At 74.3% G+C, this 52,732-nt stretch carries 39 protein-coding genes and 1 pseudogene; 17 read left to right on the top strand and 23 right to left on the bottom strand.

Annotated features, from left to right (window positions below; genetic code table 11):
• Positions 1-161: 161 nt before the first annotated feature.
• Together ABZ457_RS23975 and ABZ457_RS23970 are read right to left on the bottom strand one after the other, a co-directional pair.
• Positions 162-1,136 carry an acyl-ACP desaturase gene (locus tag ABZ457_RS23975; protein WP_359160678.1) on the bottom strand — a complete coding sequence of 325 codons (975 nt, stop codon included), beginning with the start codon at positions 1,134-1,136 and terminating at the stop codon, positions 162-164.
• Positions 1,137-1,373: 237 nt separating this feature from the next.
• Positions 1,374-3,023 carry an ATP-binding cassette domain-containing protein gene (locus tag ABZ457_RS23970; RefSeq protein WP_359160675.1) on the bottom strand — a complete coding sequence of 550 codons (1,650 nt, stop codon included), beginning with the start codon at positions 3,021-3,023 and terminating at the stop codon, positions 1,374-1,376.
• Between the two features lie 503 nt (positions 3,024-3,526).
• Here ABZ457_RS23970 and ABZ457_RS23965 point away from each other — a divergent pair.
• Positions 3,527-5,809, top strand: coding sequence for an FUSC family protein (locus ABZ457_RS23965; RefSeq protein ID WP_359160672.1), 2,283 nt, complete (start codon positions 3,527-3,529; stop codon positions 5,807-5,809).
• A gap of 12 nt (positions 5,810-5,821) precedes the next feature.
• Here ABZ457_RS23965 and ABZ457_RS23960 read toward each other — a convergent pair whose 3' ends face one another.
• Positions 5,822-7,453 (bottom strand): FAD-binding oxidoreductase, encoded by a 1,632-nt coding sequence (locus tag ABZ457_RS23960; protein WP_359160669.1) that lies wholly within the window; start codon positions 7,451-7,453, stop codon positions 5,822-5,824.
• A 93-nt stretch (positions 7,454-7,546) separates the two neighbouring features.
• On the opposite strand from ABZ457_RS23960, the gene ABZ457_RS23955 reads away from it, so the two are divergent.
• Entirely contained in the window at positions 7,547-8,254 is a 708-nt protein-coding gene (locus tag ABZ457_RS23955) for a TetR/AcrR family transcriptional regulator (protein WP_359160666.1), read from the top strand.
• Positions 8,255-8,470: 216 nt separating this feature from the next.
• Here ABZ457_RS23955 and ABZ457_RS23950 read toward each other — a convergent pair whose 3' ends face one another.
• Positions 8,471-8,884: an SsgA family sporulation/cell division regulator gene (locus ABZ457_RS23950; protein ID WP_359160663.1), complete on the bottom strand. Its 414-nt coding sequence runs from the start codon at positions 8,882-8,884 to the stop codon at positions 8,471-8,473.
• Positions 8,885-9,071: 187 nt separating this feature from the next.
• Here ABZ457_RS23950 and ABZ457_RS23945 point away from each other — a divergent pair, with 187 nt between their 5' ends.
• The gene (locus ABZ457_RS23945; RefSeq protein ID WP_359160660.1) at positions 9,072-10,265 is read left to right on the top strand and encodes an oxidoreductase; all 1,194 of its coding nucleotides are present in this window, start codon (positions 9,072-9,074) and stop codon (positions 10,263-10,265) included.
• 54 nt (positions 10,266-10,319) lie between these two features.
• Here the strand turns inward: ABZ457_RS23945 and ABZ457_RS23940 are convergent, their stop codons facing one another.
• Positions 10,320-10,619: a YciI family protein gene (locus ABZ457_RS23940; RefSeq protein WP_359160657.1), complete on the bottom strand. Its 300-nt coding sequence runs from the start codon at positions 10,617-10,619 to the stop codon at positions 10,320-10,322.
• Between the two features lie 57 nt (positions 10,620-10,676).
• On the opposite strand from ABZ457_RS23940, the gene ABZ457_RS23935 reads away from it, so the two are divergent.
• Positions 10,677-11,384 carry an endonuclease V gene (locus ABZ457_RS23935; protein WP_359160654.1) on the top strand — a complete coding sequence of 236 codons (708 nt, stop codon included), beginning with the start codon at positions 10,677-10,679 and terminating at the stop codon, positions 11,382-11,384.
• Between the two features lie 19 nt (positions 11,385-11,403).
• On the opposite strand, the gene ABZ457_RS23930 is transcribed toward ABZ457_RS23935, so the two are convergent.
• Positions 11,404-12,219 (bottom strand): MerR family transcriptional regulator, encoded by an 816-nt coding sequence (locus ABZ457_RS23930; protein WP_359160651.1) that lies wholly within the window; start codon positions 12,217-12,219, stop codon positions 11,404-11,406.
• 41 nt (positions 12,220-12,260) lie between these two features.
• On the opposite strand from ABZ457_RS23930, the gene ABZ457_RS23925 reads away from it, so the two are divergent.
• Positions 12,261-12,782, top strand: coding sequence for a DUF6194 family protein (locus ABZ457_RS23925; RefSeq protein WP_359160648.1), 522 nt, complete (start codon positions 12,261-12,263; stop codon positions 12,780-12,782).
• Positions 12,783-12,856: 74 nt separating this feature from the next.
• Here ABZ457_RS23925 and ABZ457_RS23920 read toward each other — a convergent pair whose 3' ends face one another.
• On the bottom strand, positions 12,857-14,056 hold the full coding sequence (locus ABZ457_RS23920; protein WP_359160646.1) for a saccharopine dehydrogenase NADP-binding domain-containing protein: 1,200 nt from the start codon (positions 14,054-14,056) through the stop codon (positions 12,857-12,859).
• Between the two features lie 254 nt (positions 14,057-14,310).
• On the opposite strand from ABZ457_RS23920, the gene ABZ457_RS23915 reads away from it, so the two are divergent.
• The 4 genes from ABZ457_RS23915 to ABZ457_RS23900 all read left to right on the top strand — a co-directional run bounded on the left by ABZ457_RS23915 (position 14,311) and on the right by ABZ457_RS23900 (position 20,175).
• Entirely contained in the window at positions 14,311-15,507 is a 1,197-nt protein-coding gene (locus ABZ457_RS23915) for a CaiB/BaiF CoA-transferase family protein (protein ID WP_359160643.1), read from the top strand.
• A complete protein-coding gene (locus tag ABZ457_RS23910; protein ID WP_359160640.1) occupies positions 15,504-16,646 on the top strand; it encodes an acyl-CoA dehydrogenase family protein in 1,143 nt (380 codons plus the stop codon). The genes ABZ457_RS23915 and ABZ457_RS23910 overlap by 4 nt, the downstream gene beginning before the upstream one ends.
• A 93-nt stretch (positions 16,647-16,739) precedes the next feature.
• Positions 16,740-17,954, top strand: coding sequence for an acetyl-CoA C-acetyltransferase (locus tag ABZ457_RS23905; protein WP_359160637.1), 1,215 nt, complete (start codon positions 16,740-16,742; stop codon positions 17,952-17,954).
• Positions 17,955-17,997: 43 nt separating this feature from the next.
• Positions 17,998-20,175: a 3-hydroxyacyl-CoA dehydrogenase NAD-binding domain-containing protein gene (locus tag ABZ457_RS23900; RefSeq protein WP_359160634.1), complete on the top strand. Its 2,178-nt coding sequence runs from the start codon at positions 17,998-18,000 to the stop codon at positions 20,173-20,175.
• Here ABZ457_RS23900 and ABZ457_RS23895 read toward each other — a convergent pair.
• The 6 genes from ABZ457_RS23895 to sph form a co-directional block, all read right to left on the bottom strand.
• The gene (locus ABZ457_RS23895; protein ID WP_359160631.1) at positions 20,159-20,866 is read right to left on the bottom strand and encodes a hypothetical protein; all 708 of its coding nucleotides are present in this window, start codon (positions 20,864-20,866) and stop codon (positions 20,159-20,161) included. The genes ABZ457_RS23900 and ABZ457_RS23895 overlap by 17 nt on opposite strands.
• 108 nt (positions 20,867-20,974) lie before the next feature.
• Positions 20,975-23,134 (bottom strand): RICIN domain-containing protein, encoded by a 2,160-nt coding sequence (locus ABZ457_RS23890; RefSeq protein WP_359160628.1) that lies wholly within the window; start codon positions 23,132-23,134, stop codon positions 20,975-20,977.
• A gap of 318 nt (positions 23,135-23,452) precedes the next feature.
• On the bottom strand, positions 23,453-24,217 hold the full coding sequence (locus ABZ457_RS23885; protein ID WP_359160625.1) for a MerR family transcriptional regulator: 765 nt from the start codon (positions 24,215-24,217) through the stop codon (positions 23,453-23,455).
• 205 nt (positions 24,218-24,422) lie between these two features.
• Positions 24,423-25,700 carry a serine hydrolase domain-containing protein gene (locus ABZ457_RS23880; RefSeq protein WP_359160622.1) on the bottom strand — a complete coding sequence of 426 codons (1,278 nt, stop codon included), beginning with the start codon at positions 25,698-25,700 and terminating at the stop codon, positions 24,423-24,425.
• A gap of 189 nt (positions 25,701-25,889) precedes the next feature.
• Entirely contained in the window at positions 25,890-26,969 is a 1,080-nt protein-coding gene (locus ABZ457_RS23875; protein WP_359160619.1) for a S1 family peptidase, read from the bottom strand.
• A gap of 223 nt (positions 26,970-27,192) precedes the next feature.
• Positions 27,193-28,185, bottom strand: a complete 993-nt coding sequence (gene sph, locus ABZ457_RS23870; RefSeq protein ID WP_359160616.1) for a sphingomyelin phosphodiesterase — start codon at positions 28,183-28,185, stop codon at positions 27,193-27,195.
• Positions 28,186-28,497: 312 nt separating this feature from the next.
• Between sph and ABZ457_RS23865 the strand changes: the two genes are divergently transcribed.
• Complete coding sequence (locus ABZ457_RS23865; protein ID WP_359160614.1) at positions 28,498-29,391, top strand: oxygenase MpaB family protein; 894 nt, start codon at positions 28,498-28,500, stop codon at positions 29,389-29,391.
• Between the two features lie 92 nt (positions 29,392-29,483).
• Here ABZ457_RS23865 and ABZ457_RS23860 read toward each other — a convergent pair whose 3' ends face one another.
• The 4 genes from ABZ457_RS23860 to ABZ457_RS23845 all read right to left on the bottom strand — a co-directional run bounded on the left by ABZ457_RS23860 (position 29,484) and on the right by ABZ457_RS23845 (position 34,556).
• Positions 29,484-30,887 (bottom strand): GH1 family beta-glucosidase, encoded by a 1,404-nt coding sequence (locus ABZ457_RS23860; RefSeq protein WP_359160610.1) that lies wholly within the window; start codon positions 30,885-30,887, stop codon positions 29,484-29,486.
• A gap of 153 nt (positions 30,888-31,040) precedes the next feature.
• Positions 31,041-31,946 carry a carbohydrate ABC transporter permease gene (locus ABZ457_RS23855; RefSeq protein WP_359160607.1) on the bottom strand — a complete coding sequence of 302 codons (906 nt, stop codon included), beginning with the start codon at positions 31,944-31,946 and terminating at the stop codon, positions 31,041-31,043.
• Complete coding sequence (locus ABZ457_RS23850) at positions 31,943-32,905, bottom strand: sugar ABC transporter permease (RefSeq protein WP_359160604.1); 963 nt, start codon at positions 32,903-32,905, stop codon at positions 31,943-31,945. Before ABZ457_RS23850 ends, ABZ457_RS23855 begins: the two co-directional genes overlap by 4 nt.
• Positions 32,906-33,254: 349 nt before the next feature.
• Positions 33,255-34,556, bottom strand: coding sequence for an extracellular solute-binding protein (locus tag ABZ457_RS23845; RefSeq protein ID WP_359160601.1), 1,302 nt, complete (start codon positions 34,554-34,556; stop codon positions 33,255-33,257).
• Positions 34,557-34,847: 291 nt separating this feature from the next.
• Between ABZ457_RS23845 and ABZ457_RS23840 the strand changes: the two genes are divergently transcribed.
• Complete coding sequence (locus tag ABZ457_RS23840; protein ID WP_359160598.1) at positions 34,848-37,667, top strand: glycosyl hydrolase; 2,820 nt, start codon at positions 34,848-34,850, stop codon at positions 37,665-37,667.
• A gap of 138 nt (positions 37,668-37,805) precedes the next feature.
• Here the strand turns inward: ABZ457_RS23840 and ABZ457_RS23835 are convergent, their stop codons facing one another.
• The 5 genes and pseudogenes from ABZ457_RS23835 to ABZ457_RS23815 form a co-directional block, all read right to left on the bottom strand.
• Positions 37,806-38,831 (bottom strand): LacI family DNA-binding transcriptional regulator, encoded by a 1,026-nt coding sequence (locus ABZ457_RS23835; RefSeq protein WP_359160595.1) that lies wholly within the window; start codon positions 38,829-38,831, stop codon positions 37,806-37,808.
• Between the two features lie 199 nt (positions 38,832-39,030).
• Positions 39,031-39,576 (bottom strand): TetR family transcriptional regulator, encoded by a 546-nt coding sequence (locus tag ABZ457_RS23830; RefSeq protein WP_359160592.1) that lies wholly within the window; start codon positions 39,574-39,576, stop codon positions 39,031-39,033.
• Positions 39,576-40,163 carry a sugar O-acetyltransferase gene (locus ABZ457_RS23825; RefSeq protein WP_359160589.1) on the bottom strand — a complete coding sequence of 196 codons (588 nt, stop codon included), beginning with the start codon at positions 40,161-40,163 and terminating at the stop codon, positions 39,576-39,578. The genes ABZ457_RS23830 and ABZ457_RS23825 overlap by 1 nt, the downstream gene beginning before the upstream one ends.
• Before the next feature lie 58 nt (positions 40,164-40,221).
• Complete coding sequence (locus ABZ457_RS23820; protein WP_359160585.1) at positions 40,222-41,769, bottom strand: M1 family metallopeptidase; 1,548 nt, start codon at positions 41,767-41,769, stop codon at positions 40,222-40,224.
• Between the two features lie 150 nt (positions 41,770-41,919).
• Positions 41,920-42,183: pseudogene (locus ABZ457_RS23815) on the bottom strand (UTRA domain-containing protein); the annotation flags it as partial.
• 146 nt (positions 42,184-42,329) lie between these two features.
• Between ABZ457_RS23815 and ABZ457_RS23810 the strand changes: the two are divergent.
• From ABZ457_RS23810 to ABZ457_RS23795, 4 genes are all read left to right on the top strand, one after another.
• Complete coding sequence (locus tag ABZ457_RS23810) at positions 42,330-42,773, top strand: hypothetical protein (protein ID WP_359160582.1); 444 nt, start codon at positions 42,330-42,332, stop codon at positions 42,771-42,773.
• Between the two features lie 74 nt (positions 42,774-42,847).
• On the top strand, positions 42,848-44,878 hold the full coding sequence (locus ABZ457_RS23805) for a Xaa-Pro dipeptidyl-peptidase (RefSeq protein WP_359160579.1): 2,031 nt from the start codon (positions 42,848-42,850) through the stop codon (positions 44,876-44,878).
• A complete protein-coding gene (locus ABZ457_RS23800) occupies positions 44,875-46,155 on the top strand; it encodes a M14 family metallocarboxypeptidase (protein WP_359160576.1) in 1,281 nt (426 codons plus the stop codon). The genes ABZ457_RS23805 and ABZ457_RS23800 overlap by 4 nt, the downstream gene beginning before the upstream one ends.
• A gap of 126 nt (positions 46,156-46,281) precedes the next feature.
• Positions 46,282-47,997: a BCCT family transporter gene (locus ABZ457_RS23795; RefSeq protein ID WP_359160573.1), complete on the top strand. Its 1,716-nt coding sequence runs from the start codon at positions 46,282-46,284 to the stop codon at positions 47,995-47,997.
• 107 nt (positions 47,998-48,104) lie between these two features.
• Here the strand turns inward: ABZ457_RS23795 and ABZ457_RS23790 are convergent, their stop codons facing one another.
• Positions 48,105-49,076: an FAD-dependent oxidoreductase gene (locus tag ABZ457_RS23790; RefSeq protein ID WP_359160570.1), complete on the bottom strand. Its 972-nt coding sequence runs from the start codon at positions 49,074-49,076 to the stop codon at positions 48,105-48,107.
• Positions 49,077-49,648: 572 nt separating this feature from the next.
• Here ABZ457_RS23790 and ABZ457_RS23785 point away from each other — a divergent pair.
• Both ABZ457_RS23785 and ABZ457_RS23780 read left to right on the top strand, forming a co-directional pair.
• On the top strand, positions 49,649-51,289 hold the full coding sequence (locus ABZ457_RS23785; RefSeq protein ID WP_359160568.1) for an ABC-F family ATP-binding cassette domain-containing protein: 1,641 nt from the start codon (positions 49,649-49,651) through the stop codon (positions 51,287-51,289).
• A gap of 278 nt (positions 51,290-51,567) precedes the next feature.
• Entirely contained in the window at positions 51,568-52,644 is a 1,077-nt protein-coding gene (locus ABZ457_RS23780; RefSeq protein ID WP_359160565.1) for a helix-turn-helix domain-containing protein, read from the top strand.
• Positions 52,645-52,732 lie beyond the last annotated feature (88 nt).

Here is a 52,732-nt window from a genome sequence, read left to right as displayed (position 1 = left end):
TGTTTTTTTTTTTTTGGGGGGGGGGGGGGGGGTGGGGGGGGGGGGGGGGGTGGGGGGGGGGGGGCTGGGGGGGGGGGGGGGGGGGGGGGGCGGGGGGGGGGGGGGGGGGGGGGGGGGGGGGGGGGGGGGGGGCGCCCGCCCCCCCCCCCCCCGCGGCGGGGTCAGGCGCCGGCGCGGGCCGCCATGCGGGCCTTGCGGGCCGCGAGCCTCTCGTCGAACTTCTTCGCCTCGCCGTCCAGTCCGCCCATGTACAGGCCGAGTTCCTCCTGCGCCTTGCGGCCCTCCGGGCCCAGCCCGTCGATGTCCATGATCTTCAGGAAGCGCAGCACCGGCTGGAGCACGTCGTCGTGGTGGATGCGCATGTTGTAGATCTCGCCGATCGCCATCTGCGCGGCGGCGCGCTCGAAGCCCGGCATCCCGTGGCCGGGCATGCGGAAGTCGACCACCACATCGCGGACCGCCTCCATCGTCGGGTCCGGCGCGATCTCGAAGGCCGCCCGCAGCAGGTTGCGGTAGAAGACCATGTGCAGGTTCTCGTCGGTCGCGATACGCGCCAGCATCCGGTCGCAGACCGGGTCGCCCGACTGGTGGCCGGTGTTGCGGTGGGACACCCGCGTCGCCAGTTCCTGGAAGGCCACATAGGCCACCGAGTGCAGCATCGAGTGCCGGTTGTCCGACTCGAAGCCCTCCGCCATGTGGGCCATGCGGAACTGCTCCAGCTTGTCCGGGTCGACGGCGCGCGAGGTGAGCAGGTAGTCGCGCATCACGATGCCGTGCCGGCCCTCCTCCGCCGTCCAGCGGTGGACCCAGGTGCCCCAGGCGCCGTCGCGGCCGAAGAGGGTGGCGATCTCGTGGTGGTAGCTGGGGAGGTTGTCCTCGGTCAGCAGGTTCACGACGAGCGCGATCCGGCCGATGTCCGTGACCTTGGACTGGCCGGGCTCCCACGCCTCCCCGTCCTCGAAAAAGCCGGGGAAGTTCCTGCCGTCGCCGAACGGGACGTACTCGTGCGGCATCCAGTCCTTGGCGACCTTCAGGTGGCGGTTGAGCTCCTTCTCCACCACCTCCTCGAGGGCGTACAGCAGCCGGGCGTCCGTCCAGGCGTCCGAACTGCCGAGGTGGGGAGAGGTGATCGTCACGGGGGCTCCTGGGGACGGGAGTAGTACCTACGGATTCGTAGGTTACGAGACCGTAGGTTAAGCAGGGATAAGCCAGGGGGCCAAGCCCGGACGCGTGATGCCCCCTTGCCGACCGTTATGTCCCCTGGTGGTGGCCGGGCGGCGAGACGTACGTCACGTCCGTTCTCCCCGGTGGGAGGCCGTCCGGACCGGGAAACGCCCCGGTCAGGACGGTGCGCGCACGCCCAGGACCGGCGGTCAGGGGGCGGGGGTCCCGTCCCCGAACACCTCCTCCGGTGACGCGTCGCGCAGGCCCTCGCCGTCCAGCAGCAGCCAGCGCGTGATCCCCGCCGACGCCAGGAACGCCGGGTCGTGGCTCGCCACGATCAGCGCCCCCTCGTACGCGGCGAGCGCGCCGGTGAGGCTGCGGACGCTCGCCATGTCGAGGTTGTTCGTCGGCTCGTCCAGCATCAGGAGCTGCGGGGACGGCTCGGCCAGCAGCAGCGCCGCCAGGGCCGCCCGGAACCGCTCGCCGCCCGAGAGCGTGCCCGCCGCCTGGTCGGCCGCCGCACCCCGGAACAGGAAGCGGGCGAGCTGCGCCCGGATCCGGTTGTTGGTGGCGCCGGGGGCGAACCGGGCCACGTTCGCGACGACGCTCAGCGAGTCGTCGAGCAGATCCAGCCGCTGCGGCAGGAAGCGCAGCGGCACCTCGGCCACCGCCTCGCCCGACTCCGGCGCCAGCTCGCCCGCGAGCGTGCGCAGCAGCGTGGTCTTGCCCGCCCCGTTGCGCCCCACCAGGGCGATCCGCTCCGGACCGCGCACCTCGAAGTCCCCGTGCAGGCCGACTCCGTAACGGAGGGTGAGATCGCGCAGCCGCAGCACCCCGCGGCCGGGGTGGACCTTGGTGTGCGGCAGGTCGATACGGATCTCGTCGTCGTCGCGTACGGCGTCCACCGCCTCGTCCAGCCGCTCCCGCGCCTCGGCGAGCTTCTCCGTGTGCATGATGCGGTGCTTGCCGGCCGACTCCTGCGCCGCCCGCTTGCGGGCCCCCATCACGATCTTGGGTTCGCGTTTGGAGTCCCACATCTTCTGTCCGTAGCGCTTGCGGCGGGCCAGTTTCACCTGGGCGTCGGCGAGTTCGCGCTTCTGCCGCTGCACATCGGCCTCGGCGACGCGCACCATCCGCCCGGCCGCCTCCTGCTCGACCGCCAGCGCCCGTTCGAAGTCGCTGAAGTTGCCCCCGTAGAGGCGTACTTCACCGTCGTGGAGGTCGGCGATCCGGTCGACCAGCTCCAGCAGCTCCCGGTCGTGGCTGACCACGATCAGCACCCCGGACCAGGCGGCCACGGCCTCGTGGACGCGCCGCCGGGCGTGGAGATCGAGGTTGTTCGTCGGCTCGTCGAGCAGCAGCACGTCCGGCCGGGCCAGCAGCTGCGCGGCGAGCCGCAGCAGTACGCCCTCGCCGCCGGACACCTCGCCGATGGTGCGGTCCAGGCCGATGTGGCCCAGTCCAAGCTGGTCGAGGGTGGCGAGGGCGCGCTCCTCCACGTCCCAGTCGTCGCCGACGGCCGTGAAGTGCTCCTCGCTCGGATCGCCGCCCTCGATGGCGAGGAGCGCGGCGCGGGCGGCCGCGATGCCGAGGACCTCGTCCACGCGCAGGGCGGTGTCGAGGACCACGTTCTGCGGCAGCCGGCCGACCTCGCCGACGGTGCGGACGGTGCCGTCGGACGGGGTCAGCTCGCCCGCGACCAGCCGCAGCAGGGTGGACTTCCCGGAGCCGTTGAGCCCGGTCAGCCCGGTCCTGCCGGGGCCGATGGCGACGTCGAGCCCGTCGAAGACCTCGGTGCCGTCCGGCCACGAGAAGGAGAGGGCGGAGCAGACGACATGGTGGGTGGTGGTGGATGACATGGGTCTCCCGGTTGCGAGGAAAGGGGTGGGGGCAACGGGTGGGGACACCGGGGCGCGTGTGAGGCGGTGGCCGGGCCGGGAGGGGGTGGAACGGGTGGAGAAGGGTCCCGGTCGGGCGGCGGACGGCTGTGCGTCGAGGTCACACGCGGTGCGGCAGGCGGAAACGGCCGTGCGGCACGGGTGTCTCAAGACCTCAGACGAGCAACGTCCTACTCCGATCGACGACAACAGAACCGTCCTCGACGGTACGGAGGGGCGGGCGGGGCGTCAACGGAATTAGGGGCGTCAACGGAATTGAGCCGAAGCGGAACCAGGGGGCGTGGGGCCGCCGGTCCGGGCCCGGGGGGCCAGGGCGGGCGGCGGGGCTGCTGCGGCTGACAGGTGGCCGTCGGTGCCGACAATGGAGGTACGGCGGGGTGCCCATCCCCGGGCGGGCGCCCTCCGCCGGGGTCGCCCCGCCGGGGTCGCCGTGGCCACCGGGGTCGCCGTGGAGAGGAGCGCCCATGCCGGATCGGCCCGTGCGCGGTGCGTTCCGCCCCACCCCGGAGCGCGTCCTGTCGGCGCGCCGGGCGGTGCGGGTCACCGTCGCCGCCGCCGTCGGCTTCTACCCCGCGCTCTACCTGCTGGACCGGCCCGTCGCCGCGATCTACGCCCTCTTCACACCCATCGCGCTCGGCGTGCTCTCGCCGCTGCCGGGAGCGGGACGGGACCGGGCGGGGCTGGTGCTGAAGGCGCTGCCCGTCGCCGTGGTGCTCACCGTCCTCGGCACCGCCCTCGCCGTGGGGACGGCGCCGGCCGTCGCGGGCATGCTCGTGGTGGGTTTCGTCCTCACCTTCGGCGCGGCCTGCGGCCCGGGGCCCGCGGGCGTGGCGCCGGGGCTGCTGCTCTTCTACATCCTGGCCTGCTTCCCGCCGTACGCCCCCGACACCCTGCCCCAGCGGCTGGCGGGGGTGATCGCGGGCGGGCTGCTGCTGGCGCTCTGCGAACTGCTGCTGCTTCCCGCGCCCCGGGAGGTGCCCTACCGGGAGCGGGTGGCCGCCGCGCTGGCGCTCGCCGCCCGTGCCGCGGCGGACTGCGCGCGCGGCCGGGGCGGCGACCCCCAGCGGGCGGCCGAGCTGCGCGAAGGCGGGCGCGCCCTGCGGCTGTCCCGGCTGCCGCCCGGCGTCCGCCCGACCGGCGCGGGCCGCACGGACCGGGCGCTCGCGCACACGGGTGCCGCGGCCCGGCGGCTCCTCGACCAGCTCGCCCGGGCCACCGGGAACCCCGCGCCACCGCCCGGCCGGGACCTCGCCTCCGTGACGCTCCTCCGGCAGATCGCCGCCGAGTGCGCGGCCACCTCGGACGCCCTGTGCCGGCGGCGGCCCGCGCGCGGACCCGAGGCACTGGAGGAGATGATCACCGAGTTCCTCGCCTCACGCGGGCGGGACGCCGAGGAGTCCCGGGAGCGGCCCTCGCCCGAGGTGCTCCGCCGGCAGTCCGCCGTCCTCACCATGGGCGCCTCGGCCGTCATCGCGCGGGCCGCCGTCGGTATCGCGCTCGGCGGTGTGCGCACCGCGCGGGGCCTGCCGCGCGAACAGCTCTGGTACGCGCGGCCCGGCACCGCCCGGCTCTGGTGGATCCGGATCACCGGCAACATCACCCAGCGCTCGGTGGTCTTCCAGAACGCGGTGCGCACGGCCCTGGCGCTGGCGGCGGCCCGTCTGGTCGCCGGGTCGCTCGACCTCACCCACGGGTTCTGGGTGCTGCTCGCCGTGCTGACGCTGGTCCGCACGACCGCCGGCGCGACCTGGTCCGCCGTCCGCGCGGCGGCCGTGGGCACGCTGGGGGGCGCGCTGGCCGCGGGGGTGCTGCTCACCGAGGCGGGCGGGGCGACGGTGGTGTACGCGGCGGTCTTCGTGCCGATGATGCTGATCGCGTTCACGGTCGGGCCGGTGGCGGGGGTCGCCTGGGCGCAGGGGCTGTTCACCCTGGTGGTGTCCTCGGCGTTCGCCCAGCTCGCACCCGTGACCTGGCGGGTCGCCGAGGCGCGGCTGATCGATGTGCTGACCGGGTGCGGGATCGGACTGGTCTGCGCGGTGCTGGCCTGGCCGGCGGGTGCGGGGGCGGAGGTGAGGCGCGGGATGGCGGAGCTGCTGCGCTCGGCGGGGCGGATGGTGCCGCCGACGGTGGGGGCGGCGTTGCCGGGGGGTGACGGGCCGGGTCCCGGGGCCGGGCCCGTGCGCCGGACCGGCCTGGGGAGGAGGGCGGTGGGCGGGGGCGCGCAGGACACGGGGGAGGCGGCCCGCTGGGAGACCCTGCATGTGCTGCGTCTCGCCGAGGCGGCCCACGCGCAGTACCGGAGCGAGCCCGGCGGCGACCGCACCGGCGCGGGGCACGACTGGGTGGCCGCGCTCAACTTCGGCATCCACGCGCTGGTGGGGGCGCACTGGCTGCCCCGCCACGACCCGGGCCACGCGGTGCCGCCGGACGCGGCCCGCTGGGCCCGCGCGGCGGCCGGGGCCCTGGCCGAGGCGGCGGACCGCGCGGCCGGCTTCCCCCCGGACGGCATCCGCCCCGCCCGCCCCCGCCTCCCCGAGGAAACCCTGCGCACGGCCCCGGCCCGGATGCTGCCGGTCCTCGTCGACGTGGAGAACTGGCTCGCGACGCTCACGGACGACCTTGCGGCCGTCGACGGGGCGGCGGTGGGCGACGCGGGGCCCGGGCCCGCACCGGACCCAGCGGCGCGGGGTGCCCCGGAGGCGGCCCCGGACGCGGCCGGGGCCCGGGGCGCCCCGGGCGCGAGGTAGGCGCGCCCGGGCCTACGGTGTGTCGACCAGGACGCCCGGGTTGAGGACCCCCGCCGGGTCCAGTGCCCGCTTGGTCGCGCGCAACGCCAGGGCGAAGGGCTCCGGGCGCTGGCGGTCGTAGGACGGGCGGTGGTCGCGGCCGACCGCGTGGTGGTGGGTGATCGTCGCGCGGTGGCGGTGCAGGACCTCGGCCGCGACGGACTTCAGCTCGTCCCAGACGGCCACCTCGTTGCCGGGCCGCCCCGCCGCCACGACCGTGAAGTAGGGCGCGGCGCCGTCCGGATAGACGTGTGTGAGACGGCAGTTGACCATCGGCGGGTGGCCCGTCGTCCGGAGTGCCGCGGCCGCCACCTCCGTGCGTACGTCCTCGATCAGGGCGGGCACCCGGTCCCAGGTCGCGGCCGTCTCGAAGGTCTCGACGACCGCGCCCATCCGGGCCAGGCCGTCGCGCAGGTACGGCATCCGCAGGAACGCGGAGCGCCAGGCGTCGACGGCCGTGTCCGGTGCCCCGCCCCCGCCGGTGGGGGTCTCGGTCCGTCCGCCGTGGGAGCGGGCGAGGCCGACGGCGAGGGCGAGGCGGTCCTCGACGGGGGCGGTGGCCGACTCGAAGCCGAGTACCAGCACCGCCGAACCGTCCCGGGAGGCTCCGGCGAGCGCCGCCTCGCCCGCGTCCAGGAGACGGCAGTTCGCCGGGCCGAGGTCCGACTGCGCGAGCGCCCGCACCGCCTCCAGCGCCGCGCCGAAGTCAGTGAAGGAGACCGCCGCCGACGCCTTGTGCCGCGGCCGTTCCTGGAGCCGCATCCACGCCTCGGTGATGATCCCGAGGGCGCCCTCGGAGCCGAGGAAGAGCCGGTCGGGCGAGGGGCCCGCCCCGGAGGACGGCAGCCGCCAGGACTCGGACGTCCCGGCGGGCGTCACCACGCGCAGGGACTGCGTGAACGCGTCGATCCGGGTCCGCCCGGTCGCGTAGTGGCCGCCCGCGCGGGTGGCGAGCCAGCCGCCCAGCGTGGAGAACTCGAAACTCTGCGGGAAGTGCCGCAGCGTCAGCCCGTGCGGCCGCAGCGCGTCCTCCAGCGCCGGACCGTACATCCCGGCCTGGATACGGGCCGCTCGGCCGGTCGCGTCCACCTCCAGGACCCGGTCCAGGGCGGTCAGGTCGAGGGAGAGGACGGCGCGGTGGGCGTCGCCCCGGTACTCCACACCGCCCGTGACGGAGGAGCCGCCGCCGTACGGGACGACCGCGACGTTCCGCTCGGCGGCCCACTCCAGCAGATCGGCCACGTCCTGGTCCCGGGCCGGGCGGGCGACCAGGTCCGGGACGCGGCCCGGTCGCCTGCGCAGCGCCCGGATCACGTCCCGGTACGCCTTGCCCGCCGCCCGCGCGGCCCGGGCCGCCGGGTCGGCGGTCACCAGGTGCGCGAGGGCTCCCGGCGGCGCGACGGCGGGCGCGCCGATCCCCAGGTCCGCGATGCGGGGGACGGGGAGCGGACGGGCGAGGGTGCCGGGGACGAGCGCGCCCAGCTCCGCGCACTCGGCGTCGCCGGGGTGGGCGTCGGCCCAGCCCCAGCCCCACCAGGACCGGGCGCGCGCGGGGCGGTCGCCGGACGGGGGCGAGGGTGGGGTCGAGGTGGTGGCTTCGGTCATGGGTCTGCCGCTCCGTGATCCGCCGACGGGCATCCCCCGAGGGCCCGGCCGAATTTACCTTGAGGTAATTTACCGTAGGGTAATATCAGGAGCGTGGCAAGCAATCCGACCGGACCCCGGTCCGGCAATCCGACGGGCCCCCGGTCCGGCACCAAGGGCGTACCGCGCGCCGAGCGCGAGCGGCAGATCCTCGACGCGGCGACGGAGGAGTTCGGCCGGCGCGGTTACGCGGGCGCCTCCCTGTCGGCCGTCGCGGCCCGCGTCGGCGTGACCAAGACCCTGCTGCACCAGTACTTCGGCACCAAGCAGGACCTCTGGCTCGCCTGCCTCACCCCGGCGGGGGACCGGCTGCTGGCGGCCGTGCGGGAGGCGATGGCCGAGGGGGGTGCGGACCCGCGCACCCCGCTGCGTGTCCTGCGGGCCGTGTTCACCGCGCTGGAGGGGCGGCGGGAGGCGTGGTTCGTGCTCTACGACCCCTCCCTGCCGGCCGACGGCGAGGCGGCGCGCCGTGCCGCGTACTACCGGGACGCGATCGACGAGCTGGCCGCGACGGGCAGCGCCGAGCTGTTGCGCGCCACGGCGTCGGCCACGGCGTCGCCCGGCGTCGTCGGCGGGCCGGTCGACGCCGAGACCCTGCGCCTGGACGCGGACGCGCTGAAGTACGCCTGGCGGGGGCTGGTCACCGCCCTGGTCCGGTGGTGGATCAGCCACCCCGGCGAGTCGCCGGACGCGATGGCCCGGCGCTGCGCGCGGCTCTTCGCGGCGGCGGGGGCCGCGTTCGCGGCGGACGACGAGACGTAGGCGGGGGTCCTGCGCGGGGCGGGCCCGGCCGGGGCGGCGGCTACCCCGAGGGTGTGTGCTCCCCGCGGTGGTCCCGGCCGGGGCGGGCGCTGCTCCCCGCACGGACCGGCCCGCGCGCACCCCGGCGTCGGCGGGTGCTCCCCGCGGTGGACCCCGGCCGACGCCGTCCTCGGGACCACCGTCCTCGGGACCACCGCCCCCGGGCCCGCCGCCGCGTCAGTGCCCGCCGAGCAGGTCCGCCAACTCCTCGTCGAGGTCCAGGTGCAGATGCTCGGTGCCCGTCGGCACCAGGCCCTCGGAGCGCTCCAGGAAGCGCCGCAGCTCACCGGTGCGGATGTGCACCATCGCGATGCCCTCCGGTGCGTGGAACTCCAGCACCGTGCGCTCGTAGCCGTACGGCCGTACCCGCACGTCGCCCGACCCGGCCGGCTCCTCCACGCCCTCGGTGAGCAGGCGGCGGGCGAACTCCCAGGAGACGTCGGTGCCTTCGAGGGTCGCCGGGGCGGGGAAGTCGATGCGTACCGAGAACGGCTCGCGGCGGTCGTAGTGCAGCGTCGCGGGGACCGACTCCATCCGGGGTGCGGAAGCGACGAGCCGGGCCTGCACGGCCTGCTCGATGACGGTGGACACGACCCGCTCCTTCACTGTGCCGATCGCCCGATCACCGGCACACGTCTCCTGGCGCGGAGGAAGACGACTCGGTGACCGGATCCGTGCACCCCGGAACGGGGTGACCTCCGTCACCGTCGCCCGGCTGCCCCGGGTGGCCGTCTCGCACTCTGGACGCCCTGGAGTTCGTGGACTAGCTTCCGGCGCCATGGCATTGAAGGGGAAGACGAGACGAGCGGTGTCGGTGGGGCTGAGCGCCGTCGCGGTGGCTGCGGTACTGGCCGCCCCGGCGCGCGCGACGGCCGGTCCCGGGGCCGCCACCGCACCCGCCGCGACGACCACCGCCACGGACCCCGGCGCGGGCGGGACCACCGTGGACACCGGCGCCGCCGAACGGGCCGCCGCCAGCGTGCCGTTCGGCTGGCGGCTGAAGGAGACGGGCACCCAGGCCCGCTTCCGCGGCCTCGCCGCGGTCAGCCGCACCACCGCCTGGGCGGCCGGCTCGGCGGGCACCGTGCTGCGCACCACCGACGGCGGCCGCACCTGGGCCGATGTGTCCCCGGAGGGCGCGGAGGGGCTGGAGTTCCGGGACGTCGAGGCCTTCGACGCCCGCCGCGCCGTGGTCCTGGCGATCGGCGAGGGCGAGGCGTCCCGGCTGCTGCGCACCGAGGACGGCGGCCGGACCTGGACGGAGTCCTTCCGCAACACCGACCCCCGGGCGTTCTACGACTGCGTCGCGTTCTTCGACAGCCGCCACGGCCTCGCGATGAGCGACCCGGTCGACGGCAGGTTCCGCATCCTGTCCACCGGGGACGGCGGACGCAGCTGGCGGGTGCTGCCCGACACGGGCATGCCCGCGGCCCTGCCGGGCGAGGCCGGGTTCGCCGCGAGCGGGCAGTGCCTGGTGACCGCGGGCCGCTCGGACGTCTGGCTCGCCACCGGGGGAGGGGCCGCCGGCCGGGTGCTGCACTCCGCCGACCGGGGCCGGACCTGGACGGTCGCCGACTCCACGATCCCCGCCGGGGACCCCGCCCGGGGCGTGTTCGCCCTGGCCTTCCGCGACCGCGCGCACGGCCTCGCGGTCGGCGGCGACTACCGCACCGGTGAGCCCTCGCCCCGTGCCGCCGCCGTCACCCGCGACGGGGGCCGCGGCTGGCGGCAGGCAGCTACGCCGCCGCCCGCCTACCGGTCCGGGGTCGCCTGGCTGCCGCACACGCGCACGGCGGCGCTGGCGGTCGGCCCGACGGGCACCGATCTGACCCTGGACGGCGGCCGCACCTGGCGGACCGTCGACACCGGCTCCTTCGACACGGTCGACTGCACGGCGGACCTGGGCTGCTGGGCCTCCGGCGAGAAGGGCCGGGTCGCCCGGTTGGAACCCGGGGCGGGCACGGCCCGCTGACGGGCGGGGCCCCGGCGCGCCGATGCCGCCGGGGCCGAGGCCCGTCCCCGGGATTCAGGCGGGCAACTGCTCCCGGTACGCGGCCAGTTCCGGCGCGGTCTTCGTCGCCGTGAACTCGGTGATCCGGTACGCGCACACCCCGCCCGTCACGAACGGGTCCGCCGCGGTGATCTCCTCGGCGCGCGCCCGGTCGATCCCGGCGGCCAGGATGACCCCGCCGTCCCGCGGGTTCTTCCGGCCCGAGGCGATGAACACGCCCTCCGCGTAGTACGCGTCCAGCCAGGCGACATGCGCGTCGAGCAGGGCGTCGGCGCGCTCGACCGGCGCGGTGTACGTCAATTCCAGTACGAACATGATCGCCAGGCTACCCGCCGCCTCCGACACCGCGGCTCCGCCGTACGCTGCCGCACCATGACCTTCGTCGACGTTCCCGCGGGCTGGCCCGCCACCGAGGAGGCCGCCCGCGCGGTCCAGGACGAACTCCGCGCCCGTGCCGTCCTCGACGAGCCCGGCCCGCCGCCCGGCACCGGGCACCTCACCGGCGTGGACGTCGCGTACGACGACGCGCGGGACCTGGTCGCCGCCGCGGCCGTCGTCCTGGACGCGGCGACCCTCGCGGTCGTCGAGGAGGCCACCGCCGTCGGCCGGGTCTCCTTCCCGTACGTGCCCGGCCTGCTGGCCTTCCGTGAACTCCCCACCGTGCTCGCCGCCCTGGAGTCCCTGGACGCGGACCCGGGGGTCGTGGTCTGCGACGGGTACGGGCGCGCCCACCCGCGCCGCTTCGGACTCGCGAGCCACCTCGGGGTGGTCGCGGGGCTGCCGGCCTTCGGCGTCGCGAAGAACCCGTTCGTGTTCACCCACGCCGAACCCGGCCCGGAGCGCGGCGCGTCGGCGCCCCTGCTCGCCGAGGACGGCGAGGAGGTCGGCCGCGCCCTGCGGACCCGGGCGGGGGTGAAGCCGGTCTTCGTGTCGGCCGGCCACCGGGTGACCCTGGAGTCGGCGTGCGCGCAGACGCTGTGGCTGGCGCGGGAGTTCCGGATTCCGGAGACCACCCGGCGGGCGGACGCGCTGTGCCGCCGTGCGCTCAAGGAGGCGACGGGGGCAGCGGGACCGGGCTGACCCGGGCCCCGGCCCGCCTCTACGGCCCGGCTGCCTCGGGGGTCCCGGCCGTTGCCGGGGCGGCGCCCCCGGCCGTCGCCGGCACCAGGTCCACCCAGTCCACCAGGTCCGCCAGGTCCGCGCCCGCCCGCAGCAGCGCCACGCTCCGGGCCGCCAGACCGTCCAGACGGCGGCGCAGAATCGTGTCGGCGTCCGCCAGACCGTCGAGCCGGTCCAGGGAGGCCATGACCTCCCGCACGGCGGGGATGCCGTGGCCGCCCGCCCGCAGGGCCGCGACCACCCGGGCCGCCGCCACCGCCCCCGGGCCGTAGCGGCGGGCCCGCAGCGAGGTCACCCGCTCGGGCGCGACCAGACCCTCCTGCTCCCAGAACCGCAGCGCCGAGGGGCGCACACCCAGGGCCCCCGCGAGTTCGGTGATCGTCATCGAGTCGCCGTCCTGCTCCAGACCCTCACCCGGCGTCGCCCCCGTCTCCGCCCGCACGCTCCGCAGCGCCTCCCGGGCGCGCAGCGTCTCCGCGCGCTCCCGGGCCAGGCCCGCGTGCAGCGTGTCGACCGCCGCGGCCGCGTCCACGAGCGTCGCCGTCCGCAGCTCCGCGAGCAGCCGCCGCGCGGCGACCGGCCCGACGGCGGCGGCGAGGCCCCGGTAGGCGCGCAGCGCCCGGACGTGCAGCGCGGTCCAGGCCCGGTAGCCGTTCTCGGCGCGGGCCGCGGGCGGTGTGACCCCGAGCCGTTCCAGGTCGCGGACCTGCTGGAGGGAGTAGCCGGACTCCCGCGCCACGTCCGCGGTCCGCAGCGCCCTGCCCCGCTCGCCCGCCTTCACCGTCCGCTCATCCATCGCCGAACCCCACACAAGCACTTGAAGCCGACACTCGAACCATGGACAGCAGCATGCAGCAGATCATCGACACCGTGCGGTCCTTCGGCGGCGCCCTCGTGGTCCTCCCGGGCCCCGGTGGAGGCTTTCCCGAGGAGGCGTGGGGGGACGCGTTCTTCTTCCACGCCCCCGACGGCACGATGCCCGCGCACACCCAGCCCTACGGGACGATCACCACCCGGGACCTGCCCGGCGACACCGCCTCCGACCTCGATCCGCCCGGCCGGTGGCGGGTGAACATCCACGTCGGGCGGACGGCCTTCGGCCGACTCGTGCGGGAGGAAGCGGACCCGGACCACACCGCCGCCGACGTCCTGCTGCCGCACCCCGTCTACGGCGCGCAGGGCTGGGTCTGCGTCGTCACCCCGGGGGAGCGGACCACGGCGGAGGTGCTGCGCCTGCTGCGCGCGGCCCATGACGCCGCGGCGGCCCGGCACCTGCGCCGGAGCGCGACCGGCGCGAGGGGCACCACGGGCGCGGGGCGTACGGGCGAGGCGGGGCCGGCGGCGTCAGCCGGGGACTGACGGGCGGGCAACGGCAGCCGGACGGCGGGCCGGGCCCGGTCGGTGGATACCGGGCCCGGGACCCCGCCACCCGCTCAGCGCGCGTGCGCCACGCGGAAGGTGATGCCCGCCTCCCGCAGGCGGGCGACCAGCGCGTCCCCCATCGCGGCGGCCGGGGTGACCTGGCCCGCCGTGGGCGGCAGCTTGTCGAAGGCCAGGCTGAGCGCCGCCTCCGCGAGGATCTTCGCCGTCTCGTCGTAGCCCGGGTCCCCGCCGCGCACCTCCGTGAAGACACGGCGGCCGCCGCCCTCGCCCACGAAACGCACCGAGAACCAGCTCCGCGCCCGGCGTTCCGCGCTCGGACCGGTGCCGGGCTCGACGACGCGCATCAGGGCGCGCCGGGCCGCCGGGATCTGGGCGAGGAGGAAGCCCGTGCCCACCGCGACCGGGCCGCCCAGTGCCATCGGGAGGGTCTTCACCGCGGCGTAGTGGCGGTAGCGGAAGTCGGGGCCGTACCGCTCCAGCGCGCGGGCCGAACGTGCCACCACCTGGCCGTCGATGGTCGGCAGGGGCAGCGCCCAGGCGCCCGTCTCGCGGCTGAAGCGCGGCCCGCCGACCGGGGCGCCCGCGCGCCGCCCGGCGAGGCGCGGCTCGTGCAGCCGCCGCTCGCGCGCCGCCCGCAGTGTCTGCCGGCCGCGCCCCATCGCGTTCAGCGCGGAGGCGAAGGTGCCGCCGGAGAACATGGCGTTGGACCGCACGAAGCCGTCCACCCGCAGCGGGACGCCCTCGGGGAGCTGCTGCACCGTGAAGAGGACGCCCAGGTCGTGCGGCACGGAGTCGAAGCCGCAGGCGTGCACCAGCCGGGCGCCCGTCTCGCGCGCGAGGGCGTCGTGGCGGACGTACATGTCGTCCACGAACTCCGGTTCGCCGCACAGGTCCAGATAGTCCGTCCCGGCCTCCGCGCACGCGGCGACCAGCGGCTCCCCGTGCCAGACGTAGGGCCCCACGGTCGTGGCCAGGACCCGGGTGGAGCGGGCGAGGGCGCGCACCGCGTCCCGGTCGGAGGCGTCCACCACCACGAGCGGCAGGTCCGCGCAGGCGGGGGAGAGCTTCGCGAGCCGTTCCCGCAGCGCCTCCAGCTTGGCGCGGCTGCGTCCCGCGACGGCCCACCGGCAGTCGGCGGGCGCGTGCCGCGCCAGATACGCGGCGGTCAGCTCCCCCGCGAAGCCGGTCGCGCCGAAGAGCACGACATCGTACGGACGCTCACCGCGACCGCTTTCGTTCTGGCTGTTCAAGGGCTCCTCCGCCGTAGTGGTCCGGTGCCGATGGGGCGGGCCGGGATCAGGGTCCGCCGAAGGGACCGGGCCGGTCGGCAGACCCTAGCGTGCCGCGCGGCCCCGCAGAAGACGGGTTCCCCATCGGTAACCTGACAGACCTGTCCGCTCTAAGCGCTTGCTCGGTGCAAAGCCCCGGAAAGCCTTGTGCGGAGTGGAACGTGTTCTTACCATCACTGGTGTTACATCAGTTGTGTCACACTGCTGGGGGCCGGATGACAGCCACAGGGAACGGGCCGCTGGCCGGGGTGCGCGTGGTCGAACTGGCGGGCATCGGGCCCGGACCGTTCGCCGCGATGCTCCTGGCCGACCTGGGGGCCGACGTCGTCCGCGTCGACCGCCCCGGCGGCCCCGGGCTCGGGATCGACCCCGCGCGCGACCTCACCAACCGCAACAAGCGCTCCGTCCTGATCGACCTCAAGGCGGAGGACGGCCCCGCCCGGGTGCTCGACCTGGTGGCGAAGGCGGACATCCTGGTCGAGGGCTACCGGCCCGGAGTCGCCGAACGCCTGGGCGTCGGCCCCGACGTCTGCCTGGCGCGCAATCCGAAGCTGGTCTACGGGCGGATGACCGGCTGGGGCCAGGACGGCCCCCTCGCGGAGCGCGCCGGCCACGACATCTCCTACATCGCCGTCACCGGCACCCTGTCCATGATCGGCCAAGCGGACCAGCCGCCCGTCGTCCCCGCCAACCTGGTCGGCGACTACGCGGGCGGCTCCCTCTACCTCGTCGTCGGGGTGCTCGCCGCCCTCCAGCACGCCCGCTCCGAGGGCGGCACCGGCCAGGTGGTGGACGCCGCGATCGTCGACGGCGCCACCCATCTCGCCACGATGATCCACGGCATGATGGCGGCCGGCGGCTGGCAGGACCGCCGGGGCGCCAACCTCCTCGACGGCGGCTGCCCCTTCTACGGCTCCTACGAGACCGCCGACGGCCGGTACATGGCGGTCGGCGCCCTGGAGCAGCGCTTCTACGACGAGTTCATCACCCTGCTCGGCATCGCCGACCAGGTGCCCGCCCGCAAGGAGTTCGACCGCTGGGACGAGCTGCGGGCCGCCGTCGCCGCCCGCTTCCGGACCCGTACCCGCGCCGAGTGGACGGCCGTCTTCGAGGGCTCCGACGCCTGTGTCGCCCCCGTCCTCTCCCTCCGCGAGGCCCCGCACCACCCCCATCTCGCCGCCCGCGGCACCTTCACGGACCACGGCGGCATCCCCCAGCCCGCCCCCGCGCCTCGCTTCTCGGCCACCCCCGGCGCCGTCACCCGGCCGCCCGCGCTGCCCGGCGCGGACACCGCCGAGGTGGCCCGGGACTGGGGCGTACCGCTCACCGGCCCCGCCGGGCACGCCGACCCGGCCGCCCCCGCCGGAGGCACCGGCACCACCGGCACCACCCGCCCCGAGGAGGACCGTTGAAGCGCCAGATCTTCACCGAGGAGCACGAGGCGTTCCGCGAGACCGTGCGCACCTTCCTCACCAAGGAGGTCCTGCCGCACTACGCGCAGTGGGAGAAGGACGGCATCGTCAGCCGCGAGGCCTGGCTCGCCGCCGGCCGGCAGGGCCTCCTCGGCCTCGCCGTCCCCGAGGAGTACGGAGGCGGCGGCAACGACGACTTCCGCTACGCGGCCGTGCTGCACGAGGAGTTCACCCGCGCCGGCGCCCCCGGGCTCGCCATCGGCCTGCACAACGACATCATCGGCCCCTACCTCACCTCCCTGGCCACCGAGGAGCAGAAGCGCCGCTGGCTGCCCGGCTTCTGCACCGGCGAGACCATCACCGCCATCGCCATGACCGAACCCGGCGCCGGCTCCGACCTCCAGGGCATCCGCACCACCGCCGAGGACCGCGGCGACCACTGGGTCCTCAACGGCTCCAAGACCTTCATCTCCAACGGCATCCTCGCCGACCTGGTGATCGTGGTCGCCCGCACCACCCCCGAGGGCGGGGCGCACGGACTCTCCCTCCTCGTCGTGGAACGCGGCGCGGAGGGCTTCGAACGCGGCCGCAACCTCGACAAGATCGGCCAGAAGTCCCAGGACACCGCCGAGTTGTTCTTCAACGACGTGAAGGTGCCCAAGGAGAACCTGCTCGGCGAGCTCAACGGCGCGTTCATCCATCTGATGACCAACCTCGCCCAGGAGCGCATGGCCATCGCCGTCGCCGGGATCGCCGCCGCCGAGCACCTGCTGGAGATCACCACCGCGTACGTCAAGGAGCGCGAGGCCTTCGGCCGACCGCTGGCGCGGCTCCAGCACATCCGCTTCGAGATCGCCGAACTGGCCACCGAGTGCGCCGTCACCCGGGCCTTCCTGGACCGCTGCATCGAGGACCACGCCAAGGGCGAACTGGACGCCGTGCACGCCTCGATGGCCAAGTGGTGGGCCACCGAACTCCAGAAGCGCGCCGCCGACCGGTGCCTCCAACTCCACGGCGGGTACGGCTACATGAACGAGTACCCGGTCGCCCGGGCCTTCACCGACGGGCGTATCCAGACCATCTACGGCGGTACGACCGAGATCATGAAGGAGATCATCGGCCGTTCCCTGCTCGGCTGACCCGGACCGCGCGGCGGCACCCGGCCCCGGCTCCGGGGCGGCCCGCCCCCACTCCCTCGCACCACCCCCCGCCCCTCCCGAAAGGCTGACAAGGTGAGCACCGAAGCGTACGTGTACGACGCGATCCGCACCCCGCGCGGACGCGGGAAGGCGAACGGCGCCCTGCACGGCACCAAGCCGATCGACCTGGTCGTCGGCCTGATCCACGAGATCCGGGCCCGCTTCCCCGGCCTGGACCCGGCCGCGATCGACGACATCGTGCTCGGTGTCGTCGGCCCCGTCGGCGACCAGGGCTCCGACATCGCCCGGATCGCCGCCATCGCCGCCGGGCTCCCGGACACGGTGGCCGGTGTGCAGGAGAACCGCTTCTGCGCCTCGGGTCTTGAGGCCGTCAACCTGGCCGCCATGAAGGTCCGTTCGGGCTGGGAGGAGCTGGTCCTCGCCGGTGGCGTCGAGTCGATGTCCCGGGTCCCGATGGCCTCCGACGGCGGCGCCTGGTTCGCCGACCCGATGACCAACCTGGACACCAACTTCGTCCCCCAGGGCATCGGCGCCGACCTCATCGCCACCCTCGGCGGCTGGTCCCGCCGCGACGTCGACGAGTACGCCGCCCTCTCCCAGGAGCGGGCCGCCGCCGCGTGGAAGGACGGCCGCTTCGAGCGCTCGGTCGTCCCCGTGAAGGACCGCAACGGCCTCGTCGTCCTCGACCGCGACGAGCACATGCGCCCCGGCACCACCGCCGACTCCCTCGCCTCCCTCAAGCCGTCCTTCGCCGACATCGGCGAACTCGGCGGCTTCGACGCGGTCGCCCTCCAGAAGTACCACTGGGTCGAGAAGATCGACCACGTCCACCACGCGGGCAACTCCTCGGGCATCGTGGACGGCGCCGCCCTCGTCGCCATCGGGAGCAAGGCCGTCGGCGAGCGCTACGGCCTCACCCCGCGCGCCCGGATCGTCTCCGCCGCCGTCTCCGGCTCCGAGCCGACCATCATGCTCACCGGCCCCGCGCCCGCGACCCGCAAGGCCCTCGCCAAGGCCGGTCTCACCATCGACGACATCGACCTGGTCGAGATCAACGAGGCCTTCGCCGGCGTCGTCCTGCGCTTCGCCGACGACATGGGCCTCTCCCTCGACAAGGTCAACGTCAACGGCGGCGCCATCGCCCTCGGCCACCCCCTCGGTGCCACCGGCGCGATGATCCTCGGCACCCTCGTCGACGAACTGGAGCGCCAGGACAAGCGCTACGGCCTCGCCACCCTCTGCGTCGGCGGCGGCATGGGCATCGCCACCGTCGTCGAACGCCTCTGACCGTCCTGTCCCCACCGGCCCCCTCTTACGGAGCAGCCACACCATGAGCGAGTCCACCACCATCCGCTGGGAACAGGACGAGACCGGCGTCGTCACCCTCGTCCTCGACGACCCCAACCAGTCCGCCAACACCATGAACCAGGCGTTCAAGGCGTCCGTCACCGCGATCGCCGACCGGATCGAGGCCGAGAAGGACTCCATCCGCGGCATCATCGTCACCTCCGCCAAGAAGACCTTCTTCGCGGGCGGCGACCTCAAGGAGATGATCCAGGCCGGACCGGACGACGCGCGGTTCGTCTTCGAGGCCGGCCTCGGCATCAAGCGCGCCCTGCGCCGTATCGAGACCCTGGGCAAGCCCGTCGTCGCCGCCATCAACGGCGCGGCCCTCGGCGGCGGTTACGAGATCGCCCTCGCCTGCCACCACCGCGTCGCCCTCGACGCGCCCGGCTCCAAGATCGGCCTGCCCGAGGTCACCCTCGGCCTGCTGCCCGCGGGCGGCGGCGTCACCCGGACCGTGCGCCTCATGGGCATCGCCGACGCCCTCCTCAAGGTCCTCATCCAGGGCACCCAGTACACGCCGAAGCGCGCCCTGGAGAACGGCCTGATCCACGAGGTCGCCGCCACCCGCGAGGAGATGCTGGCGAAGGCCCGCGCCTTCATCGACGCCAACCCCGAGTCCCGCCAGCCGTGGGACACCCCCGGCTACCGCATCCCGGGCGGCACCCCGTCGAACCCCAAGTTCGCCGCCAACCTGCCCGCCTTCCCGGCCAACCTGCGCAAGCAGACCGCCGGCGCCCCCTACCCGGCGCCGCGCAACATCCTCGCCGCCGCGGTCGAGGGCTCCCAGGTGGACTTCGAGACCGCCCAGGTCATCGAGGCCCGCTACTTCACCGAGCTGGTCACCGGGCAGACCGCGAAGAACATGATCCAGGCGTTCTTCTTCGACCTCCAGGCCGTCAACTCCGGTGCCAGCCGCCCGTCCGGCATCGAGGCCCGCAAGGTCGCCAAGGTGGCGGTGCTCGGTGCCGGGATGATGGGCGCGGGCATCGCGTACTCCTGCGCCCGCGCCGGGATCGAGGTCGTCCTCAAGGACGTGACCGCCGAGGCCGCCGCCAAGGGCAAGGCGTACTCGGAGAAGCTGTGCGCCAAGGCCGTCGCCCGGGGCCGCACCACCCAGGAGAAGGCGGACGCCGTCCTGGCCCGCATCACGCCCACGGCCGAGGCCGCCGACCTCGCGGGCTGCGACGCCGTGATCGAGGCGGTGTTCGAGGACGCCGCCCTCAAGCACAAGGTGTTCCAGGAGATCCAGGACGTCATCGAGCCGGACGCGCTGCTCTGCTCCAACACCTCCACCCTGCCGATCACCGCCCTCGCCGAAGGGGTCTCCCGCCCGGACGACTTCATCGGTCTGCACTTCTTCTCGCCCGTCGACAAGATGCCGCTGGTGGAGATCATCAAGGGCGGGCGGACCGGTGACGAGGCGCTGGCCCGCGCCTTCGACCTGGTCCGGCAGATCAACAAGACCCCGATCGTGGTGAACGACTCGCGCGGCTTCTTCACCTCGCGGGTCATCGGCCAGTTCATCAACGAGGGCGTCGCGATGGTCGGCGAGGGGGCGAACCCGGTCTCCATCGAGCAGGCGGCGGCGCAGGCCGGCTACCCGGCCAAGGTCCTCTCCCTGATGGACGAGCTGACCCTCACCCTGCCCCGCAAGATCCGCAACGAGGCCCGGCGCGCGGTCGAGGAGGCCGGCGGCACCTGGACCCCGCACCCGGGCGAGGCGGTCATCGACCGCATGGTCGACGAGTTCGGGCGCCCCGGCCGCAGCGGCGGCGCGGGCTTCTACGACTACGACGCGGACGGGAAGCGCACCGGTCTGTGGCCGGGGCTGCGCGAGCACTTCGCCGTGCCCGGCGCCGAGATCCCCTTCGAGGACATGAAGGAGCGGATGCTCTTCTCGGAGGCGCTGGACACGGTGCGCTGCCTGGAGGAGAACGTCCTCACCACGGTCGCCGACGCCAACATCGGCTCCATCATGGGCATCGGCTTCCCCGCCTGGACGGGCGGCGTCCTCCAGTACATCAACGGGTACGAGGGCGGCCTGCCCGGCTTCGTGGCCCGCGCGCGGGAGCTGGCCTACCGCTACGGCGACCGGTTCCAGCCCCCCGCGCTGCTGCTGGCGAAGGCCGAGCGGGGGGAGCGGTTCACCGACGCGGGCTGAGCGGGCGACCCGGGTCGCGCCGTCGGCGGACGCGGTGGGCGAGGACCGCGAAGGTCCCGCCGACGAGGGCGGCGACCACGGCGCCGCCGACGGCGAGACCGGTCCAGCCGCCGGGCTGCGACGCGTCGGCGGCCGCCGCGTCCGGGGTGTTCGGCGCGGCGGGGGTGTCGGGTTCCGTCGGTGGCGTGGCGGGCCCGGTCGTCGGCGTGTCCGGTCCGGTCGCCGGGGCCTCGTGGCCGGCCGCCTGGTCGGGGGTGGCAGCCCCGGGGCCGGCCGTTCCGGGGCCGTCCGCCGGGGTGGGGGAGGCCGGGGTGCCCGGGGAGACCGTGATCTCCTCCTCGTCCCGGCCGAGAGCCGGATGGCCCGCCTCCACGGTGACCGTCCAGCGTCCGGGCGGCAGCGTCCCGTCCGCCGTCCAGCCCGTCGCGGAGCCCGGGTCACGGACCAGCCGGAACGGTCCGGCCGTCCGGCCGTCGTCGGCGACCGCGTTGACGGTGGCGGCGACCCGCCCCTCGACCGGGTCCTTGTCGTTCTCCCAGACGACGGTGGTGCGCACCCGGCCGAAGTCGTGCCCGGTGATCTCGACGTCGAGGGTGCCGCCATGGGCCAGGGCCGTACCGCCGGCGGCCGGCAGGGACAGGACCGCCCCCGCCAGGGCGGCGACGGCGGCGGTGGGGAGGGTTCGGCGCATCGCGGGTGCTCCATGTCGTCGGTGTCTGCGGGGACGGGGGACGGGATCGGTGTGCGCGGGGGCGGCCGACGGGCCCTGACGGTCCGCCGGCCGCCCCCGCGCGTGGCGTCAGGACGCCTTCTGGACCGTCCACACCTGGGCCGGTGCGCCCGTCGCGCCCTGCCGCTGCTGCAACTCGATCAGCCAGGACCCGTAGTACGGGCGGTTGCTGACGCCGAGGGCGTAGGAGCTGTCCCCGGCGGTGATCGTCACACCGCTGCCGCCCGCCGTGATCCGCCACCGCTGGGCGGGGATGTCACGGCACGGCTGCTGGGCGACCCACATGCCGGCGCTCGGCGCGCCGCCGCTCTGGAGGCACTTGCCCGACACGGCGGAGCGGATACGGCTGTAGCCGTTGCCCGCGTTGTCGAAGTACCACTGCTGCTGGGCGTAGCCGGTGCGCTGCGAGCCGACCAGCACGGTGTTGTCCGCGCTGTGCCCGCCCCAGATCTCCGCGGCCGCCCCGGTGGCGCCGTTGGTGAGGAGCTGGCGGGTGCCCGGGGTGGGCGTCGTCCCGCCGCCACCGCCGCCGGTGGTGCGGAAGGAGGTGGCGCGGCCCGGGCCGCTGTCGCGCCCGGAGGCGTCGCGGACCGAGACGGCGAGGGTGTGGGCCGTGCCCGGCTTGAGGTTGTAGACCCGGGTGCTGGTCGTCTGCACCCAGCCGATCGCCCTGCCGTCCAGGAAGACCTGGTACCAGACCGCACCGGCGACCGGCTGCCAGCCGGCGACGGCGAAGTCCGGGCCGGTCTGCCCGACGGTGACGGCCGGTCCGGTGCCGGTGCCGTTCGTCGGCCGGGGCGTCGGGGTGGGCTTCGTCGGTGCCGGGCTGGGTGTGGGTGTCGGCCGGGGGTTCGGCGTGGTCCCGGTGCCGCGCATCAGGAACTGGTTGTCCGCGATGTTCCAGTGCGTGGCCAGATAGCTGCCGGGCCTGGGGTTCGTGTGGAAGTAGTCGTCGTTGTTGCAGTCCAGCCGGTTCTCGTAGCCCCGGTCCCGGCAGACGTTGCGCATGGTGGGGTAGTACGGGCTGTCCGAGTAGCACATCACGTCCCACTCGTCCGTGCAGTGCGCGCCGCGGCTGGTGTTGGGCGCGCTGTTGTTCACCGCGCCCAGGTTGTGGCCCAGTTCGTGCGCGGCGGTGTGCCCGCCCCAGCAGCCGGTGTCCGTACGGCCGTAGGAGGGGCCGAAGTTGCTGAGGTTGTTCTGGCCCGGGCGCTCGTCGCCGGCGAAGGTGCCGATACCGCAGTAGACCTGGGAGTCGGCGAAGATCATGTACTTGCGGTCGCGCCGGTCGAGCCCCTTGGCGGCGAGCGCCCGGTTGGTGGCGCTGAACTCGGCGAGGGCGGCGGCCGGGAGTTCGATGTTGAGCACGGTCGGTGTGCAGTCGGCCGCGGTCACATAGCGGATGTGCCGGACACCCCCGGTGTCCTTGGCGCTCTCCGAGAAGATGAGGTCCGCGTCGGCGGCCCACTTGCGGAACGAGGCGAAGTACTGCGCGTACCGGTCCTTGCCGGGCGCGTGGACGTAGACGACCTGGACGCGGTTGCCGCTGCTGCCGTCGCCGTCGCACTGGACGGTCTGTCCGGCGGGCCCGTTCGCGGCCGGTGCCCGGGACGCCTGGGTGTCCTGGGGCGACCGGGGGTCGCCGGACGCCCCCGAACGGCCTTCGGTGCTCGGCGCCTTGGCGGCGGTCCCGGGCGCGGTGGCGTCGAGCGCGGGTGCGGCCGTACGGGGGAGGGTGCCGGAGGACCCCCCGGATCCTCCGGTCCCCCTGGCGGGCTTGCCGCTTCCGGACTCGGCCGGGTCCTCGGCGGGCGCCGTCGTCCGGACGGCGGGTGGGGTGTCCTTGGTGATGTCGACGCCCTTGGGCGGGGCGTCGGGGCCGTGGGTGCAGTGGCCGCCCGTGGTGCGGTACACCCCCGCGCACGGATCCCCCTCGGGCGCGGGCTTCAGGCCCCGGTAGACCATGCCCCGTTCGGGCTCGCTCTTCGGGACCTCCGTCAGCGGCTCGGGCTCCTTCTCGCGGGCGGGCTCCTTCGCCGGCTCGACGGCCGGTCCCGCCGCGGCGGGCTCCCCCTGCGCGAGCGGCTGCGGGCTGCCCCCGTCGGCCCCGCGGGTCGCCTCGTAGGCCACCCCTCCGACGACCGCCATCACGGCGACGGCGGCCGTGGCGAGTATGAGCCGGCGGGGTGTGCCCCGCCGCTGCTTTCGGAGTCTTCGACGTCCGGGCATGGGTGTGCATCTCTTCCTTGGTCAGGGAACGGTGCGCGGAAGCTTGCCAGAACGAATTTCCGAATATCTCGGGCAATTGGGGTGGCGGTTCGGGGGGTGGTGCTGTAATCGCCGCTGCTGAATTGATGAACAGTCAACTCGCTTCTCGCGTAGGTGAGTTACGCGCGTGGACTCCGATTGGTCCAGTCCCTTTTAAGGATGCCGTGACGCAATCGTGATCTATAAGTGGGTTTGAATTGAGAATGCGTCAACCGCGCTACTCACGGCCCGAATTGCCGCGATCACGAACCGTGCGCCCGCCGGGCCTCCGGCGGGCGCTCAGCGGTCGCTGCCGAAGGCGGCCCGCAGTTCCTCCCGCAACGACCGCTGGAACGCGGTGACCAGGGCCTGCACCACCATCGGCTGCATGTGCGCGGACAGCGACTTCATGGCCGCCACATGGTCCGGGTCCTCCCGGCTCTCCCGGTAGGGCCCCCAGACCTCGTCACGGAACAGCCGGGACAGCTCCTGGGCCGCCGCGCGGGCGTGCTCCAGCAGGACGGTGCGGGAGGCGAGGATGGTCTCGTGCGCGATCGGCACGTCCAGCAGCTCCAGGCCGAGGCGCAGCAGGGAGCCGTCCAGCCGCAGCAGGCCGTCCGGGCGGCGGTCCAGTACGCCCATCGCGGCGAGCCGGTCCACATCCTCCTCCGACAACTCCCGCCCGGCCCGGCGGGTCAGCTCCCGGCGGGTGACCTCCTCCGCCGACTCCGGCGCCCAGGAGGCCACCAGGGCCCGGTGGATGGCGAGATCCTGCTCGCTGAGATCGGCCGGCAGCTGCTCCAGATACCGCTCGATCGCGGCGAGCGTCATCCCCTGGTGCTGCAACTCCTCGATGAGCGCCAGCCGGGACAGATGCCCGGGGCCGTAGTGGCCGACCCGGCGCGGGCCGATCACGGGCGGAGGCAGCAGCCCGCGACCGCTGTAGAAGCGGATCGTCCGCACGGTCACCCCGGCGCGCGCCGCCAGTTCGTCGACGGTGAACGCCGGCTCCACGCCGCCTTCCGCCGCCGCGGCGATCGCCTGCCCGCCGGTGCCGTCCGTCATGGCTCTCCCTCCGCTCCTGCCACCGGTACAACAGTAATGCTGTCTCACCGGCACTGTGGAAAACCCGGCACCGATGCCGGAGGCCGTCCGTACGGTGGAGCCATGACCGAGATCGCGTATGCCGACCAGCCCCGGGGCCGTGCCCGGACCCGCCCCCGGGCTGTCCCGCCGGGCCGGGCCCGGGGACAGCCCGGCGGGACACGACCTAGCCGCGGATCAGGGTGCAGACCGCGTCCTCCTGGATGTCGCGGACGGTTTCCAGGAGCGCGGGGGCCACGGACTGGTTGATCTGGCGGGTCAGGGAGAAGGTGAGGGAGAGCCTGCCGTCCGGGGTCGCGGCGATGAGCTGGGTGTAGCCGGGGAAGTTGCCGGTGTGGCCGAGGACGACGCCGCAGCGTGTGGTGTAGCGGAAGATGCCCAGCCCGGCCCGGTTGGCGCCCGGCCCGGCGGGCTCCGAGGCGCCCTTCACCCAGCGGCGCTGCTCGCGCAGCACGGCGGGGGAGGTCAGGGCGCCCGGGGCGTAGCCGCGGATGAAGCGGGTCATGTCGCGCGGGGTGGAGACGATACCGCCGGACGCCCAGACGCCGGAGGCGCTGAGGAGTTCGCTGACGTCCTGCGGCGCGGCCGGCGGCTCGATGTCGTAGCCGCGCAGGTAGGGCTCGGGGAGTTCATAGCCCTGCGGCAGGCTGGTGTTCCGCAGGCCGAGGGGCCGGTAGACGATGCCACGGAGGAGGGATTCGTAGCGGCGGCCGGTCGCGGCCTCGGCCATCAGGGCCACCGCGATGTTGTCGGAGTTGGAGTACAGATAGCGGGAGCCGGGCCGGAAGTCCAGTGGTTCGCCGGCGACGAACCGGAGCAGCCGCCGGGAGTCGAAGTGGCGCCGGGGGTTCTCGTCCAGCAGGCGCTGGAACTCGGGGGCGGTGGTGTAGTCGGGCAGTCCGCTGGTGTGCTGGAGGAGCTGGCGGAGGGTCACCGCGTGCCAGGCGCGCGGGAGGCGGGGCAGCCGCTGCCCGATCGTGTCGTCGAGACCGAGCCGCCCCTCCGCCACGAGGTGCAGGGCCACGGCCCCGCTGAAGGCCTTCGCCGTGCTGGCGATCCGCATGTGGTCGTCGACGCGGAGGGGGCGGCCGGTCGCCAGGTCCGCCGTGCCGGACCGCAGCACCCGCCGCCGATCGCCGTCCTGGAGGACGACGATCGCCCCGGGCGGACCGTCCGCCCGGCGGACGAGGGCGTCGAGCCGCTTCTGCAGGGCCTTGACGGAGCCGCGTCCGGCCGGACCGGCAGGCCCTCCGGGGTGCGCGGCCCGGTCGCCGGCCGTGGACGCGGGCGCGGTCGCCGTCGCGGGCGCCGGGGCGGCGAGCGGCACGGCGGGGGCCGCGCCGAGGGCGGCGGCCGCCAGGGCGAGACAGGCGCCGAGGCGCAGCAGTCCGGCACGGCGCCGGGTCCGGGAACGGGAGGGGGTACGGAGTGGGGGGACGTTCATGGGGGCCTCTGCGGGGGCGAAGGGAACTGATGCCCCCTCAGCATCGGGCGCGCGCGGCCCCCGGGCCGTGTGCCTGCCCCATACGGCCCAGGCCCCGGCGCGTCGCACGGCCGGGCGGGGCGGGCGGGCCGGGTACGGGCGAGGGCGTGCCCGCCGCCGCGGGCACGCCCTCTCTCAGCCGGCCGGGGTTCAGTACACGGCCACGCCGTAGGCGCTCAGCGCCTCCTTGACCGGCTGGTGGATGGCCGAGCCGGCCGTGCCCGAGCAGCCGGAGCTGCCGGAGTGGATGCCGAGTGCCGTGGTGCCCGAGTAGTGGGCACCGCCGCTGTCGCCGCCCGCGGAGCAGGCGGTGGTGCGGACCATGTTGTAGACGGGCCCGTCGCCGTAGTTCACGGTGACGTTCACGGCGGTGACCGTGCCGGAGGTCACCTTGGTCGTGGAGCCCGACTTGGAGATCGACTGGCCGACCACCGCGTCGGCCGCGGAGGTGATGTCCTGGTAGCCGCCGTTGTAGAGGTTGACGTTCCCCGCGGGCTGGGAGCCGTCGGTGTAGCGGACGAGGCCGTAGTCGTTCGTCGGGAAGCTGGTGCCCTCACGGGTGCCGACCGCGGCGCCGCCCGAGGTCGCGGACCAGGAGGCCGACAGGTTGGTGCAGTGGCCGGCGGTCACGAAGTACCGGGCCGTGCCCTTGGAGACGTTGAACGCGGCGGAGCAGCGGGAGCCGCCGCCGTAGATCGCGTCGCCGCCGGCGACCTCCTTGGTGAAGACGCCGGGCACCCGGTTGATGCTCACGCGGTCGCCGAGGGAGGCGGCGACCTTCTTCAGCCGGGCCAGGTCGCGGGCCGACACCGAGGAGTCCGCCTCGACGGCGACCGTGTTGGACGAGGGGTCGATGCCCCAGGAGGTGCCGGTGATCGCGGCCCGCGCCTGGAGGGCGTCCATGGCGGACCGCAGTTCCGCCGTGCTGTGGCGGACGAGCTCGGCGCGGGCGCCGGCCGCGCGGGCCGCCGTGGCGGCCTCGGCGTCGGTCACGGTCACGACCAGCTCCCCGGTGGCGGAGTCCAGGTAGGAGCCGGCGGAACGGTCGCCGAGGCGTTGGGCGAGGGAGGAGTTGAGGCTGTACTGGGCGGCCGTGGCCGTCGCGCCGGGTCCGGGAGCCGGGGCGCCGTCGGGGCCCGGCGCCGCGGTGGAGGTGTGTGCGCCCAGGCCCAGGGCGGTGAGGGCGAGGAGCGCGGGCAGGCAGATGCGCGCACGGAGAGTGCGTCTCATGGGGAGCTTCTCCTTCGTACGAGTCCGTGGGGGGATCGCCGCTGGGTGGACGGCGATGTGGACTGGACCAGTCCGGAGTTGCGGACTCAATGTGGCATGCCCCTGACAGTCACACAAGGGTGCCGCACCGCTCGCGCACCGCGCGTGCCCCGATCGGGCGCCCGGGCCCCGCCCCGGGCCCGGACGCCCCGTCAGCGCGCCCCCGCCGGGCGCGCGCCCCCGGTCAGCTGCCGCTGCCGATCACCGGGTAGTGGTCACTCAGGTTCGTGTACGTGTACGTGGTGCCCCAGCTCCGCACCGACCACGGCGCGCTCTCCTCCTTGACCACGTCGTTCGTCCAGCCCGCCGGCCGGGCGTGACCCGCGCGGTGCAGCACGTGGTCCAGGTCCTCGCGCGGGTCGTCCGGGTAGCGGTCGGCCGCGATCGAGTTCTGCTCGGTGTCGAAGGAGTACCGGTGCCCTGTCCGGGCGTCCTCGGCCGCGAGTCCCGCGTCGGCCAGCAGCGAGGCGTACTCCGCGGAGTGCCGGTCCACGTTGAAGTCGCCCGCCACGACGACCTGTTCGGAGGCGGGGATGCTCTTGGCGTCGAGGAAGGCGTCCATCGCGCGGAACTGGCGGCTGCGCACGGCCGCCGCCTCGCCCGCCTTGCAGCCCGGGTCGGTGGACTGGGCGTGGGTGCCCACGACGTGCACCCGGGAGCCGTTGACGTCCAGCACCGCGTACACGAAGCCCTTGTTGGACCACCAGTCCGCGCCGCAGGCGTCCTTGTAGACGTACTGCTCCTTGCGCACGACGGGCCACTTGCTCAGCACCGTGACGCCCCCGTCCTCCGGAGTCGTCGCCGAGTACGCTCCGCTCGTGGCGTCCCAGCCGCTCTTGCTCCGCCCCATCACCGGCGTCTGGTGCGGGTACTCGGCGGCGGCCCGGCGCTGGAGGGCGTCCGAGGAGGAGTTGTCGAACGCCTCCTGGAGCACGACCACGTCGTTGCCCCGGAAGAAGTCCGTCTGCGGGATCGCCGCGGCCCGGTGGTCCTGGCCCCAGTTGGGGTAGAGGGTCTTGCTGAAAAGAAACGCGTTGTAGCTGAGCACCTTCAGCGAGGGGGTCGCCGCGGCCGGGCCGGCGGCGGAGGCCGGGGGCGCCGCCGCGGCCAGGGCGGTGGCGGCGAGCGCGGCGGAGACGGCCGCGCACAGGGCGCGGCTCAGCGTGGAGGTCGACACGGGAACTCCTGTCGTGGAGTGGGGGGTGGGGGAGGGGGGTGCTCCGGACTGCGTACCGGCGACGCACATCAAACCAGCCGAAGTTACCTTCAGGTAATACTCCGGTGCCGGAATTCTTGCCCCCACCGCAACGATCGCCGTCGCGACGATCGCGCCCCGCGCCGACTGCCCCATGCCGACCGAGCCCGCGCCCCGCGCGCCGACCGCCCCGCGCCGACCGCCTCGCGTCCGCCCCCGGGGCGCACCCGCCGCCCCCGCGCCCCGCATACTGGGAGGTGACCGCACGACCATGCCCCCGGAGCAAGTGACCACGTGACCAGCCGGGCCCCCCGCCCCGTACCGCCGTCGCCCCCGCCCCCTCCGCCCGGCGGGGTGCTGTGGACCCTCACGGGCGACATCCGGTCCCTGCTGATACTCCCGTCCGCGCTCACCCTCCAGGTCGCCCACCCGGCCGTCGGCGCGGGCGTCGACCAGCACTCCGTCTTCCGCACCGACCCCTGGGGCCGCGGCGAGCGCTCCCTGCGCTCCCTGCAGCTCTGGGTCTACGGCGGCGAGCAGGCCGCCGCCGAGGGCCGCCGGCTGCGCGAACTGCACCGGACCATCCAGGGCACCGACACCCGGGGCCGCCGCTACCACGCGCTCACCCCCGCCAACTACGCCTGGGTGCACGCCACCGGCTTCCCCGTCTACCGCCACGCGGCCCGCTACCTGGTGCGCACGCTCACCCCGGCCGAGGAGCGCCTGCTCTACGCGGAGTGGCTCCAGGTCGGCCGGGTCCTCGGCATCCACGACCGGGACATGCCGGGGACCGTCGAGGAGTTCTGGCCGTACTGGCACCGGATGCTCGACGGCGAGGTGGAGGCCACCGTGGTGGTCCGCGAACTCGTGGACGCCGACGCGCCCGTCCCGCCGCCCGACCGGGGCCCCTGGCCGCTGCGGCTGCTCCTGCGCGCCCTGTGGCCGGTGCTGCTGCCCCGGCTGGCCCGGTTCCGGCGCTTCATGACCATCGGGCTGATGCCGCCCGAGGCCCGGGACGCCCTCGGCCTGGAGTGGACGGACGCCCAGGAGCGGCGGCTGCGCCGCTTCTCCCGCGTCGTGCGGACCGTGGTCCCCGCCCTCCCCGAGCGGCTGCGCTATCTCCCCCTGGCCCGGGAGGCCCGCCGCGCCGAACGGCGGCGACGGGCCGCCCGGGCCGCCCGGCCCTGATCCCCCCGAGCCGTCGGGCACAGGACCGGACCGGGCCCGCGCGCCCGGCGGCAGGGACACGGCCCCGGGCGCGCAGCTCCTCGCCCCGGGGCTCAGCCCGAGGCCAGACCGCCCCGCGCGATCACGGACGCGTACCAGCGGGCGCTGTCCTTGAACGTCCGGCGCTGCGAGGCGAAGTCGACGTGCACGATGCCGAACCGCTTGCTGTAGCCGTACGCCCACTCGAAGTTGTCCAGCAGCGACCACAGGAAGTAGCCCCGCACGTCCGCGCCGTCCTCGATGGCCCGGTGCACCGCGGCCAGGTGCGCGTGCAGGTACTCCACCCGCTCCGGGTCCTTCACCTCGCCCGAGGGGTCCGCGTAGTCCTCGTACGCCGCCCCGTTCTCGGTGATCACCAGCGGCACGCCCGGCAGGTCGTCCCGCAGCCGGATCAGCAGCTCGTGCAGGCCGTCCGCGTCCACCGGCCAGTCCATCGCGGTGCGCGGGCCCGGCGCGGGCAGGAAGCGGACGTGCTGCTCGGCGCCCGCCCAGGGCGAGGGCGACTCGGAGGAGCCCGCCGCGACCACCGTGGGGGAGTAGTAGTTGATCCCGAGCGAGTCGATCGGCGCGGACGCCGCCTCCAGGTCGCCGTCGGCCACGAAGGACCAGTCGGTGACGGGGGCCGTGTCGCGGATCAGGTCCTCGGGGAGCCGGCCGCGGAAGACCGGGTCCAGGAAGATCCGGTTGCCGACCGCGTCGATCCGGCGGGCCGCGTCCAGGTCCTCGGGCGCGTCGGTGTGGGCGCGCACCGCGTGCAGGTTCAGCGTCAGCGACACCTCGGCCGAGGGCGCCAGCGCACCCCGCAGCACCCGCGCGGCCAGCCCGTGCGCCAGGTTGAAGTGGTGGGCCGCGCGCAGCGAGGCGAGCGCGCTGGTCCGGCCCGGCGCGTGCACCCCGTTGCCGTAGCCGAGGAAGGCCGCGCACCACGGCTCGTTCAGGGTGGTCCAGGTGGCCACCCGGTCGCCGAGCGCCTCGGCCATGATGCCCGCGTACTCGGCGAACCGGAACGCCGTCTCGCGCTGCGGCCAGCCGCCCGCGTCCTCCAGCTCCTGCGGGAGGTCCCAGTGGTAGAGGGTGGCGACCGGCCGGATGCCGGCCTCCAGCAGCTCGTCCGCGAGCCGCCGGTAGAAGTCCAGGCCCTTGCGCACGGCCGGGCCGCGGCCGGTGGGCTGCACCCGCGGCCAGGAGACCGAGAAGCGGTAGTCGGTGACGCCGAGCCGCCGCATCAGGGCGATGTCCTCGGTCACCCGGTGGTAGTGGTCCGCCGCGATGTCGCCGGTGTCGCCGTTGCGGACCTTGCCGGGGGTGCGGCTGAAGGTGTCCCAGATCGACGGGGTCCGGCCGTCCTCGGCCGCGGCGCCCTCGATCTGGTAGGCGGCGGTGGCGGTGCCCCAGCGGAAGTGCTCCGGGAAGCGGTGGGTCGTCGTCGTGTCGGGACGTGCGTCGAGCGCGGTCATGAGGAGGTAACTCCCGGGAGTGAGGCGGTGGGCGGGGGGAGGCAGGGCCGCGGGGCGGTCCCGGGCCGGAGTGGGCGGGGGCGGCCCGGACGGTGACGGCCCGTGCGGCGGCCCCGGCGTCCGGCCCGGCCCGCGCACCCGGCGGGCGGCGCATCAGCCCTTGACCGCGCCCTGCATGATGCCGCCGACGATCTGGCGGCCCAGCAGGCCGAAGACCAGCAGCACCGGCAGGGTGCCGAGCAGGGTGCCCGCCATGATCACGGACTGGTCGTGGACATAGCCGCCGCCGAGCTGCCGCAGGGCCACCTGCACGGTCGGCTCGGATGAGGTCAGCGCGATGATGGGCCAGAAGAAGTCGTTCCACGCGGCCATGAAGGTGAGCAGACCCAGCACGGCCATGCCCGGCCGGGCGATCGGCACCACGATCGACCAGAAGATCCGGGCCGTGGACGCGCCGTCCACCCGGGCCGCCTCGATCAGCTCGTCCGGCAGCGACTGCACCAGGTACTGGCGCATGAAGAACACACCGAAGGCGGAGACCAGTCCGGGCAGGATGACCGCCTGGAGCTGGTTCACCCAGCCGAGTTCGGCGATCAGCATGAACAGCGGGATGACGCCGAGCTGCGGCGGGATCATCATGGTGCCGATGGTGACCGCGAGCAGCGCGCCCCGGCCCCGGAAGCGCAGCTTGGCGAAGGCGAACCCGGCCAGCGTGCAGCACAGCACCGTGCCCACCGTGATCGAACCGGAGACGATCAGGGAGTTCAGCAGCGCCTTGCCGATGTCCGCCTCCTCCATCACCGCCTCGAAGTTGCGGATCAGGTTCGGGCCGGGGAGCAGCGACGGCGGCACCTGGGCGAGGTCGGCGTTGGAGCGGCTGGCGGCGACGATCGTCCAGTAGAACGGGAACGCGGAGATCAGCACGGCCACGATCAGGATGGCGTAGGCCAGCTTCCCGCCGTGGTTGGTCCGCCCGGCGCGGGAGCCCCGGCCCCGGCGGTCCGGCGGCTGCTTCTCGGGGGCGCGGGGTGCGACCGGCGGATCGGCGAGCGCGGTCATCGGCCGGCCTCCTTGCGGGAACGGCGGCGCGCGAGCAGGGCGTTGACCCCGACGAGCACCACGATGAGCAGGAACATGACCCAGGCGATGGCGGCGGCCCGGCCCAGGTGGAAGAAGCCCCAGCCCTGCTCGTACATATAGAGGCCGAGGGTCTGGTACTGGTGGGAGATGCCGCCGGAGATCGAGCCCTCGAAGAGCAGCGGCTCACCGAAGAGCTGGGTCGCGCCGATCGTGGAGACGATGACCGTGAACACGATGGTCGGCCGCAGACCGGGCAGGGTGACATGGAAGAACTGGCGCCACTTGGAGGCGCCGTCCATCTCGGCCGCCTCGTACAGCTCATTGGGGATCGACTGCATGCCCGCGAGGTAGATCAGCGCGTTGTAGCCGGTCCACCGCCAGATGACGATGGTGGAGACGGCGATCTGCGAGGCGACGGTGCTGTTCTGCCAGTCGACGGGGCCGATGCCGACCAGGCCCATCACATAGTTGATCAGGCCGAAGTCCCGGCCGAAGAGCTGCGCGAAGACCAGGGTGGCGGCGGCCACGGAGGTCGCGTACGGCAGCAGCATCGCGGTGCGCAGGAAGGTGCGCCCGCGGAGCTTGTAGTTGAGCAGGTGCGCGAGACCGAGGGCGATCACGAGCTGGGGCACCGTGGAGAGCACACCGATGGTGAACGTGTTGCGCAGCGCCGTCCAGAAGAACTCGTCGCTCAGCAGCGCGGTGTAGTTGCCGAGACCGCGCCACTCCATGTCCCCGGGGGTCTGGAGCTCGATCCGGTACAGGGACACGAACGCCGTGTAGACCAGGGGGAAGAGGCCGAAGGCGGCGAACAGGGTGAAGAACGGGGCGATATAGGCGTACGGCGAGAACTTCTGCCACGCCCGCCGCGCGGCCTGCGGCCGGGGCGGCGGCGCCGGCTTCGGCGCGGCCGGCTTCGCGGATGCGGTCAGGGTCACGGTGCGGCCCTTCGTCGGGTCGGTACGGGCGGGCGGGACGGCCCCCGGGCGCCCGGCGGGGGCGTGCGGGGAGCGGGCGGCGGGCCGGGACGGGGTGCGCCGCCCCGGAGGGCGGTCGGTCCGGTCCGGGGCCGGAGGGCGGTCGGTCCGGTCCGGGGCCGGGGGGCGGTCGGTCCGGTCCGGGGCCGGGGGGCGGGCGGTGGCTGGACCTCCGGGCCGGTCCGAGGCGGGGTTCTCGGACTGCGGACCGGCCCGGAGGGGTGCGGGGCCCGGCTCGCGGCCGGGCGGCCGGGCATCCATGGCGTCCGGCTCACGGCCGGGCACCCCCGGAGGAGTGCCCGGCCCCGGGTCAGCCGATGGTGTTCTCGACGCCCTTCTTCGCGTTCGCCCACGCCTTCCCCGGCGAGGTGCCCTTGCGCTCGACCTCGCTCAGCGCGTTGGTGATCTGCTGCGCCACGTTCTGGTCGTGGACGCCCAGCACCTGGACCGGGGCCTCCTTGGCCGCGTCACCGAAGATCTTGCCGATCGGCGCGTCGGAGAAGTACGGGTCCTTGGCGTCGGCGACCTTCTCGATCGCGCCCGTGGAGGAGGGGAAGTTGCCCTGCTTCTGGAAGAGCTTGGCCTGCTGCTCGGGGGCGGTCAGCCACTCGATCAGCTTGTACGCCTCCTCCTTGTTCTTCGCCGCCTTCGGCACCGCGAGGTAGGAGCCGCCCCAGTTGCCCGCGCCGCCGGGCAGCTTGGCGATGTCCCACTTGCCCTGGCCCGTCTCACCGGCCTGGCCCTTGATGTAGCCGAGCATCCACGCCGGGCACGGGATCGTCGCGAAGGAACCGGCCGCGAACGCCTGGTTCCACTGCGGCGACCACTGGTCGAGCTTGGCGCTCAGCCCGCCCTCGGCGGCCTCGACCGCCGTGTTCCAGGCCGTCTTCAGCGCGGGGTTGCTCTCCCAGATCAGCTCACCGGAGGCGTTGTAGTACCGCTCCTCCTCCTGGCCGATCATGATCGAGTAGAGGCTGCCCACACTGTCCAGCCAGGCGCTCTTGGCGGGGGCCTTCGCCTTGTACTGCTCGCCCAGCTCCAGGTAGCCGTCCCAGGTCGACCACTTCTGCGCCAGCTCCTCGCGGTCGGTGGGCAGACCGGCCTTCTCGAAGAGGTCGGTGCGGTAGCACATGGCCTCCGGGCCCACGTCCGTGCCCAGCCCCAGGACCTCGCCGTTCTTGCCGGTGGCCGCCGCCCACTTGGCGTCCGCGAACTGGCTCTTCAGCTTGTCCGCGCCGTGCTTCCGCAGGTCCTCGAACTTGTCCGCCTGCTGCTGGGTGACCGAGGCGATCCGGCCCACCTCGATGCCCTGGACGTCGGCGAGACCGCCGCCGCCGGCGAGACGGGTCTGGAGGGACTTCCAGTAGTCGGCCTCGTCCTCCGTGTCGGTCTGCTTGATGGTGACGCCCGGGTTGGCCTTCTCGTACTCGGCGTAGAGCCCGGCCTCCTTGTAGCCGAAGGACCCGAACAGGTCGACGGTGATCGTCACCTTGCCGCCCGCGCTGTCGGAGGCGTCGTCCGACGACCCTCCGCAGGCGGCGAGCAGCGCCCCGGTGAGCGCGACCGCCCCGAGACGGACGGCGGCTCTTCTGGCGGCTCGGGCATTGGGCATGGGAAGCCTCCCTTGGCTCCGGGGTCGAGCGAGAGCGTCCCCTGACCTGAGAGCGCTCTCAAACCTGCGTTCGGAGCGTGCCCGTCCCGCGTGTGTCCCGTCAAGAGTCGAAGACATAACGGGTTGGACTCGGGCCCAAGTCCCTTCTGTGTTCCATGTATTGACACCCATGTTTCGGGAGTTTTACGTTTCCGGCCATCTGAGAGCGCTCTCGGACACTGTTCCTCGGTCTTCCAGCGCACTGAGTCACCCGAGCCATCCCTATCCGTCGTGATGACATGAGGTGCCGCCATGCCAGCCCCCCGCACCGGACCGTCCAGCCCCTGCAGCCGACCGCCCACCCACCGCGCCCGCCCCGCCGCCGTCCTCGTCCTGGCCTCCGCCCTGGCCGTCGTCGGCCTCGGCCCGGGCGCCGCCCCCGCGACCGCGGCCCCCGTCCCCGTCGGCGCCGGCAGCTACTCCGACACCCGCCCCGCCGGGACCTCCGGCCCCACCACCAACACGGGCACCCCGGTCACGCCCAAGGTCACCCCCGCCGCCCAGGGCAAGCCGGTGCCCACCAACGACTGGTGGTCCTCACTGGCCTTCCAGCGCTACGGCGACAACCCGTACTCCACCCCGATGTACGGCCACCCCCTCACCTACCAGGCGGTCTCCGGCGGCCTGGAGGTCGGCTACCCGACCAGCCCGGCGATCGTCGGCGACGGCCGCCAGTACGAGTACGCCCACAAGCGCGACCTCACCATCGGCCTCAGCGGACTCAACTCGCCCGACACCAAGGCCGACGCCTGGTCCGACTGGACCGTCACCCCCTACTGGTCCGACGGCGCCCGCACCCTGCGCACCACCATCGGCCACGGCATGCCCTTCGTGTACGCCCGGGGCACCGGCGGCAACGCCCAGATCACCACGGCCGGCAACCCGTCCGTCTTCGCCGACCAGGGCAACGTCCTCGGCATCACCGTCGGCGGCCACCACTACGCCCTCTTCGCCCCCGGCGGCGCCGACTGGAACGTCTCCGGCTCCACCATCAGCGCCGGGCTCGCGGGCAAGGACTACTTCTCCGTCGCCGTCCTGCCCTCCACGGACGCCCTCGCCACCTACCGGAAGTACGCCTTCAGCTTCGTCACCGGCTCCACCGTGAACTGGAGCTCCACCGGCGGCAACGTCCGGGCCACCTACACCCTCACCACCGAGGCCAAGGAGGGCACCGAGCGCGGCACCCTCCAGGCCCTCTACCGGCACCAGTGGCTCAACACCACCGACGCGCTGACCCCGTACACCTACGTCTCCCCGCGCGGCACGATGAAGGTCCGCGAGTCCGCCACCTTCACCACCACCCAGCAGGCCCGCGCCGTCCTCCCGGCCCTGCCCAAGGCCGGCGGGATCGACGCGGCCCGGCTGCGCGGCTATCTGAACGAGGTCGCCAACTCCTCCGACCCGTTCTCCGGGGCCGTGGACACCTACTGGACCGGCAAGGCGCTCGGCAAGCTCGCCCAGCTGGTGCCGGTCGCCGAGCAGATCGGCGAGAACGGCATCCGGGACAAGCTCCTCGGCCTGATCAAGGGCCGCCTCCAGGACTGGTTCACCGTCGGCGGACCCAACGAGTTCTCCTACGACGGCGCCTGGAAGACCCTCACCGGCTACCCCGCCTCCTACGGCAGCGACACCGAACTCAACGACCACCACTTCCACTACAGCTACTACGTCTACGCCGCCGCGATCGTCGCCCAGTACGACCAGGCGTGGGCCGCCGACTCCGCCTGGGGCGGCATGGTCAAGACCCTGATCCGCGACACCGCCAACCCCAGCCGCACCGACAGCGCCTTCCCCTTCCTGCGCGGCTTCGACGTCTACGCCGGCCACAGCTGGGCCTCCGGCCACCAGGGCTTCGCGGCCGGCAACAACCAGGAGTCCTCCTCCGAGTCGACCAACCTCAGCGCGGCCCTGGTGCTGTGGGGCTCGGCCACCGGTGACGCCTCCCTGCGCGACCTCGGCTCGTACCTCCTCGCCACCGAGTCGGAGTCGATCGCCCAGTACTGGTTCGACGCGGACGAGCAGGTCTTCCCGTCGAGCTTCCGCCACGACACGGTCGGCATGGTCTGGGGCAGCGGCGGCGCGTACGCCACCTGGTGGACCGCCAACCCCGAGGAGATCCACGGCATCAACGTCCTCCCGGTGACCGGCGGTTCGCTCCACCTCGGCGGCGAGAAGACCGCGATCCGGCGGAACATCGCGGAGATGGAACGCGAGAACGGAGGCCCGGCCGTCGAATGGCGCGACATCCTCTGGGAGTTCCAGTCCCTCGCCGACCCGGCCGCCGCCAAGTCCCAGTGGGACGCCCAGCACGCGGGCTACACTCCCGAGGCGGGCGAGTCCAAGGCGCACACCTACCACTGGCTCACCACCCTGGACACCCTCGGCGCGCCCGACGCGACGGTGACCGGCGACATCCCCACCTCGGCCGTCTTCGCCAAGGGCACCACCCGCACCTACGCGGCGCACAACCACGGCTCCACCGCCCGCACGGTCACCTTCTCGGACGGCAAGACCCTCTCGGTGCCCGCCCGCTCGACCGCGACCGGCACCGGAACCGGCAGCCCCGACCCCGATCCGGACCCCGACCCGCCGACCGGCAACACCTTCCAGCTCCGCACCGGCGGCGCGCTCACCACGGCGACCGGCGGCACGGCCGGCAGCGACACCATCGCCTCGGCCGGCGGCGTCAACCGCGACGGCACCCCGCACCAGCCCCTGGTGTACGAGGTCCGCAACGTCAACGGCACCCTGCGCTCCGGCGGCACCACCGCCTTCCGCCTCCAGGTCGACGCGGGCACGGCGGTCGGCCTCGGCCAGCAGGCCCGGGTGAGCTACGACCTGACCGGCGACGGCAGCTTCGACCGCACCGAGACCTACCACTACTTCGCCACCGACCCGGTCACGGGCTGGGAGGAGTACGCGCAGTCCCGGGGCCTCAAGTCGGCCACCGGCAGCCTGGGGAACCTGCGCGGCGGGACGGTCCGGCTGGAGGTGTGGAGCGCGATCGGCAACGCCACGTCGAGGCTCCAGACCGGAACGGCGCAGTCCGTGCTGGTGATCCCTTACAACTGATCCCCGGCGACTGATCGCCCGCGGCTGAGCCCGCACGGTGGTCCCGTACGTCGACCCCCCACAGGAAAGCGGCGGGCACCGGAGTCTCCTCCGGCGCCCGCCGGCCCCGTGCCGCGAGGCGGGGCGGGTCCTGGGGGGTCAGGCGGAGGCGCGGCGCACCAGGGTCGTCGGAGTGATCACCGACGCCGGCGCCTCCGCCCCCGTGTCGTCGAGCTGCCGCATCAGCAGCTTGACCATCAGCCGGCCCATCCCCTCGATGTCCTGCCGGACCGTCGTCAGCGCGGGATCGGTGGTGCGCACCACGGAGGCCATGTCGTCGAAGCCGACCACCGCCACGTCCTCCGGCACCTTCACCCCGCGTTCGCGCAGGGTGCGCAGCGCGCCCGAGGCCATCAGGTCGTTGGAGACGAACACCCCGTCCACGTCGGGCCGGCGCTCCAGCAGCTCGGCCATCGCGCGGGCGCCGCTCTCCTCGGTGAAGTCGCCCTGGCAGAGCAGTTCGGGGTCGGCGTCGAGGAGGACGTCGTGGTAGCCGTCGATCCGGTCCAGGGCGGAGGTCTGGTCGCGCGGGCCCGCGATGTGCGCGATGCTGCGGCGCCCCAGGGAGACCAGGTGCCGCACGGCCTCCCGCGCCCCGCCCCGGTTGTCGCAGTCCACGTACGGCACCGCGGGGTCGGCGCCCGCCGCGGGCCGGCCGCCGAACACCATGGGGATCCGGGTGCGGCCGATGAGGGCGGGCAGCTCGTCGTCGTTGTGGAGGGAGAACGCCAGAGCGCCGTCCACATGCCCGCCGCCGAGGTAGCGCGCTATCCGGTCGTGGTCGCCCGGGCCCTCCACCCACAGCAGCACCAGCTGGGCGTCGTGGGCGGTCAGCTCCCGGCTGATGCCGCGCACCTGCTGCTCGAAGAACGGGTCAGAGAAGACCCGGAACTCGGGCTCCGCGATGATCACCGCGACCGCCCCGTTCCGGCGGGTGACCAGGGTGCGGGCCGCGTGGTTGGGGACGTAGCCGAGCTCCTCGACCGCCCTGCGCACCTTGTCCACCAGCGGGGCGCGCACCCCCGCGCCGCCGTTGACGACCCGGGAGGCCGTGGCCCGGGACACACCGGCACGCGCGGCGACGGCTTCCAGCGTGGGGCGGGACCCCGTGGTCTGCTCGGGCAAGGCGGGCGCTCCTCGTCTGCGGCGCTGCTGGTCTCTGGTGCGGGCCCGGTCCGCGGCGGCGGCCCGGGCCGGCCGGGCGGCCGACGCCGACCAGGATATCCGCAGACGAAGACGCACTGAGAGCGCTCCCAGGTGCGGGGTCCGCCGGGAGGCGGTTCACCGGGCGTGTGGCGGTCCACCGGGGCGCGGTCCGGCCCGCCTACCCGATCCGGGTGACGCGGGCGACCGCCCTCGCCGTCAGCTCCCGTCCGTGCGGCGCGGTCTCCAGGGCCCGGTGCAGCGACAGCCCCTCGATCAGGGCGTCGAGCTGCCGGGCGGTCTCCGGGTCGAAGTGCCGCTCCAGCGCGACCCGGCTGCGCCGCATCCAGGCGCGGGTCAGCTCACGGAAGGCCGGGCGCCGGGCGGCCAGCGTGTACAGCTCGTGCGTGAGCACCAGATCGCGCTGCCGCCCCTCCGACAGCTCGTGGATCAGCCCGGTGACCGCCTCCCGCGCCTCGTCCGGCGTCCGTGCCGCCGACAGCCGCTCCTCGAACAGCGCCACCACCCCGTCCGAGAAGCGCGTGAACGCCTCCCGCAGCAGCTCGTCCATGCCCGTGAAGTGGTACGTCATCGACCCGAGCGGCACCCCGGCCCGCGCCGCCACCTTGCGGTGCGAGACGCCCGCGACGCCCTCGTCCGCGACCACGTCCAGCGCGGCGGCGATGATCCGCTCGCGGCGCTCGGGGTCGGCCTGCCCGGTCGCCATCAGATCCCCGGCAGCGGGCGCACCACACGCGCCGGGTTGCCGACCGCGACCACGTTCGGCGGGATGTCCCGGGTGACGACGGACCCGGCGCCGACCACGCTGTTCTCCCCGATCCGTACACCCGGCAGCACGATCACGCCGCCGCCGAGCCACACATTGTCCTCCAGCACGATCGGCCGCGCGGCCTCCAGCTTGTCCCGCCGGGGCCCGGGCTCCAGGGGGTGCGTGGGGGTCAGGAGCTGGACGTTCGGCCCGATCTGGCAGTCCCGCCCGATGGTGATGGGCGCGACGTCCAGCGCGGTCAGCCCGGCGTTCACGAAGGTGCCCGCGCCGACGGTGAGGTGGCTGCCGTAGTCCACCGTGAGCGGCGCCCGGATGTGCGCCCCCTCGCCGAGCCCGCCGAGCAGTTCGGCCAGGATCGCGCGGGCGGCGTCCGGGTCCCGGGGGTAGGCGTCGGCGTACTCGGCGGCGAGCCGCACCGCGCGGCGGGCGTCGCGCTCCAGCTCGGGGTCGTCGGCGAGGTAGAGATCACCGGCGAGCATGCGCTCGCGCTGGGTGCGGGGGTCACCGGCGAAGTGGTCCGTCATGCGTACGACCGTACACCACAGGTGTACGGTCGTACGCTACTCCCTCGCGGGGCCGGTCTCAGTGCGCGTGGTCCCCGTGTTTCCCGTGCTCCCCGTGGTCATGGACGGAGTTCGTCGCCGCGATCTTCTGCCACGACTTCGGCTCCACCACCCCGCCGCGCCCCCTGCTCTTGCCCTCTCCCTTGCCCCTGGCGATCCGGGCCTCGGCGGCCGCCGGGGCGGCCGGCTTGGACGGCTGGTACAGCCAGGTGTCGAACAGCTCCGCGAGCGGCTTGCCCGAGACCTTCTCGGCGTACCGCACGAAGTCCCCGACCGAGGCGTTGCCGTGCGCGAACTTGGCCGGCCAGCCCTTGAGGATCGCGAAGAAGTCCTCGTCACCGATCTCGTTGCGCAGCGCCTGGAGCGCGAGCGCGCCCCGGTCGTACACGGCGATGTCGAACTGCTTCTCCGGGCCCGGGTCGCCCGGCTTCACCGTCCAGAACGGCGCGTCGGCCGGGTGCTGCGCGTACACCCAGTCCGCCAGCTCCTGCGTGGTGCCCTCGCCCTCCTTCTCGGACCAGAGCCACTGGCTGTAGCGGGCGAAGCCCTCGTTGACCCAGATGTCCTTCCAGCCCTTCACGGACACGCTGTTGCCGTACCACTGGTGGGCCAGCTCGTGCACGACGACCGAGACGTTCGAGCCGTTGGCGAACTGGCGGGGGCTGTAGAACGGGCGGGTCTGGGTCTCCAGGGCGTAGCCGCTGGTCACATTGGGCACATAGCCGCCGAGCGCGTTGTACGGGTACGGCCCGAACAGCCCGGTGAGCCAGTCGGCGACCTCCCCGGTGCGCTCCAGACTGGCGCGCGCCGCGCCCGCGTTGTCCCCGAGGTCCTTGCTGTACGCGTTGAGGACGGGCAGCCCGTTCTCGGTGGTGTCGGTCGTGATGTCGAACCTCCCGACCGCGAGGGTGGCGAGGTAGGTGGCCTGCGGCTTGTCGGAGCGCCAGTTGTAGCGCGTCCAGCCCAGCTTCGAACTCTGCGAGACGAGCACGCCGTTGCTGATGGCCTGGCTGCCGTCCGGGACGGAGACGGACACGTCGTAGGTCGCCTTGTCCAGGGGGTGGTCGTTGCTGGGGAACCACCACACGGCCGAGTCGGGCTCCTGTGCGGCGACCCCGCCGTCGGGGGTGCGGTGCCAGGCCGTCCAGCCGCCGATCTTCAGCTCGGACGGCTTGCCCGCGTACCGGACGACGACGGTCACGGCCTTGCCCTTGGCGAGCGGCGCGGCCGGGGTGACGACCAGTTCCTGGTCGCCCTCCTTGGTGAACGCGGCCTTCCGCCCGTCGACCCGGACCTCCTGGACGTCCAGCCCGAAGTCGAGGTTGAACCGGCTGAGCGCCTGGGTGGTCGTGGCGAGGATCGTCGCCGTGCCCTCCAGGAGGTCGGTCTCCGGCTGGTACTTCAGCCGCAGGTCGTAGTGGGACACGTCGTATCCGCCGTTCCCGGCGGCCGGATAGTACGCGTCCCCGATCCCCGGCGCCCCGACCGCCGGTCCCGCGGCCGACGCCGGGATCGCCAGCAGAAGGGTGGCCGCGAGCGCGCTCGGAACGATGAGTCTGCGGTGCACGGGTGCTCCAAGTCGTAGGTGTCGTAGGTCTGTACGAACACCTGGACCCTAGGCGCGCCACCCCGCCCCGGTCAGGACCAAACCACGCCTTTTCACATGACTGCCATCCCCATGCCACGCCCCCGCAGCGCGGCCGCGCGGCCCGCCCGCCTACTCGGGGGTGATCTCGTACCGGAGTTCGTACAGGTGGCCCGCCTTCACCATGACCATGGCCTCGACGGGGCGCTCGGACTCGTCGGGCATGCGGGCGTTCACGTCCTCGCGGACCCGGGCGCCGATATGGCCCAGCTCCGCGAGGAGGGCGACGGCACCACCGCGGATCCTGCCGGTCCGGGCGAACGCGGTGCCGCGCGCGATCGCGGCCGGGTAGTACGTGTCCGTCAGCTCGCAGGGTTCACCGTCGAGTTCGATGACCCCGCCGCCGTGCGACGACCTGCTCCCCGGTGATGGCCTGACCGGTCCACGGTATGCCCACGCCCCCGGGGCCCGCGCCCCCCGAAATCCCCGCGCCACCGCCCGTACCCCCGTGGCATCCTCGGGCGGTGCTTTTGAGTGATCAGGTGAACAGCGTCGCGCTGCGGCCCGTGGGGTATCAGTTTCCGGTCGCGCGGGGGGACGCGTACGACGACAACTGGCTGGTGGTCGAAGGGGCGGTGGCCACCGGGGACGGGCGGCGGTGGGGGTTCCGGGACGCGTGTCTGCTGACGGACGAGGCCCGGCGGATCGGCGGGTGGCTGCGGGCCGTGGCGGACGGGGCGGTCGAGCCGGCCGGGGGTGGTGGGGGCGGGCTGCCCGGGCCCGAGGTGGCGTTCACGGAGCCGGTGCTCGGGTTCGGGCTGGGCGGGTGGCGGGGTGGGCTCGCCGTGGTGCGGGTGTATCTGTCGCTGGAGGCGGCGCCCCGCGGCAGCGGCACCCACGCGGTGCCCGTGGCCGTCGACCCGCGCGGGCTCGTGCGGGCGGCGGACGAGTGGGAACGGGAGCTGGCCGCCTTCCCCGCCCGCTGACCCGGACCCGGACCGACCCCGTCCGCTCACACGCCCCCTGTCGCACAGGAGTTGACCGCAGTACGGTCCCCGCCATGCCGATACGTGTGCGGAGAACCCGCGTGACGTACAGAAGCCTCGCCGTGGCCGCCGCCGCCACCCTCGCCGCGCTCTGCCTCGTGCCGGGCGGAGCCGCCCAGGCGGCCCCGGCGGCGGGGGAGGGGGCCCAACGGCCCCGGGAGAGCAGGGCCGTTCACTCCTACGAGGACGCGATCCGCGAGTCCGTGTGGGTGGACACCGGGCTCGACGAGGACGCGGACGGGCGGCGCGACCGCGTCGCCGTCGACATCGTCCGGCCGCGCGAACCCGCGCGGCAGGGGCGGCGGATCCCCGTCGTGATGGACGCCAGCCCCTACTACGCCTGCTGCGGCCGCGGCAACGAGAGCCAGCGCAAGACCTACGACGCCCAGGGCCGGCCCGTCGGCTTCCCGCTGTACTACGACAACTACTTCGTGCCGCGCGGCTACGCCTACCTCGCCGTCGACCTCGCCGGGACCAGCCGGTCCGACGGCTGCGTGGACGTCGGCGGACGCTCCGACGTGCGGTCCGCCAAGGCCGTCGTCGACTGGCTCAACGGCCGCGCCCGCGCCTACACCACCCGCACCGGCGCCGAACCCGCCCGCGCGAGCTGGAGCAACGGCGCCACCGGCATGATCGGCAAGAGCTACGACGGGACCGTGGCCAACGGCGTCGCCGCCACCGGCGTGCGCGGACTGCGCACCATCGTGCCCATCGGCGCGATCTCCTCCTGGCACGACTACTACTTCTCCCAGGGCGCCCCGCTCTACGGTTCCGGCCCCGAATGGCTCGCCGGATACGTCGAGAGCCCCGAGGCCCGCACCCGCTGCGGCGCCGTCAAGCAGAAGCTCGTCGACGGCGCGCCCCGCTCCGGCGACCGCACCCCCCTGTGGGACGAACGCGACTATATGCCCGACGCACATAGGGTCCGCGCCAGTGTGCTCGCCATACACGGCATGCAGGACCTCAATGTGCGCGCCGGACATGTCGGCCGCTGGTGGGACGCGCTCGCCGCGCACGGCGTCGAACGGCGGATCTGGCTTTCCCAGACCGGCCATGTCGACCCCTTCGACTTCCGCCGCGCCGAGTGGGTGCGCACCCTGCACCGCTGGTTCGACCACTACCTCCTCGGCTACGACAACGGCGTCGACCGCGAACCCATGTCCCAGGTGGAGCGCGCTCCCGGGCAGTGGACCGCCGACCGCCACTGGCCGCCCCGGACCACCGCCCCCACCGTGCTGCGCCCCGGCAGAGGGCCGAGCCCCGGCGTCGGCACCCTGTCCCTGACGCCCGCCCGCCCCGGCGCCGCCGAGAGCTTCACCGACGACCCCGCGCTCGACGAGACCGACTGGGCCGCCTCCGCCGACACCCCGACCGCCGCCAAGACCGTCTTCACGACCCGGCCCCTCTCCCGGGACCTGCGCCTCGCCGGGTCCGGCAAGGTCACCGTACGGGCCACCCCGTCCACCACCAGCGCCCATCTGACCGCCGTCCTGGTGGACCTCGGCCCGGCCGAGATCCGCGACTACGCGGCCCCCGGGGAAGGCATCACCACCCTGGAACGGCGCGCCTGCTGGGGCCCGAGCACCACCGGGGACAGTTCCTGCTACAAGGAAACCGCCGCCGACACCACCCGGGTCGGCGCGACCGTCTTCGCCCGCGGCTGGGCCGACCTCAACACCCACGCGGGAGCCGCCACGGCCCGGGACCTCGTACCCGGCCGCCCGTACACCCTCACCCTCGACCTGCACGCCACCGACCACGTCGTCCCCAAGGGCCACCGGCTCGCGCTGATCGTCGCCGGCACCGACCGGAACCTGATCGAACCGCCCGCCGCCCCCGGCCGGGTCGGCCTCGACCTGGCCCGCACCCGCGCGACACTCCCGGTCGTCGGAGGTGCGCCCGCCTTCGCCCGCGCCGTCGCAGGATCGGCGCACGCCCCGCGCGCCACCCCGCCGGGCACCGGCACCGGCCCCCGCGACGGATCCGCAACCGCCACCGTCCAGGGCCCGCGCGCCGCCAACCCCGTCCCCGGAGGCGACCGATGAGAACGTCCCTGCGCACCCTCGCCCTCACCGCCGCTGCCGCCGCACTCGCCGTCCCCCTCGTCAACGCCCCCGCCCAGGCCGCCGCCGACCCCGCGCCCCGCACCGGCTTCGAACGCAGCGCCGGCGCCCGGTGGACCGGGCAGGACGAGGAACAGGACCTCCTCGCCGCCGTCGACCGCACCCCGCGCGCCTCCGTCGAACGGATCGGCGCCACCGCCGAGGGGCGCCCCCTCCAACTCGTCCGCCTCGGCGCCCGCCACGCCGCCCACACCGTGCTGCTGGTCTGCTCCCAGCACGGTGACGAACCGTCGGGCCGCGAAGCGTGCCTCACCACCGTCCGCGACCTCGCCTTCGCCCCCGACGCGGCCGAACGCGCCTTCCTCGCCCGCACCCGGCTGCTCGTCGTGCCGACCGCCAACCCCGACGGCCGCGCCGCCGACACCCGGGGCAACGCCGACGGCACCGACGTCAACCGCGACCACATCGCCCTGCGCACCGCCGAGGCCCGCGCCCTGGCCGCCGTCGTCCGCGACGACCGGCCCGACCTCGTCTACGACCTCCACGAGTACGGCGCCACCCCGCCCTACTACGACAAGGACCTCTTCGACCTCTGGCCCCGCAACCTCAACACCCACCCCCTCGTGCACCGCGAGTCCCGACGCCTCAGCGAGGACCACGTCCGCCCCGCCGCCGCCCGCGCCGGACACACCACCGGCACCTACGGCATCTGGACCGACCCGGACACCGGCGAACCGATCCGGCAGACCGCCGGCGACGGACAGGAACGCATCCTGCGCAACGCGACCGGCGTCAAGAACGCCCTCGGCCTGCTCATCGAGAGCCGCGTCGACGCTCTCACCGAGCAGGAGAAGGACGACCCGGCCGTCAACCACCGCCGCCGGCACGACAGCCAGCTCGCCGCCCTCGGCGGCCTGTTCGCGTTCAGTACCGAGCGGCGCGCCGCGATCGAGGCGGCCACCACGACCGCCCGCCTCACCGGCCTCGCCGACCACGGCCCGGTCTACCTCGGCGGCGCCGACAACGACCCGGCGACCGAGGAGGAGACGATCGCCGCCCCGCCCTGCGCCTACCGGCTGGACGCCGCCCAGTACGCGGCGGTCCGCGACGAACTGGCCCTGCACGGAGTGCTCTCCGTGCCCGTTCGGGACGGCGCCCTCGTGCCGCTGCGCCAGCCCCTGCGCGGACTGGTCCCGCTGCTCCTGGACGGACGCGCGGCCCATCACCTCACAGCGGCCCGGCCTGTCGCCGCCTGTTGACCGGGTTGACGTGCATCTCGTGTGGTAGGGGGTAGCGGAGGGCCAGAACCGGTTCCCCGAGAACCCTGTTGAAAGGTGCCGCTTGTGTCGGATGACGAAGGAAGGGCAGGCCGCGGAGAGCTGTCGGTGACGGCGGATCTCCCCGAGCCTCCCCACGAGACGGCGCCGCAGAGAACGGACCGCGTGGTCTTCGGCGTCGCCGCCGTGCTCACCATCGCCTTCATCGTGTGGGGTGCGACGGCGACGGACGCGCTGGAGGACGTGTCCGGCAGCCTGCTCAGCGGGCTGATCCACAACGGCGGCTGGGCCTTCGTGCTGGCGGCATCGGGCTTCGTCGTCTTCGCGCTCTGGCTCGCCATCAGCCGCTACGGCAAGATCAAGCTGGGCCAGGAGAACGAGGAACCCGAGTTCCGGACCATCTCCTGGATCGCGATGATGTTCAGCGCGGGCATGGGCATCGGCCTGATGTTCTTCGGCGTCAGCGAGCCCCTGTCGCACTTCACCAACCCGCCCCCGGGCACCGATCCGCAGGACGCGGCCGAGGCCATGGAGACGGCCATGGCCACCACCCTGTTCCACTGGACGCTCCACCCGTGGGCGATCTACGCGGTCGTCGGCCTCGCCATCGCCTACGCCTCCTACCGGCGTCGCCGGCGCCAGACCATCAGCGCCGTCTTCGAGCCGCTGATCGGCGAGAAGAACGTCAACGGCGTCTTCGGCAAGGTCATCGACATCCTGGCGATCCTGGCCACGCTCTTCGGCTCCGCCGCCTCGCTGGGCCTCGGCGCCCTCCAGATCGGCAGCGGCATGACCGAGCTGGACTGGATGGACAAGGTCAGCACCGCGCTGCTGGTCGGCATCATCGCCGTGCTGACGGCCGCGTTCGTGGCCTCGGCGGTCTCCGGCGTCGAGAAGGGCATCCAGTGGCTGTCCAACACCAATATGGTGTTGGCGGTCGTCCTCGCGCTGTTCGTGTTCATCGCCGGCCCCACCATCATCGTCCTGGACCTGCTGCCCACCTCCATCGCCGCCTACCTCGGCGACCTGCCCGAACTCGCGGGCCGCACCGAGGCCAGCAGCGGCGAGGGCGTGGCCGACTGGCTCGGCAGCTGGACGGTCTTCTACTGGGCCTGGTGGATCTCCTGGACGCCCTTCGTCGGCATGTTCATCGCCCGCATCAGCCGGGGCCGCACCATCCGCCAGTTCGTCGGCGGCGTGATCCTGGTCCCGAGCACGGTCAGCCTGATCTGGTTCGCCGTCTTCGGCGGGGCCGCGATGACCCTCCAGGACGAGGGCCTGCTGCCGGCCGAGTCGACGCCGGAGGGGCAGCTCTTCGGCGTCCTCCAGGAGTACCCGATCGCCACCGTGATGAGCATTCTGGTGATGATCCTCGTCGGCATCTTCTTCGTCTCCGGCGCGGACGCCGCCTCGATCGTCATGGGCACCCTGTCCCAGCGCGGCACCTTCGAACCGTCGAAGCTGGTGGTCGTGTTCTGGGGTGTGGTGACCGGCGCGGTCGCCGCGATCATGCTCCTGATCGGCGGGGGCGAGGGCGACGCCCTCACCGGCCTCCAGAACCTCACCATCCTGGTGGCCGCGCCCTTTGTGCTGGTCATGATCGGCATGTGCGTGGCGCTCATGCGCGACCTGCGCCACGACCCGCTGATCGTGCGCGGCGAACTGGGCACCGAGGCCGTCGAGTCGGCGGTGATCGCCGGACACGAGCACTACGACGGCGACTTCGAGCTCCAGATCGGCCCCGGCACGGGCGAGGAGGGGACACCGACCGCGGCGCCGGAGGAGCCCGGCCCGACGGACAAGCCGCCGGTCGGCTCGCGCTGAACCGTCCCTGCACGGCCCCGCTCCCCGCGTGGGGAGCGGCCCGGCCCCGGGAGCCCGTCACGGGCCCCGGGGCCGGGCCGCGTCCGGGGCGGCTCCCCGGTCCCGGCTCAGCCCAACGCGTCGACCAGGTCCGCCGCCGCCTTCGCGCACCCCCAGGCCACGGTCACGCCCGCGCCGCCGTGCCCGTAGTTGTGCACCACCGGCACGCCCCCGCCCGGCAGGCGCTCCGCCGCCAGCCGCACACCGCCCGCCCGGTACGGCCGCAGCCCCACCCGGTACCCCAGGACCCGCGCCCCGGCGACGGCCGGATGGACGCGGGCGCAGCGCGCCACGATCGCGGCGGCCTCGGCCGGATCGGCGACCAGGGACTCCGCCCCGGCCTGTGCCGTACCGCCCAGGATGAGGCGGCCCGGCTGCGGGAAGAGGTACGTGGTCTCGTCGCGGGCGGCGTCGGCGGCCGTGAACCACTCCGTGACGCCCGGGTTCTCGACCAGCACCAGCACACCCCGGACGGGCAACATCCCCGGGTCCGGCACCAGCTCCCGGGCGCCCAGGCCGGTGCAGTTCACGACCACGGCCGCGCCGGTGTCCGCCGCCGCGCCGCTCAGCGAGTCCGCCGCGCGCCGCTCGACGGTCCCGCCCGCGGCGGCCAGCCGCCGCTCCAGCGCCCGCAGATGGACGGGCATGTCGACGAGAGGGAGCCGGGCCCGCAGCCCCGAGGGCACCCCGGCGGGCAGCTCCTGCGGCGTGGCCTCCCGCAGCTCCGCGACCCGCGCCGCCCACGGCCCCAGCCCGGCGAGGGACACCTCGGCGTGCACCCCGGGCACCATGCGCACGCCCTCGTCCACCCCGGCCGCCGCCATCCGCTCGTAGACCCTCAGCGAGGCGAGGGCCCACTCCCCGACCAGCTCCTCCGGATCGATCCGGTACGGCCACCAGAGCGCGCCCGCGACGGCGGACACGGTCTCCACGGCGGGCTCCCGGGCCCAGACCCGTACGCGGTGGCCGCGTTCCGCGAGTTCGACGGCGGTGGCGAGCCCGATGACGCCGCCGCCCAGCACCAGCACCTCGTCCTTCATGCGGGGACGGTAGCCCACGGCCCCTGGCCGGCCCCCGGCCACGCCCGCCGGGCGACCCGGCCCCGCGCCCCCGGCCATGCCCGGGACTGGCCCCGGGGCAACCGCCCGGTCCCACCTGCCGGGCCGGCCCCGGCCCCGGCACGCCGGGTGGTCCTGGCTCCGGCTTCACCTGCCGGGCTGGTCTGCGACCTACCCCGCGTCCCCGGCCGCGCCGGGCCCGCGGGCCGCATCCCTGGCTCCCGCCCCCGGGAGCCGGGCGGGCTCCCGGCTCCCGGTCGCGCCCGCGACCGCAGGAGCCCCCGCGGCCGCCAGGCCGGGGTCGCCCCAGGCCCACGCCCCCGCCCCGGCGGGCCGGTGCGGTCCCGGCCCACAGGTCCCCCGGCCGCCGCACTCGCGCCACTGGGAACCCGGGGCACCGGCCCGGCCGGGCCGCACTCGCCCGGGGCGCCCCTGGCCTCCCGCCGACCCGGGCCCGGGCCCGAGCCCGAGCCCCAGCCCGGGCCCGACCCGGGCCCGGGCCGCGGACCGCCCCGCGCCCGGCGTCCACCCCCGCGTACTAGAGTGCGGGCCTGATGACTGCCACCCTCGTCGCCAAGAACCTCGCCGCCGGGCACGGCGACCGCTCCCTCTTCGCCGGGCTCGATCTCGTCGTCGCCCCCGGCGACGTGATCGGGCTCGTCGGCGTCAACGGCGCCGGCAAGTCGACCCTGCTGCGGCTGCTCGCCGGGATCGACCGGGCCGAGGAGGGCGAGCTGCGGCTCTCGCCGCCCACCGCCGCCGTCGGCCATCTCCCGCAGGAGCCCGAACGGCGCGAGGGCGAGACCGTGCGGGCCTTCCTCGCCCGGCGCACCGGTGTCGCCGCCGCCCAGGAGGCCATGGACGCCGCGGCCCAGGGCCTCGCCGAGGGCACCCCCGGCGCCGACGACGCCTACGCGGTGAGCCTGGAGCGCTGGCTCGCCCTCGGCGGCGCGGACCTGGACGAGCGGGCCGAGGAGGTGGCCGGCTCCCTCGGTCTCACCATCGGCCTGGACCAGCCCATGACCGCCCTCTCCGGCGGCCAGGCCGCCCGCGCCGGCCTCGCCTCGCTCCTCCTCTCGCGCTACGACGTCTTCCTGCTCGACGAGCCGACCAACGACCTCGACCTGGACGGCCTGGAACGTCTGGAGACCTTCGTCCGCGGCCTGCGCGCCGGCACCGTCGTCGTCAGCCACGACCGCGAGTTCCTCACCCGGACCGTCACCAAGGTCCTCGAACTCGACCTCGCCCAGCAGCAGATCACCCTCTACGGCGGCGGCTACGCGGCCTATCTGGAGGAGCGCGAGACCGCCCGCCGCCACGCCCGCGAGGAGTACGAGGAGTACGCGGACAAGAAGGCCGCCCTCGAAGGGCGCGCCCAGATGCAGCGCTCCTGGATGGACAAGGGCGTCCGCAACGCCCGCCGCAAGGCCACCGACAGCGACAAGCTCGGCCGCAAGTTCCGCAGCGAGGCGAGCGAGAAGCAGGCCGCCAAGGCCCGGCAGACCCAGCGCATGATCGAACGCCTGGACACCGTCGAGGAGCCGCGCAAGGAGTGGGAGCTGCGCATGGAGATCGCGGCCGCGCCCCGCTCCGGCGCCGTCGTCTCCACTCTGCGCGACGTCGAGGTGGCCCGCGGCGACTTCCGGCTCGGCCCGGTGTCCCTCCAGATCGACTGGGCGGACCGGGTCGCCGTGACCGGCGCCAACGGGGCCGGCAAGTCCACCCTGCTGGCCGCCCTGCTCGGCCGGATCACGCCCGACGCGGGCCACGCGGCGCTCGGTTCCGGCGTCGTCGTCGGCGAGGTCGACCAGGCGCGGAAGCTGTTCTTCGGCACCGAGTCCCTCCTCGACGCCTTCTGCGCCGCCGTACCCGACACCGAACCGGCCGAAGTCCGCACCCTGCTCGCCAAGTTCGGGCTCAAGGCGGCCCATGTGCTGCGCCCCGCGACCACCCTCTCCCCGGGCGAGCGCACCCGCGCGGCCCTCGCCCTCCTCCAGGGCCGGGGCGTCAACCTGCTGGTCCTGGACGAGCCCACCAACCACCTCGACCTGCCCGCCATCGAGCAGCTGGAGGCCGCGCTCGCCTCCTACACCGGCACGCTGCTGCTCGTCACCCACGACCGCCGGATGCTGGACGCCGTGCACACCACGCGCCGCCTCTCCGTCGCGGACGGCAAGGTCACCGAGGAGCGCTGAGCCGGGCCCGCCGGGCCGGGGACGAGGACGAGCAGCCGCTCCACCACCGGTGTGCGCGCGTCCGCCACCGGACGGCGCGACTCCGCGCCCCCGGTGGGGTGCCGCATCTCACACCGGGGAACCGCCGCCGCCGTGCGGTGCGTTGTGGACGCGGGGGCGGTCGACCGCCACCGTGGAAGGGACACGAGAGGCGGGAGGGGCCGCCGGGTGCCGGGGGCTCCGCCCACGGCCGCCGTCACGGGCGGCGCGCCGGGGGAGCGGGAAACGGGGGAGCGGACGTGTTGCTGGAGACCGCGTTCCAGACCGAGGACATGGCACGAGGGGACCGATTCGACGCGTGGCGCGAGTGCATGGGGCGGACCCTCGCCCCGCTGGACACGCTCAGCGTCCATGCCGAGGACTTCAACGCCCACCAGCAGATGATGTGGCTGGACGCGGTGTCCGTATGGCCGCTGTCCGCCAACTCCTGCAGTTACCGGCGCACTTCGCGGCACATCCGCCGCTCGGACCCGGAGCGCTACCATCTGACGCTGGTGCTGCCCGGCAGCGGTTCCCTGCGGGTCGACCACGCCGAGGAACGCAGCACCCACGGGGCCCACGACCTCTACTTCCTCGACACCTCGCGCCCCTTCTACGTCGACTCCGGTGACGAACGCGCTCCGGTCGTCGGGGTCGGGGTGGAGATCCCCAAGGTGCTGCTGCCGAGCCCCCGGAGATCGGGTGTGGACCGGCTCGTCGGACGCCGGCTGTCCGGCACCCGGGGCTTCGGCGCGATGGTCACCCAGTTCCTGGTGCGGCTCACCGAGGACGACGGCTCGTACCGGCAGGAGGACGCCTCCCGCCTCGGCACCGTGCTCGTCGATCTCGTCGCGGGGATGGTCGCCCAGGAGACGGACGCGGAGGCCGGACTCCCGGAACGCACCAGAACCCGGAACCAGGTCCGCCGGATCCGGGCCCATATCCAGCGCCATCTGCACGACCCCGCGCTGACCCCCGGCACGGTCGCCGCCGCCCACCATCTCTCCACCCGCCAGCTGCACCGCCTCTTCGAGGGCGAGCAGGAGACGGTGGCGGGCCTGATCCGCCGCCAGCGGCTGGAACGCGCCCGCCGCGACCTCGCCGACCCGGCCCTGCTGGGCACCCCGGTCCACGCCGTCGCCGCCCGCTGGGGCTTCACCGCCGCGGCCCACTTCAGCCGCGCCTTCCACGCCGCGTACGGCACGACCCCGAGCGACTTCCGGCGGTCGTCCCTGCGGGCGTCCGCGCCCCGGCGGGCCGGTGCCGAGCGCGGCGCGGCGAGTCAACGGCCCGTCGCCGCCGGTCAAGGACGCGGCTCCGTGGTTCCGGCGGGCTGACGACCGTCGTCCCGACGAGCGGGCGCCGGCCCCCACGCGCTGCGCGTGGGCCCGCGCATCGCGCCGGTCAAGGTCGCGGTCCTGCCGC

The sequence above is a fragment of the Streptomyces sp. NPDC005805 genome, from assembly GCF_040630445.1.
In the GTDB taxonomy this organism is placed as follows: domain Bacteria; phylum Actinomycetota; class Actinomycetes; order Streptomycetales; family Streptomycetaceae; genus Streptomyces.
The sequence above is the reverse complement of the archived record's forward strand: the minus strand, read 5'-3'. Positions and strand labels throughout refer to the sequence as shown.

What these genes read in the sequence shown, in the direction of transcription:
- ABZ457_RS23915 (WP_359160643.1), top strand. Translation starts at nt 14,311, where the DNA reads ATGACAGCCACAGGGAACGGGCCGCTGGCCGGGGTGCGCGTGGTCGAA.
- ABZ457_RS23855 (WP_359160607.1), bottom strand. Translation starts at nt 31,946, where the DNA reads ATGACCGCGCTCGCCGATCCGCCGGTCGCACCCCGCGCCCCCGAGAAG.
- ABZ457_RS23890 (WP_359160628.1), bottom strand. Translation starts at nt 23,134, where the DNA reads ATGCCCGGACGTCGAAGACTCCGAAAGCAGCGGCGGGGCACACCCCGC.
- ABZ457_RS23940 (WP_359160657.1), bottom strand. Translation starts at nt 10,619, where the DNA reads ATGTTCGTACTGGAATTGACGTACACCGCGCCGGTCGAGCGCGCCGAC.
- ABZ457_RS23785 (WP_359160568.1), top strand. Translation starts at nt 49,649, where the DNA reads ATGACTGCCACCCTCGTCGCCAAGAACCTCGCCGCCGGGCACGGCGAC.
- ABZ457_RS23845 (WP_359160601.1), bottom strand. Translation starts at nt 34,556, where the DNA reads ATGCCCAATGCCCGAGCCGCCAGAAGAGCCGCCGTCCGTCTCGGGGCG.
- ABZ457_RS23960 (WP_359160669.1), bottom strand. Translation starts at nt 7,453, where the DNA reads ATGACCGAAGCCACCACCTCGACCCCACCCTCGCCCCCGTCCGGCGAC.
- ABZ457_RS23880 (WP_359160622.1), bottom strand. Translation starts at nt 25,700, where the DNA reads ATGAACGTCCCCCCACTCCGTACCCCCTCCCGTTCCCGGACCCGGCGC.
- ABZ457_RS23830 (WP_359160592.1), bottom strand. Translation starts at nt 39,576, where the DNA reads ATGGCGACCGGGCAGGCCGACCCCGAGCGCCGCGAGCGGATCATCGCC.
- ABZ457_RS23805 (WP_359160579.1), top strand. Translation starts at nt 42,848, where the DNA reads ATGCCGATACGTGTGCGGAGAACCCGCGTGACGTACAGAAGCCTCGCC.
- ABZ457_RS23965 (WP_359160672.1), top strand. Translation starts at nt 3,527, where the DNA reads ATGCCGGATCGGCCCGTGCGCGGTGCGTTCCGCCCCACCCCGGAGCGC.
- ABZ457_RS23900 (WP_359160634.1), top strand. Translation starts at nt 17,998, where the DNA reads ATGAGCGAGTCCACCACCATCCGCTGGGAACAGGACGAGACCGGCGTC.
- ABZ457_RS23895 (WP_359160631.1), bottom strand. Translation starts at nt 20,866, where the DNA reads ATGCGCCGAACCCTCCCCACCGCCGCCGTCGCCGCCCTGGCGGGGGCG.
- ABZ457_RS23840 (WP_359160598.1), top strand. Translation starts at nt 34,848, where the DNA reads ATGCCAGCCCCCCGCACCGGACCGTCCAGCCCCTGCAGCCGACCGCCC.
- ABZ457_RS23945 (WP_359160660.1), top strand. Translation starts at nt 9,072, where the DNA reads ATGGCATTGAAGGGGAAGACGAGACGAGCGGTGTCGGTGGGGCTGAGC.
- ABZ457_RS23800 (WP_359160576.1), top strand. Translation starts at nt 44,875, where the DNA reads ATGAGAACGTCCCTGCGCACCCTCGCCCTCACCGCCGCTGCCGCCGCA.
- ABZ457_RS23930 (WP_359160651.1), bottom strand. Translation starts at nt 12,219, where the DNA reads ATGGATGAGCGGACGGTGAAGGCGGGCGAGCGGGGCAGGGCGCTGCGG.
- ABZ457_RS23935 (WP_359160654.1), top strand. Translation starts at nt 10,677, where the DNA reads ATGACCTTCGTCGACGTTCCCGCGGGCTGGCCCGCCACCGAGGAGGCC.
- ABZ457_RS23860 (WP_359160610.1), bottom strand. Translation starts at nt 30,887, where the DNA reads ATGACCGCGCTCGACGCACGTCCCGACACGACGACGACCCACCGCTTC.
- ABZ457_RS23825 (WP_359160589.1), bottom strand. Translation starts at nt 40,163, where the DNA reads ATGACGGACCACTTCGCCGGTGACCCCCGCACCCAGCGCGAGCGCATG.
- ABZ457_RS23885 (WP_359160625.1), bottom strand. Translation starts at nt 24,217, where the DNA reads ATGACGGACGGCACCGGCGGGCAGGCGATCGCCGCGGCGGCGGAAGGC.
- ABZ457_RS23925 (WP_359160648.1), top strand. Translation starts at nt 12,261, where the DNA reads ATGGACAGCAGCATGCAGCAGATCATCGACACCGTGCGGTCCTTCGGC.
- ABZ457_RS23875 (WP_359160619.1), bottom strand. Translation starts at nt 26,969, where the DNA reads ATGAGACGCACTCTCCGTGCGCGCATCTGCCTGCCCGCGCTCCTCGCC.
- ABZ457_RS23970 (WP_359160675.1), bottom strand. Translation starts at nt 3,023, where the DNA reads ATGTCATCCACCACCACCCACCATGTCGTCTGCTCCGCCCTCTCCTTC.
- ABZ457_RS23790 (WP_359160570.1), bottom strand. Translation starts at nt 49,076, where the DNA reads ATGAAGGACGAGGTGCTGGTGCTGGGCGGCGGCGTCATCGGGCTCGCC.